At 68.5% G+C, this 51,847-nt stretch carries 55 protein-coding genes, 3 tRNA genes and 3 pseudogenes; 36 read left to right on the plus strand and 25 right to left on the minus strand.

From position 1 onward, the window contains the following. Together tilS and A6Q79_RS00865 are read right to left on the minus strand one after the other, a co-directional pair. Positions 1 to 605 (minus strand): tRNA lysidine(34) synthetase TilS (gene tilS, locus A6Q79_RS00860; protein ID WP_317695447.1); only part of this gene is annotated, 605 nt, incomplete at its 3' end. A 12-nt stretch (positions 606 to 617) separates the two neighbouring features. Next, positions 618 to 1,685 carry a zinc-dependent metalloprotease gene (locus A6Q79_RS00865; RefSeq protein WP_286689979.1) on the minus strand — a complete coding sequence of 356 codons (1,068 nt, stop codon included), beginning with the start codon at positions 1,683 to 1,685 and terminating at the stop codon, positions 618 to 620. A gap of 136 nt (positions 1,686 to 1,821) precedes the next feature. On the opposite strand from A6Q79_RS00865, the gene A6Q79_RS00870 reads away from it, so the two are divergent. From A6Q79_RS00870 to A6Q79_RS00905, 8 genes are all read left to right on the plus strand, one after another. Then, positions 1,822 to 3,126 carry a proton-conducting transporter membrane subunit gene (locus A6Q79_RS00870; RefSeq protein ID WP_317695454.1) on the plus strand — a complete coding sequence of 435 codons (1,305 nt, stop codon included), beginning with the start codon at positions 1,822 to 1,824 and terminating at the stop codon, positions 3,124 to 3,126. A gap of 365 nt (positions 3,127 to 3,491) precedes the next feature. Further along, a complete protein-coding gene (gene mbhE / locus A6Q79_RS00875; protein ID WP_317695545.1) occupies positions 3,492 to 4,562 on the plus strand; it encodes a hydrogen gas-evolving membrane-bound hydrogenase subunit E in 1,071 nt (356 codons plus the stop codon). Further along, positions 4,559 to 4,978, plus strand: a complete 420-nt coding sequence (locus A6Q79_RS00880) for a Na(+)/H(+) antiporter subunit C (protein WP_067854384.1) — start codon at positions 4,559 to 4,561, stop codon at positions 4,976 to 4,978. The genes mbhE and A6Q79_RS00880 overlap by 4 nt, the downstream gene beginning before the upstream one ends. Next, positions 4,975 to 6,582: a Na+/H+ antiporter subunit D gene (locus tag A6Q79_RS00885; RefSeq protein ID WP_286689977.1), complete on the plus strand. Its 1,608-nt coding sequence runs from the start codon at positions 4,975 to 4,977 to the stop codon at positions 6,580 to 6,582. Before A6Q79_RS00880 ends, A6Q79_RS00885 begins: the two co-directional genes overlap by 4 nt. Further along, the gene (locus A6Q79_RS00890) at positions 6,579 to 7,112 is read left to right on the plus strand and encodes a Na+/H+ antiporter subunit E (protein WP_286689976.1); all 534 of its coding nucleotides are present in this window, start codon (positions 6,579 to 6,581) and stop codon (positions 7,110 to 7,112) included. The genes A6Q79_RS00885 and A6Q79_RS00890 overlap by 4 nt, the downstream gene beginning before the upstream one ends. Next, positions 7,109 to 7,387 (plus strand): monovalent cation/H+ antiporter complex subunit F, encoded by a 279-nt coding sequence (locus A6Q79_RS00895; protein ID WP_286689975.1) that lies wholly within the window; start codon positions 7,109 to 7,111, stop codon positions 7,385 to 7,387. The genes A6Q79_RS00890 and A6Q79_RS00895 overlap by 4 nt, the downstream gene beginning before the upstream one ends. After that, the gene (gene mnhG, locus A6Q79_RS00900) at positions 7,384 to 7,719 is read left to right on the plus strand and encodes a monovalent cation/H(+) antiporter subunit G (protein WP_286689974.1); all 336 of its coding nucleotides are present in this window, start codon (positions 7,384 to 7,386) and stop codon (positions 7,717 to 7,719) included. Before A6Q79_RS00895 ends, mnhG begins: the two co-directional genes overlap by 4 nt. Positions 7,720 to 7,805: 86 nt before the next feature. Further along, positions 7,806 to 8,594, plus strand: a complete 789-nt coding sequence (locus A6Q79_RS00905) for an exodeoxyribonuclease III (protein WP_286689973.1) — start codon at positions 7,806 to 7,808, stop codon at positions 8,592 to 8,594. Positions 8,595 to 8,597: 3 nt separating this feature from the next. On the opposite strand, the gene A6Q79_RS00910 is transcribed toward A6Q79_RS00905, so the two are convergent. From A6Q79_RS00910 to A6Q79_RS00925, 4 genes are all read right to left on the minus strand, one after another. Then, positions 8,598 to 9,893: a class I SAM-dependent methyltransferase gene (locus A6Q79_RS00910; protein WP_286689972.1), complete on the minus strand. Its 1,296-nt coding sequence runs from the start codon at positions 9,891 to 9,893 to the stop codon at positions 8,598 to 8,600. After that, positions 9,890 to 11,251 carry an FAD-binding oxidoreductase gene (locus tag A6Q79_RS00915; protein WP_286689971.1) on the minus strand — a complete coding sequence of 454 codons (1,362 nt, stop codon included), beginning with the start codon at positions 11,249 to 11,251 and terminating at the stop codon, positions 9,890 to 9,892. Before A6Q79_RS00915 ends, A6Q79_RS00910 begins: the two co-directional genes overlap by 4 nt. Positions 11,252 to 11,367: 116 nt before the next feature. Continuing rightward, positions 11,368 to 12,018 (minus strand): pirin family protein, encoded by a 651-nt coding sequence (locus tag A6Q79_RS00920; protein ID WP_286689970.1) that lies wholly within the window; start codon positions 12,016 to 12,018, stop codon positions 11,368 to 11,370. 4 nt (positions 12,019 to 12,022) lie between these two features. After that, complete coding sequence (locus A6Q79_RS00925) at positions 12,023 to 12,373, minus strand: metallopeptidase family protein (RefSeq protein ID WP_253023295.1); 351 nt, start codon at positions 12,371 to 12,373, stop codon at positions 12,023 to 12,025. An 81-nt stretch (positions 12,374 to 12,454) separates the two neighbouring features. On the opposite strand from A6Q79_RS00925, the gene A6Q79_RS00930 reads away from it, so the two are divergent. From A6Q79_RS00930 to A6Q79_RS00940, 3 genes are all read left to right on the plus strand, one after another. Beyond that, positions 12,455 to 12,530, plus strand: a tRNA-Glu gene (locus A6Q79_RS00930). A gap of 134 nt (positions 12,531 to 12,664) precedes the next feature. Then, a complete protein-coding gene (locus tag A6Q79_RS00935; RefSeq protein WP_286689969.1) occupies positions 12,665 to 12,913 on the plus strand; it encodes a helix-turn-helix domain-containing protein in 249 nt (82 codons plus the stop codon). 68 nt (positions 12,914 to 12,981) lie between these two features. After that, the gene (locus A6Q79_RS00940; protein ID WP_286689968.1) at positions 12,982 to 14,442 is read left to right on the plus strand and encodes a hypothetical protein; all 1,461 of its coding nucleotides are present in this window, start codon (positions 12,982 to 12,984) and stop codon (positions 14,440 to 14,442) included. Between the two features lie 19 nt (positions 14,443 to 14,461). On the opposite strand, the gene A6Q79_RS00945 is transcribed toward A6Q79_RS00940, so the two are convergent. Continuing rightward, positions 14,462 to 15,388: a DNA adenine methylase gene (locus tag A6Q79_RS00945; RefSeq protein WP_286689967.1), complete on the minus strand. Its 927-nt coding sequence runs from the start codon at positions 15,386 to 15,388 to the stop codon at positions 14,462 to 14,464. Further along, positions 15,388 to 16,902 (minus strand): hypothetical protein, encoded by a 1,515-nt coding sequence (locus tag A6Q79_RS00950; protein WP_286689966.1) that lies wholly within the window; start codon positions 16,900 to 16,902, stop codon positions 15,388 to 15,390. The genes A6Q79_RS00945 and A6Q79_RS00950 overlap by 1 nt, the downstream gene beginning before the upstream one ends. Positions 16,903 to 17,140: 238 nt before the next feature. Here A6Q79_RS00950 and A6Q79_RS18515 point away from each other — a divergent pair. Continuing rightward, positions 17,141 to 17,275: pseudogene (locus A6Q79_RS18515) on the plus strand (helix-turn-helix domain-containing protein); the annotation flags it as partial. A gap of 114 nt (positions 17,276 to 17,389) precedes the next feature. On the opposite strand, the gene A6Q79_RS00955 reads toward A6Q79_RS18515, so the two are convergent. After that, complete coding sequence (locus A6Q79_RS00955; protein WP_286689965.1) at positions 17,390 to 17,635, minus strand: hypothetical protein; 246 nt, start codon at positions 17,633 to 17,635, stop codon at positions 17,390 to 17,392. A 344-nt stretch (positions 17,636 to 17,979) separates the two neighbouring features. Further along, on the minus strand, positions 17,980 to 18,642 hold the full coding sequence (locus tag A6Q79_RS00960) for a thioredoxin domain-containing protein (RefSeq protein ID WP_286689964.1): 663 nt from the start codon (positions 18,640 to 18,642) through the stop codon (positions 17,980 to 17,982). Between the two features lie 170 nt (positions 18,643 to 18,812). On the opposite strand from A6Q79_RS00960, the gene A6Q79_RS00965 reads away from it, so the two are divergent. The 7 genes from A6Q79_RS00965 to A6Q79_RS00995 all read left to right on the plus strand — a co-directional run bounded on the left by A6Q79_RS00965 (position 18,813) and on the right by A6Q79_RS00995 (position 24,267). Continuing rightward, positions 18,813 to 19,199, plus strand: coding sequence for a hypothetical protein (locus A6Q79_RS00965; RefSeq protein WP_286689963.1), 387 nt, complete (start codon positions 18,813 to 18,815; stop codon positions 19,197 to 19,199). 66 nt (positions 19,200 to 19,265) lie between these two features. Continuing rightward, entirely contained in the window at positions 19,266 to 19,745 is a 480-nt protein-coding gene (locus A6Q79_RS00970) for a hypothetical protein (protein ID WP_286689962.1), read from the plus strand. Continuing rightward, on the plus strand, positions 19,742 to 20,317 hold the full coding sequence (locus A6Q79_RS00975; protein WP_286689961.1) for a TlpA disulfide reductase family protein: 576 nt from the start codon (positions 19,742 to 19,744) through the stop codon (positions 20,315 to 20,317). Before A6Q79_RS00970 ends, A6Q79_RS00975 begins: the two co-directional genes overlap by 4 nt. Beyond that, the gene (locus A6Q79_RS00980) at positions 20,314 to 21,057 is read left to right on the plus strand and encodes a cytochrome c biogenesis CcdA family protein (RefSeq protein WP_286689960.1); all 744 of its coding nucleotides are present in this window, start codon (positions 20,314 to 20,316) and stop codon (positions 21,055 to 21,057) included. The genes A6Q79_RS00975 and A6Q79_RS00980 overlap by 4 nt, the downstream gene beginning before the upstream one ends. 40 nt (positions 21,058 to 21,097) lie before the next feature. After that, positions 21,098 to 21,463 (plus strand): helix-turn-helix transcriptional regulator, encoded by a 366-nt coding sequence (locus A6Q79_RS00985; protein WP_286689959.1) that lies wholly within the window; start codon positions 21,098 to 21,100, stop codon positions 21,461 to 21,463. A gap of 101 nt (positions 21,464 to 21,564) precedes the next feature. Next, the gene (locus A6Q79_RS00990) at positions 21,565 to 23,478 is read left to right on the plus strand and encodes a cation-translocating P-type ATPase (RefSeq protein ID WP_286689958.1); all 1,914 of its coding nucleotides are present in this window, start codon (positions 21,565 to 21,567) and stop codon (positions 23,476 to 23,478) included. Between the two features lie 582 nt (positions 23,479 to 24,060). Beyond that, complete coding sequence (locus A6Q79_RS00995; protein ID WP_286689957.1) at positions 24,061 to 24,267, plus strand: hypothetical protein; 207 nt, start codon at positions 24,061 to 24,063, stop codon at positions 24,265 to 24,267. Between the two features lie 707 nt (positions 24,268 to 24,974). Here the strand turns inward: A6Q79_RS00995 and A6Q79_RS01000 are convergent. Continuing rightward, positions 24,975 to 25,361, minus strand: a complete 387-nt coding sequence (locus A6Q79_RS01000; RefSeq protein ID WP_317695494.1) for a hypothetical protein — start codon at positions 25,359 to 25,361, stop codon at positions 24,975 to 24,977. A gap of 150 nt (positions 25,362 to 25,511) precedes the next feature. Here A6Q79_RS01000 and A6Q79_RS01005 point away from each other — a divergent pair, with 150 nt between their 5' ends. The 7 genes and pseudogenes from A6Q79_RS01005 (at position 25,512) to A6Q79_RS01035 (ending at position 32,534) form a co-directional block, all read left to right on the plus strand. After that, a complete protein-coding gene (locus tag A6Q79_RS01005; protein ID WP_317695497.1) occupies positions 25,512 to 26,057 on the plus strand; it encodes a hypothetical protein in 546 nt (181 codons plus the stop codon). After that, positions 26,054 to 28,018, plus strand: a complete 1,965-nt coding sequence (locus A6Q79_RS01010; RefSeq protein WP_286689955.1) for a hypothetical protein — start codon at positions 26,054 to 26,056, stop codon at positions 28,016 to 28,018. The genes A6Q79_RS01005 and A6Q79_RS01010 overlap by 4 nt, the downstream gene beginning before the upstream one ends. 553 nt (positions 28,019 to 28,571) lie before the next feature. Beyond that, on the plus strand, positions 28,572 to 29,951 hold the full coding sequence (locus A6Q79_RS01015) for a DUF1932 domain-containing protein (RefSeq protein ID WP_286689954.1): 1,380 nt from the start codon (positions 28,572 to 28,574) through the stop codon (positions 29,949 to 29,951). Next, positions 29,948 to 31,285: a TRAP transporter large permease subunit gene (locus A6Q79_RS01020; RefSeq protein WP_286689953.1), complete on the plus strand. Its 1,338-nt coding sequence runs from the start codon at positions 29,948 to 29,950 to the stop codon at positions 31,283 to 31,285. The genes A6Q79_RS01015 and A6Q79_RS01020 overlap by 4 nt, the downstream gene beginning before the upstream one ends. Then, the gene (locus tag A6Q79_RS01025) at positions 31,282 to 31,587 is read left to right on the plus strand and encodes a hypothetical protein (protein ID WP_286689952.1); all 306 of its coding nucleotides are present in this window, start codon (positions 31,282 to 31,284) and stop codon (positions 31,585 to 31,587) included. Before A6Q79_RS01020 ends, A6Q79_RS01025 begins: the two co-directional genes overlap by 4 nt. 548 nt (positions 31,588 to 32,135) lie before the next feature. Next, positions 32,136 to 32,240, plus strand: a pseudogene (locus A6Q79_RS18520) (hypothetical protein); the annotation flags it as partial. Between the two features lie 72 nt (positions 32,241 to 32,312). After that, positions 32,313 to 32,534 carry a hypothetical protein gene (locus A6Q79_RS01035; protein ID WP_317695511.1) on the plus strand — a complete coding sequence of 74 codons (222 nt, stop codon included), beginning with the start codon at positions 32,313 to 32,315 and terminating at the stop codon, positions 32,532 to 32,534. Between the two features lie 28 nt (positions 32,535 to 32,562). Here A6Q79_RS01035 and A6Q79_RS01040 read toward each other — a convergent pair whose 3' ends face one another. Next, positions 32,563 to 33,312, minus strand: a complete 750-nt coding sequence (locus tag A6Q79_RS01040) for an IclR family transcriptional regulator (protein ID WP_286689950.1) — start codon at positions 33,310 to 33,312, stop codon at positions 32,563 to 32,565. Positions 33,313 to 33,560: 248 nt separating this feature from the next. Between A6Q79_RS01040 and A6Q79_RS01045 the strand changes: the two genes are divergently transcribed. Both A6Q79_RS01045 and gluQRS read left to right on the plus strand, forming a co-directional pair. Continuing rightward, a complete protein-coding gene (locus A6Q79_RS01045; RefSeq protein ID WP_067854345.1) occupies positions 33,561 to 33,746 on the plus strand; it encodes a hypothetical protein in 186 nt (61 codons plus the stop codon). Continuing rightward, positions 33,694 to 34,554 (plus strand): tRNA glutamyl-Q(34) synthetase GluQRS, encoded by an 861-nt coding sequence (gene gluQRS / locus A6Q79_RS01050; RefSeq protein WP_286689949.1) that lies wholly within the window; start codon positions 33,694 to 33,696, stop codon positions 34,552 to 34,554. Before A6Q79_RS01045 ends, gluQRS begins: the two co-directional genes overlap by 53 nt. A 29-nt stretch (positions 34,555 to 34,583) precedes the next feature. Here gluQRS and A6Q79_RS01055 read toward each other — a convergent pair whose 3' ends face one another. The 7 genes from A6Q79_RS01055 to A6Q79_RS01085 all read right to left on the minus strand — a co-directional run bounded on the left by A6Q79_RS01055 (position 34,584) and on the right by A6Q79_RS01085 (position 39,680). After that, entirely contained in the window at positions 34,584 to 35,396 is an 813-nt protein-coding gene (locus tag A6Q79_RS01055) for an alpha/beta fold hydrolase (protein ID WP_286689948.1), read from the minus strand. 110 nt (positions 35,397 to 35,506) lie between these two features. Then, on the minus strand, positions 35,507 to 36,418 hold the full coding sequence (locus A6Q79_RS01060) for an ABC transporter substrate-binding protein (protein ID WP_067854336.1): 912 nt from the start codon (positions 36,416 to 36,418) through the stop codon (positions 35,507 to 35,509). A 7-nt stretch (positions 36,419 to 36,425) separates the two neighbouring features. Then, on the minus strand, positions 36,426 to 37,154 hold the full coding sequence (locus tag A6Q79_RS01065; protein ID WP_253023277.1) for an ABC transporter permease: 729 nt from the start codon (positions 37,152 to 37,154) through the stop codon (positions 36,426 to 36,428). Continuing rightward, the gene (locus tag A6Q79_RS01070) at positions 37,151 to 37,867 is read right to left on the minus strand and encodes an ABC transporter permease (protein ID WP_286689947.1); all 717 of its coding nucleotides are present in this window, start codon (positions 37,865 to 37,867) and stop codon (positions 37,151 to 37,153) included. The genes A6Q79_RS01065 and A6Q79_RS01070 overlap by 4 nt, the downstream gene beginning before the upstream one ends. 3 nt (positions 37,868 to 37,870) lie before the next feature. Continuing rightward, positions 37,871 to 38,683, minus strand: coding sequence for an ABC transporter ATP-binding protein (locus tag A6Q79_RS01075; protein WP_253023273.1), 813 nt, complete (start codon positions 38,681 to 38,683; stop codon positions 37,871 to 37,873). Further along, on the minus strand, positions 38,680 to 39,138 hold the full coding sequence (locus tag A6Q79_RS01080) for a rhodanese-like domain-containing protein (protein ID WP_286689946.1): 459 nt from the start codon (positions 39,136 to 39,138) through the stop codon (positions 38,680 to 38,682). The genes A6Q79_RS01075 and A6Q79_RS01080 overlap by 4 nt, the downstream gene beginning before the upstream one ends. Beyond that, positions 39,135 to 39,680, minus strand: a complete 546-nt coding sequence (locus A6Q79_RS01085; protein WP_286689945.1) for a cysteine dioxygenase family protein — start codon at positions 39,678 to 39,680, stop codon at positions 39,135 to 39,137. Before A6Q79_RS01085 ends, A6Q79_RS01080 begins: the two co-directional genes overlap by 4 nt. A 189-nt stretch (positions 39,681 to 39,869) precedes the next feature. Here A6Q79_RS01085 and A6Q79_RS01090 point away from each other — a divergent pair. The 4 genes from A6Q79_RS01090 to A6Q79_RS01105 all read left to right on the plus strand — a co-directional run bounded on the left by A6Q79_RS01090 (position 39,870) and on the right by A6Q79_RS01105 (position 41,363). After that, positions 39,870 to 39,943, plus strand: a tRNA-Asp gene (locus A6Q79_RS01090). Between the two features lie 243 nt (positions 39,944 to 40,186). After that, positions 40,187 to 40,798: a malonic semialdehyde reductase gene (locus A6Q79_RS01095; protein ID WP_286689944.1), complete on the plus strand. Its 612-nt coding sequence runs from the start codon at positions 40,187 to 40,189 to the stop codon at positions 40,796 to 40,798. 90 nt (positions 40,799 to 40,888) lie between these two features. Next, positions 40,889 to 40,961 (plus strand) — tRNA-Phe (locus A6Q79_RS01100). A 135-nt stretch (positions 40,962 to 41,096) separates the two neighbouring features. Beyond that, complete coding sequence (locus tag A6Q79_RS01105; RefSeq protein ID WP_286689943.1) at positions 41,097 to 41,363, plus strand: helix-turn-helix domain-containing protein; 267 nt, start codon at positions 41,097 to 41,099, stop codon at positions 41,361 to 41,363. A 106-nt stretch (positions 41,364 to 41,469) separates the two neighbouring features. On the opposite strand, the gene A6Q79_RS01110 is transcribed toward A6Q79_RS01105, so the two are convergent. Both A6Q79_RS01110 and A6Q79_RS01115 read right to left on the minus strand, forming a co-directional pair. Next, positions 41,470 to 43,398 carry a hypothetical protein gene (locus A6Q79_RS01110; protein ID WP_286689942.1) on the minus strand — a complete coding sequence of 643 codons (1,929 nt, stop codon included), beginning with the start codon at positions 43,396 to 43,398 and terminating at the stop codon, positions 41,470 to 41,472. Further along, the gene (locus A6Q79_RS01115; protein ID WP_286689941.1) at positions 43,398 to 43,763 is read right to left on the minus strand and encodes a hypothetical protein; all 366 of its coding nucleotides are present in this window, start codon (positions 43,761 to 43,763) and stop codon (positions 43,398 to 43,400) included. Before A6Q79_RS01115 ends, A6Q79_RS01110 begins: the two co-directional genes overlap by 1 nt. Positions 43,764 to 44,224: 461 nt before the next feature. On the opposite strand from A6Q79_RS01115, the gene A6Q79_RS01120 reads away from it, so the two are divergent. Continuing rightward, positions 44,225 to 46,033: an RNA-binding domain-containing protein gene (locus A6Q79_RS01120; protein ID WP_289016831.1), complete on the plus strand. Its 1,809-nt coding sequence runs from the start codon at positions 44,225 to 44,227 to the stop codon at positions 46,031 to 46,033. 50 nt (positions 46,034 to 46,083) lie between these two features. Here A6Q79_RS01120 and A6Q79_RS01125 read toward each other — a convergent pair whose 3' ends face one another. Then, positions 46,084 to 46,929, minus strand: a complete 846-nt coding sequence (locus tag A6Q79_RS01125) for a hypothetical protein (protein ID WP_286689939.1) — start codon at positions 46,927 to 46,929, stop codon at positions 46,084 to 46,086. Positions 46,930 to 47,200: 271 nt separating this feature from the next. Between A6Q79_RS01125 and A6Q79_RS01130 the strand changes: the two genes are divergently transcribed. Continuing rightward, positions 47,201 to 47,560 carry a helix-turn-helix transcriptional regulator gene (locus A6Q79_RS01130; RefSeq protein ID WP_286689938.1) on the plus strand — a complete coding sequence of 120 codons (360 nt, stop codon included), beginning with the start codon at positions 47,201 to 47,203 and terminating at the stop codon, positions 47,558 to 47,560. Continuing rightward, positions 47,557 to 48,153: a cadmium resistance transporter gene (locus tag A6Q79_RS01135; RefSeq protein ID WP_286689937.1), complete on the plus strand. Its 597-nt coding sequence runs from the start codon at positions 47,557 to 47,559 to the stop codon at positions 48,151 to 48,153. Before A6Q79_RS01130 ends, A6Q79_RS01135 begins: the two co-directional genes overlap by 4 nt. Here the strand turns inward: A6Q79_RS01135 and A6Q79_RS01140 are convergent. Both A6Q79_RS01140 and A6Q79_RS01145 read right to left on the minus strand, forming a co-directional pair. Further along, positions 48,150 to 49,214 (minus strand): IS630 family transposase, encoded by a 1,065-nt coding sequence (locus A6Q79_RS01140; protein ID WP_286689936.1) that lies wholly within the window; start codon positions 49,212 to 49,214, stop codon positions 48,150 to 48,152. The genes A6Q79_RS01135 and A6Q79_RS01140 overlap by 4 nt on opposite strands. A gap of 43 nt (positions 49,215 to 49,257) precedes the next feature. Then, entirely contained in the window at positions 49,258 to 50,256 is a 999-nt protein-coding gene (locus A6Q79_RS01145) for a site-specific DNA-methyltransferase (RefSeq protein WP_286689935.1), read from the minus strand. 185 nt (positions 50,257 to 50,441) lie between these two features. On the opposite strand from A6Q79_RS01145, the gene A6Q79_RS18525 reads away from it, so the two are divergent. After that, the gene (locus A6Q79_RS18525; RefSeq protein WP_353681411.1) at positions 50,442 to 51,122 is read left to right on the plus strand and encodes a helix-turn-helix domain-containing protein; all 681 of its coding nucleotides are present in this window, start codon (positions 50,442 to 50,444) and stop codon (positions 51,120 to 51,122) included. A gap of 328 nt (positions 51,123 to 51,450) precedes the next feature. Here A6Q79_RS18525 and A6Q79_RS01150 read toward each other — a convergent pair. Further along, positions 51,451 to 51,847: pseudogene (locus tag A6Q79_RS01150) on the minus strand (hypothetical protein); the annotation flags it as partial.

Here is a 51,847-nt window from a genome sequence, read left to right on the forward strand (position 1 = left end):
GGCAGCACCTCGTGACGCACCCGGACCCTCCGGAGCGAGGGGTCGCGGTTGTGCGGGTCGTCCCACCAGCGCAGGTCGTGCGCGGTGCAGACGGCCTCGGTGTCGGCGCGGCGCAGGCCGAGGAAGGGGCGACGCCACGGCCCGTCGACGGCTGCCATGCCCGCCAGCGAGCGAGGGCCCGACCCCCGGCCGAGCCCGAGCAGGACCGTCTCGGCCTGGTCGTCGAGCGTGTGGGCGAGGAGCACGACCCCCTCAGGACCCGCAGCGTCCAGGAGGGCTGCGCGTCGCGCCGAGCGCGCGGCACCCTCCGGTCCCCCGTCGGACCCGACGACCACCCGGACCACCTCGGCCGGCAGCCCGAGCCCGCGGACCTGGTCGGCGGCCCGGTCGGCGACCTCGGCCGACGCGTCCTGCAGGCCATGGTCGACCACGACGCCACGGACGGGGCGACGGTCGCGGTCGGCCACGAAGGCCGCGCACGCGGCGAGCGCCAACGAGTCGGCACCACCGGAGACCCCGAGCACGACCGGCACGGCGGCGTCGAGGTCGGCGAGGCCGGCCCGGACCCCCGCGCGACCACGGGCCTCGGCGTCGAGCAGCCTCACCCGACGAGCCCGTCAGCCGTGGACGCGCCGGACCCAGGCGCCCGGGTCGGTGATCTCGGCGCGGTCGGGCAGGTTCTCGGGCCTCTCCCACACCGCGTTGAACCCGGCGAGGCCCACCTGGTCGGTCACCCGGCGCACGAACACCGCACCGTCGCGGTACTGACGCATCTTGCCCTCCAGGCCGAGGAGCCGGCGCAGGAGCCGGTCGACGCCGTTGCCGCCCTTGCGCCGCGAGTCGAACCGGCGACGGATGGTGGCGACCGTCGGGATGACGTCGGGGCCGACCCCGTCCATGACGACGTCGGCGTGGCCCTCGAGCAGCGACATGACACCCGTGATCCGGTCGACCACGGCCTTCTGCCGCTCGTTCTGGAACACCTCGGCCAGCGAGGCCTCCGAGGTGCCGCGCACGACCTTGACCAGCTCCGGGAGCCCGTCGGTGAGAAAGCGCTGCAGCGCCTCGGAGTCGAGGTCGGTGGCCTCCGTCAGCTCGTCGATCAGCGTGCGGAGGTGGTCGCGCATCCACGGCACGGCGGTGAACTGCACCCGGTGCGTCTCCTCGTGCAGGCAGACCCACAGCCGGAAGTCGTGCGGGTCGACGTCGAGGCTGCGCTCGACCTGGACGATGTTGGGCGCCACGAGCAGGAGACGTCCGCCCTCGCCGCGCGGTCCGGTCCAGAACGGGTCGAACTGGCCCAGCACCTTGCCCGAGAGGAGCGCGACGAGGCCGCCCACCTCCGCCCCGCTGACCCGGCTCCCGACGGCGCGCGTCAGCCCGCCGACCGGGCCCGCACCGCCCGAGCGACCCTGCTCGAGCCGGGCCACGACCGGGTCCATCAGCACCTCGAACGTGGCCAGGTTGGCCTCGATCCAGCGGGGACGGTCGACGACGAGGACCGGCGCCTGCGCCTGCACCGTGTCGGGGGCGTGCAGGTCGGAGAAGTCACGCACCGGACCCTCCGACCGCGCCGCCGCCTCGCGTAGCTCGGCGACCACGTCGTCGGCCTCCGCGGCCGAGAGGTCGGGGCCGGGCCGGGTGAGGGTCGTCGCCGTGCTCCGCGCGACGCGCCAGTCGATCATGCTCCGCGCCTGGTCGAGAACAGCACAGGGTACGAGACGCGCAGCATGACGGTCTCGTTGTTCACTCGCTGACGCTCGCTCATGCGCCCACGGTACGACGTGCCGTCGCACGGAGCCGCCCGATAGGATGGCGGCAATGATCGGGCTTCTCGCGCTGCACCTCGTCGCCGCAGCGGGGGCCCCCGCCCTCACCCGGCTGCTCGACCGCCGCGCGTTCGTCGTGCTGGCCCTCGTCCCGGCCGCCTCGTTCCTCTGGCTGCTCCCCCGCACGCTCGACGTCACCGACGGTGGTGCGCCGGTCGTCGAGCGGTGGTCGTGGATCCCCAGCCTGGGTGTCGACGTCGATCTCGTGCTCGACCCGCTCACCGCGATCATGTCGCTGGTCGTCACCGGCGTCGGCGCGCTGGTCCTCCTGTACTGCGGCTGGTACTTTCGCCAGGGCGACCCCGAGATCTGGCGCTTCTCCGGTGTCCTGACGGCGTTCGCGGGGGCGATGCTCGGGCTCGTCCTGTCGGACAACATGTACGTCCTGTTCGTGTTCTGGGAGCTGACGACCGTCCTGTCGTACCTGCTCATCGGCCACAACCCCGAACGCCGTGCGAACCGTCGCGCCGCGATGAACGCCCTTCTCGTCACGACGTTCGGCGGGCTCTCGATGCTCGTCGGCCTGTTCGTGCTGCACGCGCAGACCGGCACCCCTCGCCTGAGCGAGGTCGTCGCCGACCCGCCGTCCGGCCCGGCCGTCACCGCCGCGGTCGCGCTGCTCCTCGTCGGCGCGCTCAGCAAGTCGGCCCTGGCCCCGTTCCACTTCTGGCTCCCGGGTGCCATGGCGGCACCCACCCCCGTCAGCGCCTACCTGCACGCCGCGGCCATGGTGAAGGCCGGCGTGTTCCTCGTGCTGCTCATGGCGCCCGCGTTCGCCGACACCCCGGGCTGGCGCCCCGTGCTGCTGACGCTCGGCATCGTCACGATGATCATCGGCGGCCTGCGCGCCCTCCGCCAGCACGACATCAAGCTGCTGCTCGCCTACGGCACGGTGAGCCAGCTCGGCTTCCTGGTGGCCGTCGCCGGGGCCGGGACCCGCGCGGCGGCGTTCGCCGGCCTGTCGCTCGTCCTCGGCCACGCGCTGTTCAAGTCGACCCTCTTCCTCGTGGTGGGCGTGGTCGACCGCAGTGTCGGCACGCGCGACCTGCGCGAGCTCACGGGCCTCGCCCGCTCCCTGCCCGTCCTCTTCGTGGCCACCGTGCTGGCGGCCGCGTCGATGGCGGGCCTGCCCCCGCTCCTCGGGTTCACCACCAAGGACCCGGGGCGATGTTCCAGGCCTCGCCGGTCGTCCTGTCCGTCCTCGGCCTGGTGGCAGGCTTCGCGGGCGGTGTGCTCACCCCGCGCCTCGAGTCCTACAGCGACGTGTTCGCCGAGGGCGCGCACGCGCCCGTCCTGACCCTCTGGCACGGGTTCACCCCCGCCCTCTGGCTGTCGGTCGTGGTGGTGGTCGGCGGTCTCGCCCTCTGGCTGCTGCGCCGACCCGTCGCGCGTCTGCAGACGACCCTCGTCGAGCGGCTGCACCTGCCCGACGCCGAGCGCAGCTACCACTGGATCGTGCGGGGGGTCGACCGCGCGAGCATCGAGGTCACCGGCTTCACGCAGCGCGGCTCGCTCCCCTTCTACCTGGGCATCGTGCTCGTGGTGCTCGTGGTCGTCCCCGGCACGGCCGCCGTGCGAGCGTGGGGCACGCCCGACGTCTCCGTCGGCGACGGCAGCACCTTCGGCCCCGACGACGCCCTGCGGGTCGCGACCGTGGCGCTCGTGTGCGCCGCCGCCCTCCTGACCGTGCGCTCGCGCCGCCGGCTGCGAGCCGTGCTCCTGCTCGGCGTGACCGGCTACGGCACCGCCCTGCTGTTCGTGCTGCACGGCGCCCCTGACCTCGCGCTCACCCAGGTGCTCGTCGAGACCTTCGCGCTCGTGACGTTCGTGCTCGTGCTGCGTCGCTTCACCCCGTTCTTCTCCGACCGTCCCTTCACCGTCACCCGACGCGTGCGCATCGCGATCGGCGCGACCGCGGGGATCGCCGTCGGCGCCTACGCGGTCGTCGCCGCCAACGCCCGGACGGCGTCGCCCATCGGTCGTGCCTTCGAGGGGCCGGCCTACGAGTTCGGGGGCGGCGAGAACATCGTCAACATCACCCTCGTCGACATCCGCGTGTGGGACACCTTCGGCGAGCTGGCCGTGCTCGTCGTGGCCGCCACCGGCATCGCGAGCCTCATCTTCCTCATCACCGACCGCGCGCAGTCCCACCGCGAGACGCGTCGCGCCCGGCCCGGACCGAGCGACGAGCGCCAGGGCTGGCTGCCCGGCGCCGTGGCCCTGGAGGACGTGCGCCGCTCCGTCGTGTTCGAGGTGGTGGCCCGCGCCGTGTTCCCGGTGCTGATGATCTTCTCGGTCTACCTGATGTTCACGGGCCACTACACGCCCGGCGGCGGCTTCGCCGGCGGGCTGGTCGCGGGCCTCGCGCTCGCGGTGCGCTACCTCGCCGGCGGTCGGCGCGAGCTCGACGCCGCGGCGCCCGTCGACGCCGGCGTGGTGCTGGGGTCGGGCCTGGCCGTCGCGGCGCTGTCGGGGATCGTGCCGGTGCTCGTCGGCGCCAACACCTTCCAGAGCGGCGTGTTCGACATCCCGGTGCCGCTGCTCGGCGACGTGCACGTGGTCACGTCGGTCGCGTTCGACGTCGGCGTCTACCTCGTGGTCGTCGGCCTGGCGCTCGACGTCCTGCGCAGCCTGGGCGGCGGGATCGACCGCCACGGCGAGCAGGGGCACACCGACTCCGGCCTGTCCGAGGAGTGCACCAGCACTCCCTCCCGGGGAGGGGCGCCCGCATGACCGTCGACCTCGCCCTGGTGCTCGCCATCGTCGTCCTCGTCGGCTGCGGCACCACGCTCATGCTCGAGCGCAGCCTCAGCCGGATCCTGGTCGGCTTCGTCATGGTCGGCAACGGCGTCAACCTGCTGTTCCTCGTGGCGTCGGGCCCCAGCGGCGCACCGCCCATCGTCGGCCGCGGCGGCATCACCGACCCGCTCCCCCAGGCCATGGCCCTCACGGCGATCGTCATCACCCTCGGCGTGAGCGCGTTCGGGCTGGCCCTGGCCTACCGGTCGTGGCAGCTCTCGGGCAACGACGACGTGAAGGACGACGTCGAGGACGACCTCATCCGCCGGCGCGCCGAGGCCGACGAGACGTCGAGCTCCTTCGACGAGCCCGAGACCGACGTCCCCGACGAGGAAGGTGCCGACGCATGACCCAGCTCGTCGTCCTGCCCGTGCTCCTCCCGCTGCTCGGCGCGGGGCTGTGCCTCGTGCTCGGCCGGTCCGCGCGCGCCCAGCGCATCGTCAGCGTCGCCGTCCTGACGGCCGTGGTCGCCACCGCGTCGGTGCTGCTGTACCGGGCCGACACGCAGGGCCCGCAGGCCCTGACCGTCGCCGGCTGGGGACCCGAGATCGGCATCACCCTCGTCGCCGACCGACTGTCAGCGCTGATGCTGCTCGTCTCGTCCGTGGTGACCCTCGCCGTGCTGCTCTACTCCTTCGGGCAGGGCATCGTCGAGTACGGCCGCGACACGCCGCTGTCGGTGTTCCACCCGACGTACCTCGTGCTGAGCGCCGGGGTGTCCAACGCGTTCCTGTCGGCCGACCTGTTCAACCTGTTCGTCGGGTTCGAGGTGCTGCTCGCGGCCAGCTACGTGCTCATCACGCTCGGCGGCACGGAGGCGCGGATCCGCGCCGGCACGGTCTACATCGTGGTCAGCCTGCTGTCGTCGATCATCTTCCTCATCGCGATCGCCTGCATCTACGCCGCCGTCGGCACCGTGAACTTCGCGCAGCTGTCGCAGAGGCTCGGCGACCTCGACCCCGCGGTCGCGCACCTGCTGCAGCTCCTGCTGCTCACCGTGTTCTGCATCAAGGCGGCCGTGTTCCCGTTGTCGGCCTGGCTGCCCGACTCCTACCCGACCGCGCCGGCACCGGTCACCGCCGTCTTCGCCGGCCTGCTCACCAAGGTCGGCGTGTACGCGATCGTCCGTACCCAGACGTTGCTGTTCCCCGACGACTCCCTCCGCCCGCTGCTGCTCACCATGGCGATCCTCACGATGGTCGTCGGCATCCTCGGCGCGGTCGCACAGACCGACATCAAGCGCATCCTGTCCTTCACCCTGGTGAGCCACATCGGCTACATGCTGCTCGGGGTGGCCCTGGGGTCGGAGCTCGCGCTGTCGGGCGCGGTCTACTACATCGCGCACCACATCACCGTGCAGACGGCGCTGTTCCTGCTGGCCGGGCTCGTGGAGTACCGCACGGGCACGACGAACCTCGACCGGCTCGGTGGTCTGGCCCGGTCGGCGCCGATCCTCGCCGTCGCCTTCTTCGTGCCGGCGATGAACCTGGCCGGCATCCCGCCGTTCTCCGGCTTCCTCGGCAAGGTCGCGCTCGGCCGGGCGGGCATCGAGGCTGGCGACTGGCTGGCCGTCACGGCCGTCGTGGCCAGCGTCGCGGTGAGCCTCCTGACGCTGTACGCCGTCGCGAAGGTCTGGAACCGCGCCTTCTGGCAGCCGGTCGACGACGACCTCGCGCAGTCGGTGGTCGACGACGGCTCCGACGTCTGGTCGCACGGCGCCCTGCACGGCGGTGGCGACGTGTCCACCCGCACGCAGCAGACGTCGTCGTGGGCCCGCGTCGCCGAGGAGCAGCGGCTGCCGCTCGGCATGGGTCTGCCGACCCTCGGCCTCGTGGTCGCCTCGGTCGCGCTCACCGTCTTCGCCGGTCCGCTGTTCCGCGTCACCGACGCCGCGGCCGACGAGCTGCTGCAGCGCACGCCGTACGTGCAGGCCGTCCTGGGCGGCGACCGATGATGCCGCGCTGGCGGATCGTCGTCGGTCTGACCGCGATCTGGCTGCTGCTGTGGGGCGCGATCACGCCGACGTTGGTCGTGGGCGGCGTGCTCACGTCGGTGCTCGTGCTGATGCTGTTCCCGTTCCCGCAGGCCCCGTGGCGCTGGACGCTGCGCCCCTGGCCGACCCTGACGATGCTGCTGCGCTTCGTCGTCGACCTCGTGCGCGCGTCGGTGCAGGTGTCGTGGCTGGCCGTGCGCCCGGCCGCGCCGCCGCCGAGCGCCGTCGTGCGGGTGCCGCTGGAGACGCGCAACGAGCTGCTGGTCACGGTGACGGCCGAGCTGGTGTCGCTGGTGCCCGGGTCGCTGCTGGTCGAGCTCGACCCCGAGCAGCCCGCGCTGTACCTGCACGTGCTCGACGCCCGCTCCCCCGAGCACCTGGACCGGGCGGTCGCGAGCGTCCACGAGCAGGAGCGACGCGTCGTCGAGGCGATGGCGCCGAAGGACGAGCGCGACGCGTACCGTCGCCACGCGCAGGAGGTGTCCCGATGATCCCCGTCGCCGTCGCGTGCGCGTCGATGCTCGCCGTCACGGGCGTCCTCTGCCTGGTCCGGATCGTCCGCGGGCCGACGATGCTCGACCGCACGGTCGCGGCCGACGTCTTCGTCGCGGCCTGCCTGTCCGCGGTCGGCGTCGAGGCGGCGATCGCCGGCCACGTCGACACGGCGCCCGTGCTGCTCGCGCTGGCCCTGGTCGGGTTCCTGGGCTCGGTGAGCATCGCCCGCTTCGCCGCCCGCGACATCGACGCCCCCCAAGAGGACGCATGACGACCGACCTGCTCGTCGACGTCGCGTCGGGGGCGCTGCTGCTGCTGGGCAGCGCGCTGGCGCTGGTGGCCGCGATCGGCCTGGTGCGGTTCCCGGACGTGCTGACCCGCATGCACGCGGCCACGAAGCCGCAGACGCTCGGTCTCCTTCTGGTGCTCGCGGGCCTGGCGCTGCGCGTCCGCGACCCCGGTGCCCTGACGATCATCGCCCTCGTCGCGCTGTTCCAGCTCGTCACGGCGCCGGTGTCGGCCCACATGGTCGCGCGCGCCGCCTTCCGCACCGGCATCGCCGACACCTCCCGCCTCGAGCGCAACGACCTCGACGACGCGTAGTCCCCCCGTTTCGGACACTTCCGGGTGTCCCCGAGCCGGTGGAGTGCCCCGGAAGTGTCCAAGACGCGGGGAGGTAGGTTCGGGGGGTGCGTATCGCGACCTGGAACGTGAACTCGATCCGTAGCCGCGTCGACCGGGTGACGGCCTTCCTGGAACGGCACGACGTCGACGTGCTCGCCATCCAGGAGACGAAGTGCCGCGAGGACCAGTTCCCGGCGCTCGAGCTGTCGTCGATGGGCTACGAGTACGTCCACGTCGGCCTCAACCAGTGGAACGGGGTGGCCCTGCTGTCGCGGGTCGGGCTCGACGACGTCACGACGTCGTTCGCCGACCAGCCGACGTTCGGCGACCCGCCGGTGCTCGAACCCCGCGCGGTCGGCGCGACGTGCGGCGGCGTGCGCGTGTGGAGCCTGTACGTGCCGAACGGCCGCGACCTCGAGCACGAGCACTACGCCTACAAGCTCGAGTGGCTGGCCCGACTCCGTGCCGACGCCGAGGGGTGGCTCGCGGCCGACCCCGACGCGCAGATCGCGCTCACCGGCGACTGGAACATCGCCCCGCAGGACGACGACGTGTGGGACATGGCGGTCTTCGAGGGCAAGACCCACGTGTCCGAGCCCGAGCGTGCCGCGTTCCGTGCCGTGGTCGACACCGGCTTCAGCGACGTCGTCCGCCCCTACGCCCCCGGGCCCGGCACGTACACGTACTGGGACTACCAGCAGCTGGCGTTCCCGAAGAAGCGCGGTCTGCGCATCGACTTCGTGCTCGCCTCCCCCGCCCTCGCGGCCCGCGTCGACGGGGCGTTCATCGACCGCGAGGAGCGCAAGGGCAAGGGCGCGAGCGACCACGCCCCCGTCGTGGTCGACCTCGCCTGAGCCTCAGCTGCCCCAGGTCGGACGCAGCGGCATCTGCGCGTCTCCGTCGTCGCCGACCTTGACGCCGAGCACCTGGTGCAGGCCGATCTCGTTGCGCTCGAACGCGAGCCGCGAGCCGGCCATGTACAGGCCCCAGACCTTGGCGACGCCGAGGCTGACCTCACCCAGCGCGTCGTCCCAGCCCTGCTCGAGGTTGCGGCACCAGTCGCGCAGCGTGAGCGCGTAGTGCTCGCGCAGGTCCTCCACGTGGCGGACCTCGAGCCCGTGGTCGTGCATGGCGGTCACGATGGTGCCGACGGGCGCCAGCTCGCCGTCGGGGAAGACGTAGCGGTCGATGAAGGCCCCCGCCTTGGTCGACAGCGACCCGTCGCGACGCGTGATGCAGTGGTTGAGCATCCGACCGCCGACGCGCAGCTTGCCTTGCAGGAACGTGAAGTAGTCGGGGTAGTTGCGGACGCCGATGTGCTCGAGCAGGCCGATCGAGGAGACGGCGTCGAAGCCCTCCTCCTCGACGTCGCGGTAGTCGCCGAAGCGGACCTCGGCGAGGTGGTCGAGGCCCTCGTCCTTGATCGCCTGCTGCGCCCACTCCGCCTGCTGACGGCTCAGCGTCACACCGAGCGCCTGCACGCCGTAGTGCTGGGCGGCGTGGCGGACCATGCCGCCCCAGCCGCAGCCGACGTCGAGCAGCCGGTCGCCGGGCTTGAGCCCGAGCTTGCGGCACACGAGGTCGAACTTCTCGAACTGCGCCTGCTCGAGGGTGGCGTCCTCGTCGGGGAAGACGGCGCAGGTGTAGGCCATCGACGGGCCGAGGACGACCTCGTAGAAGCGGTTGGAGACGTCGTAGTGGTGGTGGATCGCCTCGGCGTCACGGGCCTTGCTGTGACGCAGTCCCTCGACCATGCGACGCCAGCGGGGCTGGTGCTCCTCCGGCGGCGGGGGCGGCGGCTTCAGGTTCGAGAGGCCGAGGCTGCGCACGATCTGCAGCAGCTCGGCCGGGCCGGGCACGCGCAGGCGCAGGCGGCTCTGCACGAGCGCCATCATCTCGTAGGGGTCGGCGAGCGAGACGCCGTCGAGCTCGAGGTCGCCGGAGACGAACGCCCGGGCGAAGCCGAGGTCGCCGGGGGCGGTCATCAGGTAGGCCAGGCCGCGCTCGTTGACCAGTCGCGCCGTGAAGGGCGCGTCCACCGGCCCGGCGCTGCTGCCGTCGTACGCCTCGAGCCGGAACGGCATGCCGTCGCGCATCAGGCGCGACACGGCCTCGGCGATCGTCAACGTCTCGCTCTCGCGGATGCTGCTCATGAGTTCCTCACCGCTTTCTCGTACAGGGAGCTGAGGCGCCCCTCGGGGTCGTGGACGGCGCGCACCGCGTCGAGCGCGGCGGTGCCGTAGAGCCGGGCGAAGGTGTCCTCGTCGTAGAAGGCCTCGGAGTAGAGGGACTTGTGGCCGCCGAGGGTGTGCACGTGCTCCTCGATGCGTCGGTTCACGGCACCCTCGGGCGTCCCGGCCGGCACGACGACCGTGCCCCAGAAGCCGAGGTTCACGTAGGTCTCGCCGGGCGCGAGCGGGTAGCCGGCCCAGGCCCGGGTGGTGCGCAGCGGGCACAGCCACACCGGCCGCATGCCCACCTCGGCGTCGAACCACTCGAGGAAGGCCGGGACGGCGTCGACGGGGACCTCGACGTCCTGGATGACGCGCTCGCGACCGGGGACCTTCTTGACCCGGTCGAGCAGCCTGCTCAGCCCGACGCGGGTGTCGAGGGAGACCAGGCGGTGGTAGACGTCGGAGCGACGCCAGCGTCGCGGCCAGAGCCGACGCACGAGGGGCTGCTGGGCACCGAACGCGGCCGAGCACCAGAACCAGTCGGTGTCCCAGCGCCACAGGTAGTCGTACATGGTCAGCCGGTCGGTCTCGCGACGCTGCAGCGAGCGGTAGTAGATGTCCTGGCCCGCGTAGTCCGACGTCGGGCCCGGCTCGTCGGTGAACCGCGCGAGCGTCACGTACACCTCGGTGGGCGTGAACGCGGTGGCGTCGAGACCGTGCACCGGCTCGCCGTGCCACTGCTGGGTCTCGGTCACGTCGGCGAGGGCCTGGGCCGCCTGCTTGGCATCGTCGAAGCGGACGTGGCGCAGCGCGACGTAGGGCGGGACGGCCTCGAGGCGGATGCGCAGGCGGGTGGCGTAGCCGAGGCTGCCGTAGGAGTTCGGGAAGGCGTCGAAGAGGTCGTCGCCGGGGCGGCAGGTGACCACCTCGCCGGACCCGGTGAGCACGTCCATCTCCAGCACCGACTCGTGCGGCAGCCCGTTGCGGAACGACGTCGACTCGATGCCGAGACCGGTGACGGCGCCGCCGAGCGTGATCGTGCGCAGCTGCGGCACGACGTACGGGATGAGCCCGTGCGGCAGGGTCGCGTCGACGAGGTCCTCGTAGGTGCACATCCCCTGCACGTCCGCCGTGCGCGCGTCGACGTCGAGGGCGACGACGCCGTCGAGCCCGCTGACGTCGAGCCCCGGCGCGTCGGTCGCGGCACGCGGCCGGAACAGGTTGCTCGTCCGCTTCGCCAGTCGTACCGGCGATCCGGCCGGGATCGCCGCGTAGGAGGCGAGCAGCCGGTCGACGGCGCGCTGGTGCTCGGTCCACCCCTTCATGACGTCAGCCATGACCTCAGCCTAAGTGCGACCTTTTTCCAGACGCCACCCGGAGGTTGCAAACGTCAACTACTGTGGCCCACCTCTCACGGCCCAGCTCTCACGGCCCAGCTCTCACGCCACAGGCGTCAGGTCGCAGCGCCGAGCCGCCACACGAGCGCCTCGCCATCACCCGCCAGCACGACGTCGCCCTCGACCTCGTCGGCCCGGAGCGCGTCGCCGGGACCGAGCAGCTCGCCCGACACCTCGACCGCGCCACGCGTCACGTGCACGAGGAGCGCGGGCGAGGCGGGGACGGTCACGGGCGCGTCGACGCTCGGGCGGGCGACGAGCAGCTCCGCGTCGGCGTGCAGCGTGACTCCGGGGTGCAGGCCAGGCCCCGTCGGCACGTCGCGCGACGCGTACTCCGGCGCCGACGCGTGCCGCGAGCGCAGCATCGTCTGCACGAACCGCAGCGGCTCGACGCCGGAGGCGTTCAGCTCCTCGTGCCGCGCGCCGTCGCCCGCGCTCAGGCGCTGGGCCGTGCCGGGTCTCACGGTGCCGTGGGTCCCGGTCGTGTCGCGGTGGGCGAGCTCGCCGTCGAGCACCCAGGTGACGATCTCGACGTCGCTGTGGCGGTGCTCGGCGTACCCGCGACCCGGGGCGACGACCTCCTCGTTGACCGCCACGACGGCGCCGAAGCCCGTGTTGGCGGGGTCGTAGTGGACGCCGTAGGAGAACGAGTGCAGGGTCCGGACGCCGTCGCCCTCGGTCACGTACCGCTCGCCTGCACGGCGCACCTCGCTACGCATAGCCGAGCTCGTGCAGGCGCTCGTCGTCGATGCCGAAGTGGTGGGCGATCTCGTGCACCACGGTGATGCCGACCTCCTCGACGACCTCGGCCTCCGTCTCGCAGATCGCCAGGGTCGGTCGGCGGAAGATCATGATGCGGTCGGGCAGGACGCCGCCGTAGGCGGTGTCGCGCTCGGTGAGGGCCACCCCGTCGTAGAGACCGAGCAGGTCGGGGTCGTCGGCCGGCGCGTCGTCCTCGACGAACAGCACGACGTTGTCGAGCAGCGCGGTCAGCTCCTGCGGCACCTGCGCGAACGCGGCCTCGACCAGCTCGGCGAACCGGTCCTCGCTCATCTCCACCACGCCCCCATCCTGCCCGAGGGCCGGTGGGGACCCGGGCGTGCAGGCCGACGGGGCCCGCCACCCGTATGCTGGGTCCGCCGCGCCCCCTTCGTCTAGCGGCCCAGGACGCCGCCCTTTCAAGGCGGTAGCGCGGGTTCGAATCCCGTAGGGGGTACCAGAGGGGTCCACCTATTTCGACCCACTCCCTGCGGTAATTGATTGCACTGCAACGCCAGACTCAGATCGAAGTAGGCCCGCACAAGTTGCGGGAGGGTTTGAACTCCCAAACCTGCCCGATCAAGGAGTGAGACGATGCCCGGTACCCAACCCTCGGGCAGGTCCGAAGGCGGCCAGGCGACGCTCGCGGAACTGGGCCACCGCGTTGCCGCGCGTCGCACTGAACTTGGCCTGAGCCTGGCGTCAGTCGCCGAGGCCGTTGGAGTGCACCACTCCACGCTGTCGAGGCTTGAACGTGGCCAACAGGACCTCGGCGCGAGTCATCTCCCGATGCTCGCCCAGGCCCTCGATATCAGCGTCGCGGATCTCTTCCCCTCCACCTGAGCCGAGGTAGGCTCGAAGTCGTTGTCAGAGGGTTCTTCGCTCGGCTCTCGCTACCCCAGGCGGTTGCTATGGAGGACGCAGACTTCGTCTCGATCGTGAGGCGATACACACCATCTACCTTGGTTCCGCTGCTCGCTCGGGTCGGGTCGGCGCGGCTCGATCCAGAACAGTGGAGTCAGCCCGGCCGGACCGGGTTCGGAACTCCCTGGTCGCTGGCCGAGATTTCGCGGGTCAGCCTCGCTGCGGGGAACGAATTCCGCAACGTGGCCGATGAACGTTCCGTCATCGAGTGCACGAACGCGTTCAACGCGCTCGACGACCCACAATTCGTGGGTGACGCCGACGACATACCAGGACTATTCCTGCGTCTGGCCGCCGAGCAGTTCCCGTTCCAACTGCCGCTCCACCAGGAGATGAGCCGGTCGGTCGCCCTTCTGTCTCACACCACCGCTGCCCGCGACACAGAGGTCATCCAACCTGGTTGGGACGCGGACCTCTTCGGATGCGACCTCCAGACATTTGTGGCGGCAGGCCAACTTCTACATATCTCCGTCGCACCCAACGGGGGCGTGTTCGACCCAACCTGGCTCGACTCTCCGGCTTTCGATCGACTGTGGGAGTTCGCCGATCGCGACAGCGTGCGCCAAGCGATGATCGACAACTACGTGATCTCTGCCGACGAGTTCAAGAAGTCCAACGGTCCGGTCGTCTCGTCGCCGTGGCGTCGGTACGAGCACAACCCGCTCGTGAGCCGTCCTGTCATCTCAGGCCTCACCGACCAGTGGATCATTCCGAGCGCCCACCTGCTCGTATGGCGCCTGAGCCCGCTGGGGATCTACCACGCAGGCGTGGAAAGGCACGGGACAGCCTTCTCCCGAGACCTGGGCTACCTGTTCGAGCCGTATATCGGCGATCAGTTGAGCCTCATCCCCGATGCGCAGGTGTTCCGCTGGGGGCAGGGCACAGACGGCACAGAGCCGATCGACTTCGTTGTGGTCCTGCCCGAAGTAGTGGTGCTCGTCGAAGTGAAGTCGACCCGCCCGACAGAGGTGGTGCGCGCGGGGAAGCCTGAGTGGGCGGAAACCGTGCGCAGCCGCATCGGTAAGGCGATCCGTCAACTTGAGCGTGACGACGCGCTGATCGAAGCGGGCGATCCCCTCTTCGATGAGATTCCCACAGACCGTCCTCGGGTCGGCTTGGTCGTCACCATGGAGGACTTCCATCTTCTGAACAGCGGCTTCCACGCACCAGTGCTCGATCGGACTCGTCCGGATCTACCCATCAGCATCGCGTCCGCAGGCGAGGTCGAGACCTGGGTGGCGCTTGCAGCGACAAGCCCAGGAAGTGCGGTCCTAGAGACAATCGAGGCAGAACCAGATGATCGCCGGTCCACGTTCTCCCTCAGCGCGGCCTTCCGCGATCGACCGGTCAACCCGAACCCGATTTTGCTTAGAGCCTGGGAGTCCGGCCCCTGGGATGCTGCTGCCCGCGCCTACGGCGATGAGACGGATGATCGGGCGGGCGAGTAGCGGACGCCGATGCCTGGACCTACGCTCGGCGGCCAGCACCAATCGCAGACCGCGGGGGCGCTGAATTGTCTTCCCGCGACGCCACCCATGCCGCGTCCGTCGTTCGAGTGATGGCCATGTCAGGGATCGTGAGGTCCGGAGAGAAAATCACGGCCTCCTTGCCGATGTGCTGCTTGTGCGCCGTGTGCGCGATGTCGAACGTGGCGCATCGACCGTCCCCGTAGAGACGCTCCGTGATGCGAGGGTCGTCGTCGTAGGTGAGAAGCCACGGGAAGTTCGCTTCAGTAAGCAGGTTTGCGAGGGCGACGTGGTCGTCGGCGTCGAAGGCGTGCAGGTACAGACCTTCGCCCTGAACAAGGTATGGCGGGTCGGCATACACGAATACGTCCTGGGCGGACTCGGAGAACCTGCGCAGGAACTCGATGCCTTCGAGTTCGGTGACGTAGATGCGGTGGCGCATGTCCGCGACCGCGTTGATGCGCTGGACCAAGCCCGCGCGGTTGAACCGGGCATCGATTTTCCAGGTTCCGCTCTGGTCGAAGCCGCCGATGGGACGAGCGTCGAGGATGCCAGAGCGGTTGGTGCGGTTGAGGAAGAAGGTGGCGAAGCCAAGTGCGAGGTCGTCGCGCCCGGCCGGGTTCTCGTAGATCGCACGCTGCTCGCGCCACTGACTGACGCTGACGTCGATGGTCTCGATCATCCGGCAGAAGGCTTCTGGCTGGTCCAACGAAGCACGCCAGAACGCGGCGATGCCAGGGTTCAGGTCGTTGAGATGGATGATGTCGACTACATCATCCTTCAGGAGCCGCAGGGCTGCGCCCCCTCCGCCAGCGAAGGGTTCGGCGTACTGCCGCGGGCGAGGCTCCTGCACCTCTACGAGTCGCCGGAGGTAGGGCGCGAGACGCGCTTTCCCTCCGGGGTATCGGAGCGCCGAGAGGTACCTCATCAAGCATCATCCTCCCTCAACCAGTCGTTCATGGCCACCAGCAGAGGTTGGTATCGGCGGGCGATGGCGATGCTTTCACTTGCGGTCCGGCTGGCACTCTGATCGTGCAGCGCGTACTGCAGGAGTCGGATCTCGTTGTTGGTCGTTGCGTGGTAAGCCTTGCTCAGTTCCGACGTGACCTCTGCTTCCCGCAGTTCGCTGGCAGCCTGTGGTTCCAACGTCTTGATCGCCTGGCGAAGCAACTTGTCGAGATACCTCGGAGGTTCCACGACTCCGGTCTTCTTCAGGAAATGGTGGGTCGTCAGTTCGAGGACCACGCGGAGAGTGATAGCGACGACCTCATAGCGACTCGACACGTCCAACAGCGACACTTGACGCGTGATCTCTTGAACACGCGGCGGGAACTGGTCAAGGTTTAGTCCGCGGAAGATCCGATCGTCCGCAGGGGTCGGACGCGGGCGCCGCCCTTCGTCGTCCTCGCTCTGAGACTCTGCCGGGCCGCCAACGCCAGGTCGACCGGGTCGACCTGGTCCTGACGATGAGGTGGCTTCGCCGTCGGCGGGGCCATCGACTCCGTCGGGGGCGGGGTCTGGCGCAGGCTGACCACCGTCCTGTTCGGGCTCTCCTTGGCTCGTCGGCGGGACCGGGAGAAGATGCCGGTAGGTGTAGAGATAGGCCTCGAAGTCACTCACGGTGTCGAGTTCGCGCGCCCAAGTCTTGCCGGAAGGCGCCTTGTCCTGCGCGAAGTCGCTGATCACCCGCCGCAGGATTGGGGCCGTGGCTTCGGCGCCATGCAGAAACGTCATCCTTCCGTCGGCGAACTCAAGACCCAACAGTTCCCGCACGATCGAACGGTCAACGAAGCGCTTGATCATCGTGTAGCGCTTATCTCGAACCACTTCGAGATCTGCCTGGAGGTCCGGCACGTGCCCGAGTTGATCTGAGACCAACCCGACGAAGGCAGCGGCGCGTGTGGTCTTCGATGGATCCGACCGAGCGAGCCTGCGATCCTTCATGGCGGCTCCCCATGGCACGGTGCCGACGCCTCCGTTGCCGCTTGAATGCTTCAGGTCGATCCATGGTTCGGCTTCCTCCTCCGAGGGCGCCACGACTACCTGGACATGAGTAGGCGGACTGAAGTTGCTCTCTTGAGCGAGCCGTTCGACTCGACTTCGGAACCGCCTGGCCAGCGTCGAGTCGCGTACGGAACCGGGGTCGGTCCACAACTTCAGCACCGTCGTGCGTCGGTTCCCTTCGAGCACGACGAATCCGCTGTCGTCTTGCAACACGATGAGCGGGTCGGCACTGTTCAGTCGTCCCGCCCGAGAGATGTCGCGGAGCAGTTCCATGCACTGCTCGCCCGCGATCGTGAGCATGAGTTCCAGGGCATCGGCCTGGTCGTGGGCGTCACGACTGAAGCGCGAGTTCCGTAGATCCAGTTGCAAGTCAGTCAGCGCGACAGTGAGGGCTGGGAAGGCAGGGAGAAGTGGCCGCTTACTCGGCTGGTCAGTCATGGGTTCCTCACCGCAGGTTTCATGGACGGGCTCCGCGTGTCGCGCTCGCGGTCTGACCCGGCCAATCGAGCGGGCTGCCCCAATCCTGCACATCCTTGCGGGTCATGGTTTGGGAACGCGCCGAATGGGGGCGACTCCCCGGTCTTTCGGCCCACGCCCACTCGCATACGGGCGCTCGGATCCCGTATCAGCACTGCCACTGGAGGGCTCTCACGGTCACTGAACGTATTATGAGTGTATGCACACGACCGCGGACGCCGCTCAGCGCCTAGCGGTCACGCCCGCTCGCGTGCGCGCGCTCATCCGGTCGGGACATCTCGAAGCGATGCGCCTTGGACGGGACTGGCTCATTGACGAGCAGAGTCTGGCCCTGCTTGTCGAGCGACCTCGACCCGCTACGCACCGGCCGTTCTCGGCACGGGTGGCCTGGGCGGCCGCCCAAGAGGCAGCAGGCTCCACCAGCCCGTGGATGTCGAGTTCTGAACGGTCACGCGTTCGGGTTCGACTCCGCGATGAATCGTCGACAGACGTGTGGCGGGCGCGTCTTGCTCGCCGAGCGGACTCTCTCAAGCGCTACAGGATTCACCCTGCGAACCTTGCGGTTCTCTTGAGCGATGACCGCGTTCACGAGGCAGTGCTCGATGAGTTTGTCGCTGCCGACCTTGAAGTAGTCGGTGGGTCGCGCCTCTTGTGGTGCGCTAGCGGCGACCTGGATGACCTCGTTCGAGGGCATGGCCTGCTTAGGTCGTCGCGTCCGAACGTCGCGTTACGGTGTCTGCCCGCCGGCGTGGACCTGAGAGCAGGCGCGGGCGTCCCCCCGCTGATCGCAGCCGCAGATCTGTGCGACGAGGGCGACGCTCGTTCGGTACGTGCTGGGGAACGGATGCTCGCGCGGGCGATCGGGTCCCGCGGGGCCTCCGAGAAGTAGTGCCACTCGATGGTCAAGCGGGAGGGTTGCCGCAACTTCAGCGGGCGCGCGCACTAGTGAGCCGACCGCGACTCTGGCTCGGCCACTAGAGAGCCTGGTACTCCCTCGATCACCTCACCCGTCCTGGCAATCCCGCGTGGACACGTGAGTCATTGAGCCAATGCATCGTCGATGCTGCCGTAGAAGTCTTCTACTGACTGGGGTTCGAGCCGCTCGTTGTCCAGGAAGAAGGACGGGGTTCCTGTCACTCCGAGGGAGAGACCGTCCTGGTAGTCGCGCTCGACGCGCTGCTTGACAGAGTCGCTGGCGACGTCGCGGTCGTAGCGGTTCATGTTGAGTCCGATGTCCTGAGCGAACCCGCGGAAGGTGTCGGCGTGGTCGACATCCTGGTCGCCCCACTGGCTCTGGGTGCGGAACATCATCGAGTACATCTGCTCGATCTTGCCTTGACGGGCCGCGGACTCGACGGCGTAGGCGGCGTTGCGGGAGTTGCGGTGTCCGTCGAGAGGGAAGTAGCGCACGGCGAACGTGACCTCGCCGTCGTAGCGCTCGCGCATCTGCTCCACGAGGGGGTAGAAGGCGCCGCAGGCTTCGCATTCGAAGTCCAGGAACTCCACGAGGGTGGGGCTGCCATCGGGGCCTTGGTCCAGAACGTGGGTGTCGTTTTGGATGGCGACCGACTGCGATCGGCCATCGGGCTTGTCGTCGCCGCGTGTGGCGTCGTAGATGACGAATGACGCGAAGAGGGCCACGACGAGGGCCGAGATGAAGAGTGCGGGTTTGATCGTGGGCCTAGTGCGGGTCTCGCTCATGGTCTCTTCCGCTGGGTTGATTGAGGTCGATGCCCTGACTGACGCGCCGACTCCGTGAATAGTTCCCGCCCGAGGTGTGGCCTGTTCGGTTCGTCGCGCCGTAGACGGCTGGTTCACGACCGGTCATACTACGTCGTGTAGTAGTTCGTCGATCGCGAGGAGTCACGCGCATGAAGGATGCGAAGGCCGCGTTCCGCGTCCGCGCGAGCGCCGTCGCCACCTTCATCCTGATCGTGTTAGCAGTGGTCTCCTCGCCGACGGACCACAGCGATTTCGTCGGGCTCTTCGAGGGTTCGGCGACGAGCCAAACCGCAGAGGCACCGTCTGAGCCGTCAGACCAAGCGATGACGGCGGCCAGTGACAGTCTTGGTGATGCTGTCGGCGTATGCGGGCCTCTCCTGATCTGCGCAGGCATGTTGTTCTCGCTGATTCGGCGCCCCCGGCCCGGGGGTCGGGAAGTGGTGCAAAGACGTTGGCGACTTCGACCGCTGTTCACCACTGACGCCAACCGATTCGCCACGGAACCGCTGCACCGGCTAGTCGTACGTCGTTGCTGAGACTCCGCGACGCCCACTCCGGGCGCCCGCACCATCTCTCACGCTTCCGATCGAAACGACCATCCGATGCACCTTCGCTCCACAGTCCTGTCCACATTCGCTCTGCTCAGCGTCGGCGCTTGTTCTGGCGCCGGTTCCTACTCAGAACTTTTCAGTCAAGCCGATATGGCCTACATCCGCGAGACGACGCTCCACCTCAGCGCCGCGCTGTCCGCCACCGACAGCGTCGAGCCGCGCCGAGCGGAGGAAGTCCCGCGCATCGCCGCCTTCCGCCGCACCGCGCGAGCCGAACTCAATGCCACTGCCGGTCTGGGGAAGTCGAACGGGTTCGTGAGACCCACTGTCTCGGAAGTACGGCGACACGTCGCGGAGCATCCCGACGCGGGTCCGGGGGCACTGATGCCGACCGGCGGCTTTCTGGAGACCGTGGACGCAGCGGCGGTCGACCGGGCCCGCAGTTACCTACGAAAGGGCCGTCATCCAGCCTTGATCAGCACGGCACGCAAGGGGCTCGATGCGCGAACGAGCACAGGGGTCCCCCGGTGAGGACCACGAGGGTCATCGCGGCGCTTGCATTCGCGTGCCTCGTCACGGGGTGCGGGCTGGCGTCTCCGCCACAGGGCCCCGGATCGGAAGGAGAGGGTGCGCCGGTCGGCATCAGTCGCCTCGAAGTTTCCGAGCGCGGAAAGGCCCTGGCCCTGCGCGGCGAGGACCTCCAGGGTGATCCCGTGGACGTCGAGCAGTGGCGCGGGAAGGTCGTCGTGATCAACGTCTGGGGTTCCTGGTGTCCGCCGTGCCGGGAGGAGACGCCGACTCTGAGTCAGATTGCGCGTGAACTCGATGGCGAGGTGGAGTTCCTCGGTATCGCGGTTCGTGAGTCGGCCACGGCGTCGCTGGCGTTCACTCGCCGTTTGAAAGTTCCCTATCCCAGCATCAGTGACTCCTCCGGCGCCTTGCTCACCACGTTCGCCGATTCCCTCCCCGCGGTTGCAGTTCCCACGACCTACATTCTCGACACAGAGGGACGAGTAGCGGTCCGAGTGCTCGACAAGGTGACCTACTCGACCCTCACCGCACTCATCGAGGACGTGCGAGCCGAGTCCGAGGGTCGACAGTGACGCAGTCGAGTCTTTCCATCGTGGCCGAAGGGCCGCTGGTCCTGGCCGCCGCGATCGCGGTCGCCGCCGGTCTCGTGTCCTTCTTCTCCCCTTGCCTCGTGCCCCTACTGCCGGGCTACCTGTCCTACGTCAGCGGGCTGACCGGAGCCGATCTCCGCGATCACCGAGCGCGGGTCGCCACGGGCGCTTCGCTTTTCGTCTTCGGGTTCAGTGCCGTCTTCGTTTCCTATGGGGCGCTCTTCGGGGCCATCGGCATGCACCTGTTGGCCTACCAGCGCGCCATCAACATCTTCCTCGGACTCCTGACGATCATGCTGGGCCTTGGGTTCATCGGCCTGGCGCGGTTCGGCCAACGAGAGTGGCGCATGCGATACCTGCCTCGAGTGGGGGTCGGCAGTGCGCCCTTGCTGGGTGCGATGTTCGGGGTGGGCTGGACACCGTGCCTCGGGCCGACCTTGGCGACCGTCCTGGTGATGTCGACCTCCGAGGCCGACGCCGGGCGCGGAGCGTTCCTCACCGCGATGTACTGCGTTGGACTGGGCCTCCCGTTCATTGCGGCCGCGATCGCCTACCAACGCATGCTCCGCGCAGTGGGCTGGGTGCGGCGTCACCATCGGCTCATACAGATCCTGGGTGGAACGATGATGATCATCGTCGGTGTACTGCTCCTGACCGGGCTGTGGCAGTCGCTGGTGAACTCCCTTCAAGGTTGGGCACTGTCCTACACGGCGCCCATCTGACACGGTTCCGTTATGTCAGTCGTCACTGTATGGTCAGCATGTGCTGACTTATCAGACGCGCCTGGCGGCCATGAGCCGCCTGGGACGCGCGATGACCGACGACAACCGAGCCCGCATCCTCATCGCGTTGCTCGATGCCCCCGGCTTCCCAGCCACCCTGGCCGAGGACCTCGGGTTGACGCGAACGAACGTATCGAACCATCTCGCCTGCCTTCGAGGATGCGGACTCGTCGTCGCTACCCCGGAGGGCCGCAGAACACGCTACGAGATCGCAGATGCGCACCTGACTCGCGCCATCCAGGAACTGCTGCGGGTCGTGCTCGCCGTCGATGACGGCCAACCCTGCACCGATGAGCACTGCGACGTACCTCTGTGCTGCGGACCCGCTACGGAGGTGGAGTCGTGAGCAAGGAGTGCTGCGGACCCGACACAGCCGCGACGACCGACGCCCCGACCCAGGTCGTCCCCCTCCCGCCCTGGTGGACCGATCGAGGTCTAGCGCTTCCCGTGACCTCCGGGCTCTTCCTCGTCCTGGGCTACCTGACGTCATGGATCCTCGGAGCCGACAGCCTGTCGGCGGCGCTCCACGTCGCAGCCCTCACCTCGGGCGCCCTGACCTTCGTGCCCGACACCCTGCGCCACCTGACCCGCGGCCATCTTGGCGTCGGCCTGCTCATGACGATCGCCGCGACCGGCGCTGTCATCCTCGGGCACATCGCCGAGGCTGCCGCCCTGGCGTTCCTGTTCTCCATCGCGGAAGCACTGGAGGACCGGGCGATGGATCGGGCCAAACACGGACTCTCAGCGCTCCTGTCCCTCGTACCCGAGACGACCAGAGTGCTGCGCGATGGGCACGTCCATGACGTCGCCGTTGCCGACGTGCACATCGGCGACGTCCTCGTGGTGGGCGCCGGAGATCGTCTCGCCACCGACGGGCTCGTAGAGTCCGGTCGTTCCAGCCTGGACACCTCCGCCATCACAGGCGAGTCGATCCCCGTCGACCGCGGCCCCGGCGACGACGTACTGGCAGGCTCTGTTCTGGGGTCTGGCTCGCTGCGAGTGCGCGCGACGGCGGACGGCACCGACAACTCACTGACCACCATCGTTCGGCTCGTTCACGAAGCGCACCTACGAAAGGGCCGACGCGCGCGGCTCGCCGACACCATCGCGCGCCCGCTGGTCCCAACCGTGCTCGTCGTCTCTGCCGTCGTCGCCATCATCGGATCGCTCTTCGGAGATCCGGACGTGTGGATCGAGCGGGCGCTCATCGTGCTCGTCGCAGCATCGCCCTGCGCCCTGGCGATTGCCGTACCCGTCACGGTGATCTCAGCAATCGGCTCGGCAAGTCGTCTCGGCGTCATCATCAAGTCCGGTGAAGCGTTCGAGCGCTTCGGCACCATCCGACAAGTCGCCTTGGACAAGACCGGCACCCTCACCGCGAACGAGCCGCGCGTCAGCCGCGTCGAGACCGCCGATGGCTTCAGCCGAGACCAAGTGCTGGCGTGGGCGGCATCCCTGGAGCAGTCCAGCACCCACCCCCTGGCCCAAGCCGTCGTCAGCGCCGTCGACCAGGCGCCGACAGCCGCAGACGTCGAGGAGCACGCCGGGCAAGGCGTGATCGGCATCGTCGAGGGCAACCACGTGCGCCTGGGCAACACCCGTTGGATCAACCCCGGACCGCTCGCCGAGGTTGCGTCCGCGATGGCCGCCGACGGGATGAGCGTCGTTGTTGTTGAGCGCGACGAACATGTCGTCGGCGTCATCGGCGTGCGTGATGACCTCAGAGCGAGCGCAGCACCAGCCGTCAGCGACCTTCGCCGCGACGGTATCTCAGCCGTGATGCTCACCGGCGACAACCGAGCGACAGCAAACGCCCTCGCCCGGCAGGCTGACATCGACCAGGTGTTCGCCGAGCAGATGCCTGCCGACAAGGCTGACGTGGTCCGGCGCATGAGCGAAGAAGCCCCGACGGCGATGATCGGCGACGGCATCAACGACGCCCCTGCGCTCGCCTCAGCAACGGTCGGCATCGCCATGGGCGCCACCGGCTCGGCTGCCGCGGTCGAGTCCGCTGACATCGCGTTCACTGGACACGACCTGCGGCAGATACCCGCGGCTATCGCTCACGCCCGCCGCGGACGGGCCATCATGACCGGAAACATCGCACTCGCCCTGGCGATCATCATCGTGCTCTTCCCCCTCGCGCTCTTCGGCGTCCTCGGCCTGGCGGGCGTCGTCCTGGTTCATGAGGTCGCCGAGGTTCTCGTCATCGCCAATGGCGCACGCGCCGCCCGGCTCCGTCCGCAGCGCGCCCTTGAGCCGAGCCCTCGATCAGCACCCGCGACGTGCGCCGACGGCTGCTGCCAGCCAGCGGCCGTCGGCGGAAGAACCGTCTTCGAGATCGTCAAACGTCGTTCCTGACCTCGTGACCCGAGACACGGCGCTGCATCCTCAGCGCCCGTATCGTGTGTCTTGACTGGCAGCCCGAGTCGGGCGTCAGACTCCTCGACAGGAGCACCGCCATGACAGATCAAGCCGAGGCTCCGTACGACGAGCAGTCGCCGCAGCAGCAGGCCGAGACCCGACGCCGATGGGACGCCGACATCAGGGCGACCCGGGAGGCACTGAACTACGAAGAGCGCTTCGCCGCGGAGGGCCGCGCTTACGTCGAGGCTGCACCCGACGGATCTGTGGTTCACTGCGGAGCGCCGCGCTAGCCGCTGCCGAGACCATCGGTCGCTCGCCCGGCGGCACTCACTCACGGCTCGCTGACTTTCGGCCCGACCGCGGTTTCGGTCACCGTCCTACTCCACCTCGCCCTGGGCTGATGACTCTCACCGGCCCAGACTCGCGGTCTCTCGCCAGACGCTGGGCGTCCTCACGCAGATCCCTTCTCAACTCGTCCATTGCGACGTGCAACGTCTTGGACTTCAGCAAGAGATTGTGCTGCCACGTGCCGCGCTCTGAACGTCGGAAGGTGGCTGACGCCCTGCTGATGGCGGCTTGGACCCCGTCGTGCGCTCGGAACATCTCGGTGAGGAGTTCGGCAGGAATCTCGACGATCTGTCGGCCGTCCGCCATGACGCGGATCCGAGCCTCAGGGACGTCTTGCGCGACATCTGCGTCGGCTGCCACTTCCGGGTGACGGCGCATCCTCTGGATGTGCGTCTTGCGCAGACGAACGCAGTCGTCGCAGATGTGCCGACGTGATCGTTCCCCCGCGGCAGCGAGGCACCGGAGGCAGAACGCGCAGTAGCGAGTGCCGTCCGGTGCAAGAACAGCGGAGACCTCGTGGGTTGCGAGACTCTCTACGGTTCGCGCTCGTCCTGGCGGCTTGCAGCGCCCGTGATGCAGCGCTGGATCCCAAAACTCACCAGGCTCGACAAGCCTCGGCGACTGGCCTGCGTTCCGTCCAGTTGTGTCAGAGGGCATCCAATCCACCTGTCGCTTGTCGTACGTACTTCACGTGTCGTACGTACGACAGTAGGCCCGGAAGTGCCCCTTGGCTCCGGAATTGCAGGCATCTCGGTCAGGGTCGATGCGTCGGGCGGCGCGCCCGCTGACATATCGCGCGCCGACGACGGCTCGCTGTCATGCCCTGACTGGACGGTTGCCATCGAGTCGCCGAGATCCACTGCAAGCCAGCAGGAAGGGATTGACGCGCTGGCATGACGGACTCCACGATCACTGTGCGCATACGCACAGCATTGAAGAAGTGAATGGGCGGCGAGGTGGCACCCTCACCGCCCACTGAGGCCAAGGCCTCACGTTGCACCCGATCGAACGGGTCCGGTCTCACCCACCCCTAACAAAGGAAGCAAGACCATGAACAACTTCACTGCCCCCAGTGTGCCCACCCGCACTGACGGCTCCCACCGTCCATGGACGGCACACATGACATGTGCACCCGCGCGGCGTCAGCGCACGCACCACGTCGGCGTTGACGCGACGAACGGACGGTGCCTCTGATGGGCCGCCGCTACCTCGACAGCCCCCGCCTGAGCGACGCCGCCGCGAGACAGCGCGCAGAAGACGACGTGGTGCCCGCCGCCGCGAGAGTCGCTCGGACCGTCGAGTCCGATGAAGAACAGGCACGACGTCGGGAGATGCTCCTGAAGTGGACGTTCCGCCTGAGCCCGGAGGCCGTCGAGGCGGTCAGAGAGACGGTCATCGCGTTGACGATCCGACACCGCTTCCGCTCCGAGGAGTCCGACCGCAGCCTCTACAAGCAGACGATGCCTTACGCGGTCTGGTGTCATCAGCACCTCGGCCGCTTCGACCCCGACATCGACCTGGTCGATCACGTCCTGGTCGACAGGATCCCGAAGGTCTGGCCACAGCACGCCGAGTCCTCTCGCGCGACCCGGATGGCCGGCCTCCGGCGGCTGCGTCGCGGACCTCAACCCGCAGCAGGAAGGCGGCGGCGCCCACAGAAGGCCTTCGACCAGCGAGGGTTGCAGGACCTGTACCGAGGGGCAGAGAACGCAGGCAAGTACAAGAACGCAGCCCATGTGCTCCTGGGCCTCTCAGCGGGTGCTGGGTTGAACTCGGCGGAGATCGTTCGCGCCCGTGGTGACTGGTTCTCCGAGGAGCACGGGCTCCCCTGCCTGTACGTGCCGAACGAGGACGGAGAGTTCCGCGTCGTCCCGCTCGAAGCCCGAACGGCGGCCCGTCTGCGTCCGCTGGCGAAGGAACGACCGGACGAGCGCCTGTTTCGCCCGACCGCGCGGGCCTACAGCAGCCTCATCTCCGACACCAACCTCCTGATCCTCAGGCAGACAGAACTGTGGCGACCGTTCACCGTCCCGCGAGCACGTCACACCTGGATCAGCAGGCTGCTCTCGATGTCGATCCCGTTCACCACCGTCTGCGCGATGGCAGGCATCAAGCCCGGCAACTCACTGCCGTCGGACCTTGTCGGCGACCTCGACACCCCGTCCACCGAGGACGTGTTCAAGGCCTTCAAGGCTGCGCACCGTCACACGGGAGCACTGCGATGAGCGCCGACTCTCCCGCGATCACCCGGGTCGACAACACCGACTTGGTCCTGGCTATCGCGGCCAGCATCATCGACCACTCCGGAGCACTGACGACGCTCCTGACGCACAAGCCCCCGCAGGCGTACGCCGGGCGCAGGCGTGGACCCAAGCGACGGCTTCCGATCCATCCGCCGAGGCTCATGCTGGTCTGCGTGATGGAGTTGGTGTACCGGGCCATCAGCGTCATCACCGCTGACGACATGCTTGACGCCATCTGGTCCCGCTACACCGAGGCACAGTTCGCCGCGCTGGGCTACCCGGGATGGCGAGACGCCGCGCGCCAGCGAGACATGGGCAAGGCGCCCGGTCAGCAGCACGACAACCTCAGCCCCGCCGAACGGAAACTGCACCGGGACACCTGGCACGCGGAGAAGAAGCGCCTGGCCGAGCAGTTCGCGGCCCTGCTCGAAGCCATCGAGACCACCTACGGTCACGCTGGTCGACGCCACTCCAAGGAAACGATCGAGGAGTGGCAGTCCGACCCGATCTACATCGAACGCGAACGCCTCTCCCACGCTCTCGTGAACCAGATCGCGATCCGCGGGAGCCTCTACGCCCTCCAGAAGAGGTTCCACCCCACAGCAGACCCGGACGACCTGTCCACCGGCGTCCTCAAGGGCTTCGCTGGCGACCTTGGAGCCGACGAGCACATCTGCGTCACCACGAGCGGTCTCGGCGGCAAGCGCACCATCCCCGTTCGGCAGACAACCCGGCTCACTGCCTTCACCCGCCAGTACAAGGCGGCCGAGGCGTTCGGACTGACGGTCGTCGTGGGAATGTCGCGAGTCGGGACGCCGATACTCCCTTCGCTCGCCCTCGGCGTCAACATCGGTGCTCCGTCGAAGGGTTCCGGTCCCGCCGTCCTGAGGTCGCTCCAGAGCATGATCGACTTCGGCATCCGCCCCGAACGCAGAGGGCGGAGCCGCCACTACATCGCCTTCGACATGGGGTACCCCGGCGCCGACGGCCTCAACGCCAGCCTCATCGACATGGGCTTCTCCACCCTCGTCACCTATCCGGAGCACTGGACACAGGGCATCGACCTGTCGCACAGCGTGCACCTGTCCGAGAAGCGGAAAACTGCCCTCGGACTGGACGACGCGCCCGGAGGCGCTGGGCCCTACCTCTTCAACGGGTGCATCACCTGCCCTGCCGCCAAACGCACCATCGATCATCTACTCGAACGGGTGCCGACCGACGGCAAGAGGCGCAAGCCTCATGTCAGGCCCCGCTGGGAGCCCCCGATCCCGGTACTCTCCAGCGACGGGTCGCTCGTCAGCATCCACAACCACACCAACGCGGTGCTCTCCGCCGCTGCGATGCCACTCAACGGACGCCCCACGCCCGTGGTGAACGCCAAGCCGGGACGCCCCTCGAAGTCCGCAAAGTCTGCTGAGTCCGTTGAGGGGTCCTACCGGGTGCAGGTCTCCTGCCCTGCCGCATCAGGTCGGGCGAGGTGTTCCCGCGTCCCGGCGTCGATGGATCTGCCGGGCGACCTGCCCACCTTCGAGAGACACCCCTCGGGACCCATGCCGACCGTCTGCTTGGTGGACCAAGTGAGCATCATCATGGACGCCGACACCCTCAAGCGCTGGCAACCACTGATGAGCGGAACATGGGCTCACGAAGACCTCCACTCCGCCTACAGATCCGACACCGAACGGTTCTTCTCCACACTGGTCAGCCCATCCGGTGGCGACCACAGCATGTACAAGTTCAGTGCCTACAAGAACTCGCTCAACATGCTCTTCGCCGCCTGCACCATCGCGGTCACCAACTACAAGAACTACGAACGCTTCGTAGAGAACCACGCCTTCGACCGAACACCCGGCGAACCACTCACGTTCCCGGACCGGTCAAAGACGAAACAGACCAGAGACCGCGAGACCCTGCTCGCGAGGCTGCAACAGCCCGCCGCATAACACCGCGCCACTCCCAGCCCCAGCCGACGGCGTCGCCGTCGGCTGGGGCTTTCTCTAGGAAAGATCGACCCAGTTCGCGCCGTCGAACCGTCTTGTGAAGGTCAGCCCGGAGAAGCCGCAAATCTCGGCGTCCGAACGCGGCGATCAGCCCGTATCCAGCAGCCCGGGAGAGGCCAACCTCGCGCGACTCCGCCGCCATTCCAGGCGAATCGTGAGCGTTCGGAAACTCTAGGAAACGGGCAGCCCTGTCGTAGGGAAGTCGACCAACTGACTTCACGGGGCCAAGCAGGAGAGGCCGAAACGAATAACGTGGACCCCTCACCACCGGCGGGTCGCTCGGCGGCCCGCCCTCTCGCACGCGTCACCGCCGCGTCCTCCGGCGTCGCGCCGTGACGCCGTCGTGCTGCGTCACGCCCGCCCATGCGCCCTGAAGGCACTACACCAAGGCATCTCCAGGGCCCGGCACGTGGTCCCCGTCACGTGAAGCGCTTGACGAATGGTGTGCCGCCCCTCACACTCATTTCGATACAACCTCTCACGGAATGAGAATTTGATGCACGTAGCGGTACTTGGACTGGGTGAAGCCGGCGCGCTGTACGCCTCCGCCTGCACGAGGCAGGGCTGGGACGTCACGGGCTACGACCCCGGCGACGTCCCCACGCCCGACCACGTCGTCCGCGCGATCTCGATCGCCGACGCGGTCCTCGAGGCCGACGTCGTGCTCGGCCTCACCGGCGCGCGTGCCGCCGTGGCCGTCGCCACCGAGGCCGCCACCGCGATGCGTCCCGGCTCCTGCTTCGCCGACTTGAACTCGGGCTCGTCGGCCCTCAAGGACGACGTCCGCGCCGCGCTCGAGGGGCACGACGTCCTCCTCGCCGACGTCGCCGTGATCGGTTCGGTCCCGACCTTCGGCGCTCGCACCCCGCTGATCGTCAGCGGCTCCGGCAGCCCCGTCGCCGCCTCGTTGTTCGCCGCGCTCGGTGCCGACGTCGACGACATCGGCGGGGCGCCCGGCGACGCCGCCACCCGCAAGCTGGTCCGCTCGAGCTGGATGAAGGGAGTCGCGGCGCTCATCGTCGAGACACTCGAGGCCGGCCGAGCCGCCGGGCTCGAGGACTGGACCCGCGAACAGGTCGCCGAGCAGCTCGCCGACGGCGCCGTCGCGATGGACCGGCTCTACGACAGCACCTACAAGCACGCCGCACGCCGCGCGCACGAGATGCGCGACGCCACCCGGCAGATCGCCGACGCGGGCCTCGTGCCCGTCATGGCCCGCGCGACCGCGGCCCTGCACCAGCAGCTCGCCGAGAACCACACGATCGTCGACGCCGACGTGCTCCGTGCGTGGGAGGACCTGCCGGTGGCCAACATCGGCGACGCCCGCGGTCGTCTCGGCATCACCCGCGACCTGCATGCCCCGTGGCGCGGTGCGACCATGGTCGGCCGCGCCCGCACCGTGACCGTCGCCGGCGGCGACAACGTCGGGATCCAGCGCATCATCGAGCAGGCCCGCCCGCACGACGTGATCGTCGTCGACGGACAGGCCGACACCAGCCGCGCCCTGGTCGGTGAGCTCATCGCCGGTCGCCTCATCGCCAAGGGGGTCGCCGGCATGGTCATCGACGGCGCCATCCGCGACGCGGAGGACCTGCAGGACATGGGCTTCCCCATCTGGCACCGCGCCCGCAACGCCGCCGGCCCCTACAAGAACGGGCCCTTTCATCATGGTGAGCCCGTGTCGGTGGGCGGGGTCGTGTGCCTCGAGGGCGACCTCGTGGTGGCCGACGGCGACGGCGTCACCTTCGTCCGGCCGCACGAGGCTCCCGCCCTCCTCCCCGCCGCCCGCGCCGTGCAGGAGGACGAGGCCCGGCGTCGTGAGGGCATCTCGGCAGCCGTCGACGCGTACCGTCGAGCCCAGGAGGAGGTGTCGTGAGCGCGATCATCGCCCTGCTCGTCTACATGGCGGCCATCATCGTCTGGAACTTCGTCCTCGGCCGCAACATCGGCGAGGCCATGCTGGTCGGCCTGCTCGTCGTCACGGCCTTCGCCGGCGCCGACGCCTGGACCGTCCTCACCCACGCGTTCTGGGAGGCCACGCAGGAGCAGGTCATGTTCGCGGGCCTTGCCTTCGTCTTCATGAGCTACGTCCTGGGCCAGACGCCGGTGCTGGACCGGATGATCGACATCCTGAACTCGGTGCTCGGCCGCGTCCGCGGCGGACCCGTCTACACGAGCACCGTCGCGGCCGGGGCGTTCGGCTCCGTCGCCCACGTGGGCGCGTCGGTCACGGCGGCGGTCGGCTCGATCACCATCCCCTGGATGAAGCGCGCCCAGGTCCGCCCGGAGATCGCGGGCAGCGTCGTCGCCGGGTGCGCCGGCATGGGCGTCACCTTCCCGTTCAGCTCGACGATGTTCATCCTCACGGGCGCCCTGGCGACCACCGGGACGCTCACGGTGGACGAGCTGGTCATCCCGCTGGCGGTCGGTGGTCTCTGGTGCCTCGGCGTGCGCCTCGTGGTGAACGCCTACATGGTCCGCAAGTACGACCTGCGCGCGATGGACCCCGCTGACCGACTGCCGTTCGGGCGCAGCTTCTCCCGCGGGTGGACCTCGTTGACCCTGTTCATCGGCATGGTCGTGCCGGTCCTGCTCACGATGGGCTGGACGTCGGCGCGGCTCAGCGACTACGTCGGCGTCGACACGGGTGAGGCGCTCAGCCTCATCGTCTGGATCCCCGTCCTCATGATCGCGATCGTCGGGCTCCTCGGCCGGCGACACCTGCCCCGCGGGGGACGCGACTGGTTCGAGCTCCTCGCGGGAGCCGCGCCGCGGTTCGGAGTCATCGGCGTGACGATCGTGGCCGCGTTCGCGGCGGCGAACGTGCTCGGCGAGCTCGGTCTGCCCGCGCAGCTGACCACCGCGCTGGAGGCTGTCGACGCCCCCCGCCCGGTGATGGCGCTCATCGTCGGAGCCGTCGTGGTCGCGATCGCCATCCCGCTGACCGCGTCGGCCACGATGGCGGCGATCGGACCGGTGGCGGTGGCCGCGCTCATCGGGGTCGGCGTCGAGCCGGCCGTGGCGGCGACGGCCGTCCTGATCTTCGCCTCGACCGAGGGCGCCTCGCCCCCGTCCGGTGCGCCGATCTACGTCGCCGCAGGACTCGCCCAGGTCGACCCCGCCAAGATGTTCCGCCCCCTCGTCACCTACTTCTGCCTGCCCATCCTGGGCATCGGCGTCCTCATCGCGTCTGGAGTGCTGCCCGTATGAACCCCCTCGACCACCCGACGACCATCGATCCGTCCGCCGCACCGTCCGAGAGACCGGCGACGGCTCGACTGCGGTCCTTCCTGCGCCTCGGCTTCGTCGTCACTCTCCTGGTGTTCCTGGCCGGCGGGTTCGTGCTCGTCGGGGCGCAGGCCGTGCAGCTCGTCGCCGGCGACGGTCCCGCGGTGGCCGCGATCGGCGAACGGCTCGGGCCGCCGACCTTCACGGTCGCCACCGTGTGCGGGCTGTTCGCGTTCGCGCTCGAGTACCTGCGACCCGCCAGCGCGAGGGACGAGGATGCCTGACGGGCGCCTCGACGTCACCGCGTCCTACGACGACCTGCTGCGACGCGGTGACGCCCCTCCCGGCTCCACCTGGGGACTGTTCGACCCGACCAGCGAGCGCGGCATGGCCGACCTCGCCGGACCGGAGCAGGTGCTTGCGGCGTCGTCGCTGGTGCGGACGGGCGAGGTCGTGAACCTCGACCACAGCCTCGCGGCCTTCGACCCGCCCATGGCGCGCGCCCGCCAGGCGCCTCGGCACACGATCGTCGCCGGGCACCCGCAGTCGCGCGACGACAGCCTCGACTTCTTCCTGCAGGCGAGCTCGCAGGTCGACGGTCTGCGGCACCGTCGCGCCCAGGACTGGGGGTTCTACGACGGGCACGCCGACGCACAGATCGCCGTCGGCAGTCCTACCCTCGGGGTGCAGCGCTGGGCCGAACGGCCCGTGGTGGGTCGCGGGGTGCTGCTCGACGTCGCGGCCGCCCGGGCCGGTCTCGGTGCGCCGCTCGACCACGCGCGGGGCGAGGTCCTCGAGGTACGTCGCCGTCGAGCCGGGCGACCTCGTGCTCGTGCACACCGGCTGGGCGTCGTGGTACCTCGGCCTGGACCGCGAGGCGCGCACCGAGGTCCGCGACCGTCGCTGCGCCACGGGCTTCGCGCAGCGCCGCGCACTCCCCAGGTGGCTCTGGGACCACCGGGTCGCCCTGTTCGCCACTGACACGTTCGCGGTCGAGCGGCTCCCTGTGGTGCCCGACAGCGAGTTCGCCGCGTCGGCCGTCGACGACGCGGGCATGATGCACCAGGAGCTGATCGCCTCCCTCGGGATGCCGCTCGGCGAGCTGTGGCGTCTCGACGCCCTCGCGGCGGCGTGCGCGCAGGACCAGCGCTGGCAGTGCCTCGTCGTCGTCAAGCCGCTGCACCTCGAGGGCGGGGTCGGCTCGCCGGCCAACGCGACGGCGCTGCGCTGAGCGAGCGGTCCGCTCCGGCGAGCAGGGCTCAGAGTCGGCGACCGAGTGCCGAGGCGGCGTTGCGCACGGCTGCCGACCACGCCTCGATCCGCGACTCCGGGAACGTCTCGGTCGTGCCCGCCACCTGGAGGGCGGCCACGACGTCGTCGCCCAGGCGCACGGCGGCCGCGACGGAGCGGGCACCGATGACGCGCTCTCCCTCGGAGACCACGTAGCCGCGCGCTCGGATCGTCACCAGAGCCTCGCGCCACGCCTCGACGTCGATCTCGACGCCGCTGGCGGTGACGAACGGCACCGCCTCGTCGACCACCCGCTGCTGCAACGACTCCGGCAGGTAGGCGGCGAGCACCTTGCCCGCTCCCAGGTGCAGCGGCAGCCGCTCCCCGACGGGCAGCTCGTAGCGCAGCGGGTTGGAGCCCTCGACACGGGCGATGACGGCGCGACTGGTGCCGGTGCGCACGAAGACCGACGAGGCGAGCCCGGTCTCGGCGGCGAGGTCCTGCAGCACGGGACGGGCGTTCAGCACTAGCGGACTGCCGGTCAGGAAGGCGTGCGCCCCGAAGAGCAGGCCGACCCCGGCGCGGTACCGGTTGTCCTCGCGCTCGACCCGACCACGGGCCTCGAGCGCTCCCAGGATCCGCTGGGCGGTGGCCACGTGCAGACCCGAGCGGCGGGCGATCTCGCTCAGCCGCAGCCCGTGCGGCGCGGCCTCCAGGACCTCGAGCACGTCGATGGCACGGTCGAGCGAGCGCATCGTCGACGCGTTCGACTCCGCCACCACCACGCCTCCTCAGGGTCTCGGGCGCACTGCCCGACGAGAGCCGATCCTACGGGAGCGGGCACCCGCGCCCCCGGACCCGCCACCATCGGTCGTGCGTCCCGTCCGGCCGCACGTCCACCCGCCCGAGCACGCCACGGGAACCCTCGGAGTGATCTTCGTCACATCATGGGCGAATCTCCAGAGATCCCGTCTGACCTGCGCAGATCCAAGTTGGAACGGTGTAGTTCGCGACCTACAGTGGCGTCATGGTCGTCGTCTTCCTCACCTTCCTCAGCCTCGTCCTGACGCTCTTCGTCGGCGCCATCTTCCTGCTCGGGGCCCACCGCCTCGTCACGATGGTCGTCCGCTACGTCGAGACCCATCCGACATACTCCGAAGATGCCCGCCGGACGCTTCGCTCCCTCGCCGTCCGGCGACCTGCACGTCGGTAACCTCCGCACGGCGCTGCTCGCCTGGCTGTTCGCGCGCTCGACCGGGCGGGACTTCGTCCTGCGCGTGGAGGACCTCGACCGCGTCCGTCCGGGCGCGGAACAGCGACAGCTCGACGACCTCGCCGCACTCGGGCTCGACTGGGACGGACCGGTGGTCCGCCAGACCGAGCGCCTCGCGGCGTACGACGCGGCCGTCCAGGCGCTCGCGGACGCCGACCTCGTCTACCCCTGCTTCTGCACCCGTCGCGAGGTCCAGGAGGCGCCCTCCGCGCCGCACCTGCCGCCGGGCGCCTACCCGGGAACCTGCCGCGACCTGACCGACGCGCAGCGGGAGGCCCGGGCGACGGCGCGGCCTGCCGCCCTGCGGCTGCGCGCCGCCGTGACCTCCTGGACGGTGCACGACGTCCTGCACGGTGACGTCGAGGGCGTCGTGGACGACGTCGTGCTGCGCCGCAACGACGGCACCCCCGCCTACAACCTCGCCGTGGTCGTCGACGACGCCGCGCAGGACGTCGACCAGGTGGTCCGGGCCGACGACCTCCTCACCTCGGCAGCCCGCCAGGCCTACCTCGCGTCGCTGCTCGACCTGCCCCAGCCCACGTACGCGCACGTGCCGCTGGCGGTCAACGTCGACGGCCGCCGCCTCGCGAAGCGCGACGGCGCGGTGACCCTGCCCGACCTCGGTCGCGACCGCGCGTGGTCGATGCTCGTCGAGTCGCTGGGCCTCGTGGGCGACAGCCCCGCCGAGCTCCTGGAGTCCTTCGACCCTGCGACGGTGCCACGTCGGCCGTGGACCGTCCTCGGCTGAGCGGGCGACGAGCAGCGTGGTCCGGGCCGTCAGTGCTCGGCGAGGAACGACTCCATGAGTCGCGTGACCGCCTCCGGCTGCTCGACGGTGCTGGAGTGCCCGGCATCCGGCACGACCTCGAGCCGTGCGCCGGGGATGGCGGCCGCGATCGCCTCCGCCTTGGCCACGGGCGTCGCGACGTCGTCGGCCCCGACCACGACGAGCGTGGGAGCGGTGATCAGGGGCAGCTCGTCGACCACCGGCTGCCGGTCGGTGACCCCGAGGATGGCGGCGCGCATGCCGCGCCGGTCGACCGTGCGCAGCTTCGCCACCCACGGGTCGACGACCTCCGCGCGCCGTGGTGACGCGAGCAGGTGCGGCCCGAACATCAGCGGCTCGACCTTGCCGCGCACCGGTCCGATGCCGAGCCAGCGGTAGACCCGGGCCAGCAGCCGGTACTGCGCCACCTTGTCCGGGTCCTCGGGACCGGCACTGGTGTCCAGCAGCACGAGCGAGCGCACCCGCTCCGGGTGCCGGGCGGCGAGGCGCATGCCGACGAAGCCGCCCATCGACAGACCGGCGTAGTGCACGGCTCCGAGACCCAGGTGGTCCAGCAGGGCCACCAGGTCGTCGGTCAGGGAGTCCATGTCGGCGGTCCCGTCCTCGGCCGCCGGCGTGTCGCCCTGCCCGCGCCAGTCGACGGTGATGCACCGGTACCGGTCGCGCAGCGCAGCCACCTGCGGGTGGAACATCCACCCGCTGAACAGGAGACCATGACCCATCACGAGGGTCGGCGCACCCGGCCAGGGCTCGCCAGTGTCGGTGTGGTGGAAGGAGATCCCCCGCAGGTCTGCGTGTGGCACGAGTCACAGGGTGCCACAGGTCGAGGCGGCGTGCTCGCACGCGACGACGCCCCCTCCCCGCGCCTCGGGAGAGGCCGTGAGGAGGGGGCGTCGGGTGGGTGCGGACGACCTCAGATGAGGTTCTTCTCCTGCAGCCACTCCTTGGCGACCGTGGCCGGATCAGCCTTCTCGTCACCGTCGACGCGACCGTTCAGCTCGATGAGGTCCTCGGTGGTGAGCTGCTCCGACACCGCGTCGAGCGTGTCCTCGACCGTGTCGCTGGCCTTCGCCTCGTTGATCAGCGGGACGATGTTCTGCGCCGCGATGAGGTTCTCCGGGTCCTCGAGCGTCACCAGGTCGTTGGCGGCGATGGAGGGGGTCGTGGAGTAGATGTTCGCGACGTCGACGTCGCCGTCCTTCAGCGCCTTGACCGTCGCCGGTCCACCGGAGTCGCTGATCGCCGTGAAGTCGACGTCCTCGACGCCGTAGACCTTCTTCAGGCCAGGCACGCCGTAGGAGCGGGTCTCGAACTCGGGGTTGCCGCCGACCTTGACGGTGCCGAGCTTCTTGAGGTCGCCGATGGAGGTGATGCCCTCCTTCTCCGACAGCTCCGACGTGACGTTGTAGGAGTCCTTGTCCTCGGCGGCGGCCGGCTCGAAGGTCTCGAGCTTCTCGGGCAGCGCGTCCTCGAGCGCGTCGTCGACGGCGCCGGACTCGGTGGCCGTGGCGTTCTTGTCGAAGTAGAGCAGGAGGTTGCCGGTGTACTCGGGGATCAGGTCGATCTCGCCGTTCTCCAGCGCCGGGATGTAGGCCTCGCGCGCGCCGATGCGCAGCTTCTTCTCGACCTTGACGTCCTTGGCCTCGAGCGCCTGGGCGTAGATCTCGGCGATGATCTCGGACTCGCCGAAGTCGGCGGAACCGATGACGATCGTGTCGGAGTCGGAGCTGGAGGCGCCCGACTCGGTGGGGTCGCCGCCGCAGGCGGTCAACGTCAGGGCAGCAGCCGCGAGCGCGGCGCCGAGCCCGATCTTGTGCACGGACATGTCTCTCCTAGGGGGTGGTCGTGCTCTGGCTGGTGGGGGTCGGATCGGTGCTGGAGGAAGCGCTGGTGGCCGGTCGGGAGGGGCGGGCGCGCCGCTCGGCCGCCGCCTGCGCGACGGCGAACAGACCGTCGAGCAGCAGCGCGAGGACGACCACGACGACCGACCCGCCGACCATCTGCGGGTAGTCGCGCACGGCCTGGCCGTCGAAGATGTAGCGCCCGAGGCCGCCGAGGGACACGTAGGCCGCGACGGTCGCGGTCGCGACGACCTGCAGCGTCGCGGCGCGGAAGCCGCCGACGACGAGGGGCAGGCCCAGCGGCACCTCGACGCGGGTGAGCACCTGCCACTCGGTCATGCCCTGCGCGCGGGCGGCGTCGACGGTCTGGGGGTCGACGGACTCCACGCCCGCGTACACACCGGCGAGCAACGGCGGCACCGCCAGCACCGTGAGTGCGAGGATCGGCGCCTCGAGACCGAGGCCGAGCAGCAGCGTGAGGAGCGTCAGCACCCCGAGCGTGGGCAGCGCGCGCAGCGCGCCGGTGACCCCGATCGCCAGGCCGCGGAAGCGTCCGGTGTGGCCGATGTAGAGCCCGAGCGGCACGGCGATCGCCGAGGCCACGACGAGGGTGAGTCCGGTGTAGCCGAGGTGCTCGAGCACGCGGTTCGGGATGCCGGCGTCGCCGGTCCAGTGCGCGCCGTCGGTGAGCCAGTCGACGGCGTCGGAGACGACGCTCATGCCTGACCCCCCAGCGACATGCCGCTCTCGACGGTCCGACCGCCCGCGAGCCGACGCCAGAACGGACCCTTGGCGCGCCGGCTGGGGCGATCCCACGGCATGAGCAGCCGACCGGCGAGCACCAGGAGGGCGTCGAGGACGAGTGCCAGGACGACGATACCCACGAGGCCGACGACGATCTCGGTGAGGAAGTCGCGTCGGTAGCCGTTCGTGAACAGCGACCCGAGGCTGGAGACGCCGATCAGGGCACCGACGCTGACCAGGCTGACGGTCGAGACGCTGACCACGCGGATGCCGGCCAGCAGGACCGGTCCGGCCAGCGGCAGCTCGACGCCGAACCCGCGCTGGCGGGAGGAGTACCCGGTGGCGGTCGCGGAGTCGAGGACGGCCGGCGAGACCGACGTGAACGCGTCGGCAGCCGTGCGCACCATGATCGCGACGGCGTAGATGCTGAGGGCCACGACCACGTTGAGGGGGTCGAGGAAGCCCGTCCCGATGATGCCGGGCAGCGTGACGAACAGCGCCAGCGACGGGATCGTGTACAGCACGCTGCCCGCGCCGAGCAGCGTGCCGCGCAGCCGCGGGTGCCGGCTCGCGTACCAGCCGACCGGCACGGCGACGGCGAACCCGATCACGAGGGGCACGACGCTCAGCCAGGTGTGCTGCCAGAACAGCTCGAGCACCTGGTCACGGTTGCGCCACGCCCACTCCACGGGTCAGCCCTCCAGCACGCCGGCGGGACGCCCCGACGCGTCGACGACGACCTTGCGGCCCTCGCGATCCTCCACGTGCAGCGAGCGGCCGCCCTTGTCGAGACCGACGAAGCTGGCGACGAAGTCGTCGGCCGGCCGGGCGAGGATGTCGGCCGGGGCACCGACCTGGGCCACCTCGCCGCCCTTCTTGAGGATGACGACCTGGTCGCCGAGCGCGAACGCCTCGTCGATGTCGTGGGTGACGAACACGATCGTCTTGTCGAGCTGGGTCTGGAGCCGACGCAGCTCGGCCTGCAGCTCGAGCCGGACGATCGGGTCGACGGCACCGAACGGCTCGTCCATGAGCAGGATGTTGGGGTCGGCGGCGAGACCGCGGGCCACACCGACGCGCTGCTGCTGCCCGCCGGACAGCTGGCCCGGGTACTTGCGCGCCTGGGTCTCGTCGAGCCCGACCGTGTGCAGCACCTCCAGCGACCGCTCCCGGGCCGACTTCTTGTCGGAGCCGTTGAGCCGGAGCACCGTGGCGACGTTGTCGACGACCTTGCGGTGCGGCAGCAGGCCGGCGTGCTGCATGACGTACCCGATGCTGCGTCGCAGGGCGACAGGGTTCTGCGTGGCGACGTCGACGTCGTCGATGAGCACCTGGCCGGCGGTCGGGTCGACCATGCGGTTGACCATCCGCAGCAGCGTCGTCTTGCCACAGCCGGAGGAACCGACGAACACGGTGGTGGTGCGCGAGGGGATGGTGAGGTCGAAGGAGGCGACGGCCTGGGTCCCGTCCGGGAACGTCTTCCCGACGGACCGGTACTCGATCATGGGACGACAGTCTCCCCGGCCCCACTGACATCGGCAATCGGAACGGTCGAGACCGGGAGTCCGGCCGCACGCCAGGCGTGGATCCCCCCGACGACGTCGGTGGCGTCGAGGCCGAGCGAGCGCAACGCAGCGGCGGCGAGCGACGACGTGTAGCCCTCGGTGCACAGGACGATCCACTCGGCGTCCCACGCCGCCTGCGGCAGGCTCGCCCCCGACTCGGGGTGCAGACGCCACTCGAGGTGGTTGCGGTCGACGTGCAGCGCACCCGGCACCACCCCGTCGGCCTCGCGCTGCCACTGCGGTCGGATGTCGACGAGGACGGCGCCGGCTCGGACACGGTGCGCGGCCTGGTGGGGCGTGACGCGCACGAGGTGGCGTCGGGCGTCGGCGAGCAGCGCGTCGACGGAGGCGAAGCGGGCGCGTCGTCGGGTCGGCTCGACGGGCAGCGCGCTCACGACGCGACCCGTCCTGCCGCGGGTCCGCGGACGCTCTCGGGGGCGGCGATCTCGGGGTCGTCGCTCCAGACGTGCGCGAGGCGCACCAACCGGTCGGAGCCGTCCGGGCCACGCTCGACGTCGAAGAAGTCCATCCGCTCGAGCGGGGGCGAGTACACGTGGACGCTCACGGCGGTGGCCTCCCGCGTGTTGCGCACGTCGTGCACGTAGCCGGGACCGAACGCCACCACGTCGCCGCGCGTGCGGGTGCTCTCCTCGAGCTCGCGCGCGCCCGGGTCCCACACGAGCTCGTCGAGCTCGCCGGCGACGACGGTGAACGCGCCGCTGGACCCGCCGTGGCCGTGGAGCTGCGTGCCCTGCTCCTCCGTCCAGGAGATGAGCCAGACGTCGACGTCGGCGTCGTGGTGCAGGCGCACGTGCCACCGCTCGTCGGGGTCGGCGTGCACGGAGTGGAGCTCGGCCCGCACCTGCTCGGCCACACAGGTCGCCTGCTCCACGAGCTGCGCGAGGGGCAGGGCGTGGCGGCGACGTCGTGGGCTCATGGGGGTGATCGAACCGTCCCGGACGTCCGCTCGGGCGACGTCCCACGATGCGGGAGCGGTGCTGGCGAGGGATCGGTCGTGATAGGTCCGCGCCGCCGCGCCCCCCGCCGAGTCGTCCGGGAGGGGGCCCTGGTGTGGGTGGTCGCGGGCATGGGATACAGTTGCGTCCGCGGTTGAGCCGCACTGCAAGGCCCCGTGGCGCAGTTGGTTAGCGCGCCGCCCTGTCACGGCGGAGGTCGCGGGTTCGAGTCCCGTCGGGGTCGCAGAGAAGCACGAGGAAGGGCCCATGCCAGCAGGCATGGGCCCTTCGTCGTCCCCCCGCCGACTCGGGAGCCGGCAGCCGTCGCCCCTCCCGCAGTCCCGACTTCCCACGGCAAAGGTCGTCGTCCCGCGGGATCCTTGCCTCGGGACGACGACGTTTACCACGGGACCGTGGTAAACCGCCGACCCCAGATGGCCTGCGTCACACCGGGAATCGGCCCTCACCGCCCTTCGTTGAACATTCCATGACTTCCACGAGCACGACGCCGTACGTCCTCGACGACGCGGCCCTCGACACGCTGTTCCGTGAGGCGCGTACCGCGAACACGTTCACCGACGAGCCGGTGACGGTCGAGGACATCCGCGCGATCCACGACCTGTTCCGTTTCGGCCCGACGGCGATGAACAACCAGCCGCTGCGCCTCGTCGTGGTGCAGAGCCCCGAGGCCCGCGAGCGCCTCGTCCAGCACATGGGCGGCAGCAACAAGGCGAAGACCGCGTCGGCGCCGGCCGTCGTCATCGTCGCGGCCGACGAGGCGTTCCAGGAGCGACTCGCCGAGCACTTCCCCCACGCGCCCGGTGTGCGCACGATGTTCGACGACGACGCCGAGCTGCGCGTCGACAACGCACGTCTCAACACCGCGCTCCAGACGGGCTACCTCATCCTCGCCATCCGCGCGGCAGGTCTGGCCGCAGGACCGATGGCCGGCTTCGACCGCGCCGGCGTCGACGCCGAGTTCCTCGCGGGCACGTCGTGGCGCTCCGAGTACGTCATCAACATCGGTCACCCCGGCCCCGACGCGTGGGGCGACCGGCTGCCGCGCATCTCCTTCGACGACGCCGTCACCGTCGTCTGAGCCCGCTCGTCGCGGGCGACGGTCACCGCCTGCGCGTCCCTCCGAGGACGTGCGATAAGGTGATCGTCGCCCGGCACGACGACGGGCGACGGTCAGGTAGCTCAGTTGGTAGAGCGTCCGCCTGAAAAGCGGAAGGTCAGCGGTTCGACCCCGCTCCTGACCACCTCGGGTAGTTGAGACAATTCCAACAGTTCGTTTGAGGCAATTCAAAGGGCCTCTGACCTGCGGAAACGTCAAAGGTTCCGTCAGATCGCCCGTCTAGACTCCAGATCCGGACGGGACGCGTGGAGGCGGTCACTTGAGCAGCGAAAAGGTCGACGGCGGCGACCGTCCCGCACAGCCCCTACAGGACGATCGCATGGCCTGCCGCCTGCGCGAACTAGGCCACCGCGTAGCAGAACTGCGACGGTCCGCCGGCTTCACTCAGGTCGAACTTGCCGAACGCTCCGCCGTGCACTTCATCACGATCAGTCGGCTTGAGCGAGGCACACAGAACGTCTCGGTGGCGGTCGTCTGGAAGCTCGCGCACGCACTGGACGTTGACGCCTCAGACCTCTTGAAGTAGCGCTCGAGATCCAGATTCGAAGTCACGGCGGTGATCCGCATCCTCGCCATGAAGCCGCAATAGAAAGTCGAGATCATAGGTCCGAGGCGGCCGCATCAGCGCCGGCCTACCCGACCTGCCCGCCACCGGGCCGGGGCAAAACATAGACCCGAGGCAGGGCGTCTCCGCGGCCCGCGTTGACTGCAACGGGCGCAATCCTGATCCGTTTGATCTCGAGCCGGCCGGGACCGTGACGCTGTCGACGCCAGTGCCCCCTGCGGACATGTGGCGCCATAATTCGACCAGTCGGCTCAGCGTGCCCAGACGAGCCGACGGTGGATCTCACGTTCAGAACGCGGACGGAACCTCCACCAGTGCGATTGATATCGCGCACCATCGAATCGGTGCCGAGCAGTTCGATGGCATCGCGCACGCTCGTGCCGCTCGGCACGGCTGCGGCGACATCGGGTTCGTGCCAATCCGCCCATGCCGTGACTGCGATGAGATTCCGAAGCAAGGCCGCATGTCGTGTCTTCGACACTCGTGCCGGAATTACGTGCCTGCCCAAGGTCTTCGTAGCCCCGGAGGGGAGGCGCACGCACCAAGCGAAGTTGTCGGTCAACCGCCCAAGCGAGTCCGCCAGGAGTAATACGCCCTCGACGCGGCCACCGCGGACCTGCAGGACCTGTTCTAGATCGAGTGCTCCCAGCGCATCCACAGCTTCGCTGAAGAGTGCTCCGAGGTCTGTGGACGACTTCAAGAACATCCGCCGAGCCGCGAGATCGAGGACCTCAAGCGCGCGGACCTCGTCTTCGCTCGGTGCTCGTACTGCTTGTATCGAAAGAGGCTCGGCAAAGGCCAGGAAAACTTGCGGGAAGGGCAATCGCAGAGAGTCGGCATCCTCTTCGGTTAGTGGCTCAGAGTCCGCGAACGAGAACGTCTGGCCGGCCGGAAGCCAGAAGGCCGTTGCAGTAGTCATAGCGACCGCGAGGTTGCCCGCCCACGCCCCGTCACTTCCGGTCTCAAGAGCGCGCGACCAGGTCCCGATGGAGGACTTGGCGTACAGGTGACGCAAAGTCGCCGCGCGTCCAGGCCGGGGGTGCTGTGGGCCAACCGAGAAGTCGGAATGCGCATCGCCCAGGCTGCTGACCAACGCCTCACCGAGGATCAGTCGGTCTCGCCACTCCTCAACAAGTTCGTCGACGTCGCGGTGGGAGAGGCGTTCCCGGATGGTGGCGGCGAGCGCGGCAGATGGCGCCGGCCAGTCATCACCTAGGACCGGCGCACTAATCTCCCCCGTGCCTGCGGCGAAACCCAGGTCCTTGAAGACGACGTCCTGTTCGGCGGCTTGGACACCTTGCACCCAGGGAAGCGGATGCCATGCGTAGAGTGCGTCGGCTTGGAGCGTGGTCGGGTGCGTCTTCAAGAGTGGGCCGGTCACCGAGATGAGTTCCTCAAGCGCAGCGACTTGTTCGGCTGTCATGTCTGGAGTTGGGCACGTGTCCTTTGAGGCAAGCCTGAGGCGCCGTTGCCGAGCAAACATGCCGGCATGCGCAGCGAGTCCCCAGCGTTTCTCTCCGTCGGCTTCGGTCGGTCCGCGTTTGCGGGCCCCCCGTAGATACTGGAGCCTGATGATGGCCTCGTGGTCGAGCCGACGCTCGGCGGGGTTGTCGCTGATGTATCCGCCTTGCCCGACGATGCTCATGAACCGCTCGATGCCATCTCGGCCACCACCGAGCGCGTCGATCACAGCGTCGGACGCCTTCTCCCAGGCTTGCTGGACTTGCAGTGATGTGGCGCGCGCCTGCTTGACGGCCTGATTCAAAGCGTCCGCTTCGTTCTCAAGGCGTTCAACCTGCGCGCCGACAGATCTGTCCCGCTCGATTGACTCGGTCCGAGCCTGTTCACGTAGTCCGTCTACCGCTCGGGTCGCGAACTCGGCCTCCGCAAGCGCGGCTTGCTCGCCCTCGAGTTCACCTCGGAGTGCTTCGAGTCGCGCCTGTGCGAGTGATGCGCGTCGCCGCGAGGATGCGTGGCCGTGCTTTCCTCTGGCCATTAGGAGCGACCAACTGCTTCGGCATCCAGAAACGCGTCGCGCTCGGCGGCGGAGCGTTCTAGTAGGCGAGCAAGGTCTCCGATATCTGGGCTGTAGCCGGACTTTCGCACCTTCTCCAGCATCAGGCGGATACGTTCATCGTCGTCCCACAGACTGGCGAGCTCGTCGTGGAGCGTCTGCACTCGATCGATGAGTTCATCAACCTTGGGGGACGTGCTCACAGACCGGTCGCGCTGCACGGGTGTGAGTGCGAGTCGCACACTGCTCTCCTGCGCCGCAGATCTCTGGATAGTCAGCCGACGCGCGCGTACTTCCTTGATCTGTCGTTCAAGATCCACGATCGCCGCGTCCAGATTCTCAGCCATGCCGCCTCTTCGCTGTAGGTCACGAAATTACCAGCAGGCGGAGACATCGCTGTTGCTCTTCGATCAACCGTCGCGTGGTGGGGTTACCGAACTGGCCATGGCTGGTCGGCATCTCCAGGAACCTGGGCTGAGCTACGTCCTCACACGAATGCAAGTCGCCGCCCGCGGCGGGAGGCGCAGACTGGCGGACTCGAATCTCGAACCTTCGACCGGTTGCAGAAACAGGGTGATCGCCTAGCCACAAGACGGTCGCTCTATGCCTCAGGAGCCGCCGCGCATACGGTCTCGACACAGGTCGGAAGTTTGGGCGGCGTCTACGGTGACGGAGCAGCGGCGCACCGGCGGCGGATTACGGCTAGTGGTGCGCGCACCGCGAACAGGACGGGTGACGTGGCCATCGTTTGGACAACGTATGATACACGTACACTTGTTGCGTCAGATCATACGCGATACCATAAGGTATGGATGTCGCAGGAACGGCAGAGCGCGCGATCGCGCAGATCGGCGACGGCTGGATCGCGGGCGATGTAGAGGACGAGGCGCTCGACTTCAAGCGGTTCCCTCCCTCCGGTGATCGCCGAGCTCCCGAGAAGTTCCTCAAGGACCTCGCCGAGTCCGTCGTGTGTTTCGCCAACGGCAACGGTGGGGTGTTGATCGTCGGCGTTGCCGACAAGGCGCCGACTCGAGCCCAGGCATTAGTCGGTGTCGACCCGGTTCGATGGCCCCTGTCTGAACTGGTTGCCAACCTCTTCACACGCACCAGTCCGTCCATCACCGTGCGCGCGCACGCGCTCACGATCGAGGGCAAGACGTTCTACGCTCTCGGCGTGCCTCCGGGAATGGACGTCTACAGCACCACCGAGGGCGTCTACAAGATCCGGATCGAAGACAAGTGCATGCCACTAGAAGGGGAACAACTTCGCGGCCTTCGAGCTGTCCGGCAGGGGCGAGACTGGTCGGCCGAGTCGTCGGGAGCCTCGTGGAAGGACCTGTCGACAGCAGCACTCGAACACGGGGCCCGATTACTCCGACGCCAAGGTAGCGACGAGCTTGCAGCCATGGCGCTCGAGAATCCCGCGGCTTTCGGCCGGGCTTCTGGTATTGCCACCAAGGATGGCGACCCGACACGGGCGGCGATTCTGCTCTACGGAACATCTCACGCGCTCCAACAGGTCCCGGAGTGGGGCGTCAACGTCCAGACGCGGAATTCCCCGGGCGGCGATGGACGCGTGCTGCTGAGGCGCGGAGACACCTCACTCCCTCTGGTTCTATTGATCGATCAACTCATCACGATCGTCGGCGCGATCGCACAAACCCAGATCATCCGAGTGGGCGCCGAGCAGATCGAACTGGTGGACTATCCGGACGATGTGCTGCGCGAGATCTTCGCCAATGCCTTCGCGCACCGAGACTGGGAAGCATCTGGGCTTGTCGAGATCATCCACAGCCCGGCCGAACTAGCCGTTTCGAGCCCCGGCGGATTGCTTCCCAACCTTCGCCTGGATCGACTCCTTCACGACACCGCCAGTCCGCGAAACCGCGTGCTCGCCGCGCACATGGCGCGACTGCGGCTGGCCGAGATGAGCGGACTCGGATTTGACCGAATCTTCCGCGAGATCGGCAAGCTCGGCAAGGAGCCGCCTGTACTCGAAGACGGTCCCCGATTCCGCGTCGTACTGCCTGGAGGTGCCGGCGATGAAGCCTTCGCACGGTTTCTCCGAAGCGAGGCGATCAGTGACACTTTGGCAGAGGACGTCGACGTGCTCATGGCTCTCACTGCCTTGAGGAACTCACGATCGGTGAACGCGACAACCCTCTCGCCTCGCCTGCAACGCAACGTCGGCGATGCGCAACGAGTTCTCGAACGGATGCAAAGCGCTTCTCTCGTCCATCCCACGAGAGGGACCGCACGACGAGCCCACCCCAACTACACATTGACACCAACGACGGTCGCAGCGATGCGGTCGGCCATCACTTACCGCACTTCGACCGTCGATCACGATGATCAAAAACTATTGCGCCATCTCAAGCGGCATGGACGTATCACCAACGAGGATGTTCGAAACTATCTCGACTGCGACGTTGAGACAGCCCGGAACAGACTGACTCGTCTGCGCCGGCGCGGCGTCATCGACTTCGCACCCGACGCTCCGCGACGTGGAGCGTTCGTGGAGTACGTACTCGTCAGGGAAAGCGAACGGTCCTTGCCAGAAAGGCCCGCTCCGAAGCCCAGCGTCGACCAGCCGGCGCTGTTCGACGGGGACGTCTGAGGGGCCTCGTTCTCTTGGCGCGAAGCGCCGTCTGACACGGTTGGGCCGAATCAGTACACGGCGACGACGTCCACGAGGATCGCCGGCCCCTCCAGCCACGCCTTCACGTCGTCGGCGGGTAGTTCGAGTTCGAAGGCATTGACCAAGTTCTGAATCTCCTGCGAGATGCGAGTCATCAGCATCCGCTTCATCAGGTGCTCCCAATCGTGCAACAGCCATTCCTCGCTGCTGAGGAACCCCTCGCCGCCTCCGTCGATCAACTGACGCACTGTACCGAGGACACGCACTCGTCCTTCGATTCGAGCGACTGAGGCACCACCGACAAAGTTATCGGGGTCGAAGTGGAGGTACACGCGTTGGGCAAGGCTGGAGTCCTTCATCTCCAGGAGCAATGGGATGGGAAGCAACTCGTTGCTCAGGTACACCTGCTTGAGCTGCGAGGCGAACTCAGGATCGGAGTCAATATCGACGTCCCCGAGGTCGGTCAGATCCAGGTCGGATGCCTCCATGACTCTCCGAAGAAGGTAGAAGACCTTCCCCGCCATGCTGGCCGTCGTCAGGGTCGTCAATCCCTCGAGTTCCACGAGATCGTTGATGCTTAGTGGCTGCTCTTCCTTGGGCTCGACCATCAGGATGCCCTCGTGTGTCAACGCGTCGATGATGCGACTGGCCGTCGAACGAGCGGTCGGCTCCAACCGATAACTCGACTGGTACTCCACCGTCGTTCCCCGATCTCCGGAGAGGCCTAAGCCCGAAAGGCCGACGGAACCGCCCGCGGTGCGGCGCGTCGAAGCCGTTTCTACGATGTCGGACTGTCGCGGCACTGCGAGATCGTGGTACTCCGCGTACGCAAGAAGGGCATCTGTGTCGAGGTACGTCGGGTTTCGAAGCGCCATGGCCCCATCATCTCTTCTCGTTACGACATCAAAGCGTCCTACTCTTGCGCGCTTGGGTACGCAGGTCGCTCAGGGTCGAGTCCCAGATGGCGGGTTGGCTGCGTTCTAGTGTCGCGCGTCTGAAGTTGTTTGACGGGTCGAGCGGGGGTCGGCGGTCTTGCTCCCGGCCGCTTGGGTGACAGCCATCCAGCCTTCTGACCGGGAGCTTGCGTGCAGCGGGCAACGTGGGCAGGATGAAGTTTAGTTCAGCATGCACTGTATTGTTCAGTGCATGCTGACTCTTGCCTCCCGCTTGGATGCCATGCAGCGCCTGGGCCGGGCGATGGCCGACCCCACTCGCTCTCGGATACTCCTGTCGCTGCTGGCGTGCCCAGCGCACCCGGCAGAACTCGCCAACGCTCTGGACCTGACGCGCTCGAACGTGTCCAACCACCTGGGGTGCCTGCGGGACTGCGGGATCGTGGTCGCCACCCACGAAGGCCGTCAGGCCCTCTACGAGATCGCTGACCCCCACCTTTCGCGTGCTCTCACCGAGCTGGTCGAGGTCAAGTTGGCCGTCGACGAGGACGCTCCCTGCCTCGACGTCACCTGCGAGGTGCCCGGCTGCCATGAAGAGAGCTCTAGGGCATGACGGTCACGGCACTGCTCCAAGCGATCGGGCTCTTCGTCGCGACCAACACCGACGACATCATCGTGCTCTCGCTCTTCTTCGCCCGCGGAGCTGGACGTCCGGGGACGACGGCGAAGATCCTGGCCGGGCAGTACCTCGGTTTCGTCGGGATCCTCGCCGCCGCACTGCTGGTGACCGTGGGGGCGGGGTGGGCGCTGCCAGAGGAGGCCATCCCCTACTTCGGGCTCGTCCCCCTCGCGCTGGGCCTCTGGGCCGCGTGGCAGGCCTACCGCGGCGAGGACGACGACGATGATGCCGCCGTGTCCGGCAAGAGCGTTGCAGTGGCGACCGTCGCCGGCGTCACCTTCGCCAACGGTGGGGACAACATCGGCGTCTACGTCCCGGTGTTCCTCAACATCAGCACTCCCGCTGTCATCACCTTCTGCATCGTGTTCCTCGTGCTCGTGGCGGTGCTGGTGGCCATGGCCCAGTTCATCGCCACGCGTCGACCCATCGCCGAGGTCCTCGAACGGTGGGAGCACATCCTCTTCCCCATCGTCCTGATCGGATTGGGCGTCGCGATCCTCGTCGGTGGCGGCGCGTTCGGCCTCTAGTGTCGCGCGCCTGAACTGGTTCGCCGTGTGGCGTGGGGCAGGATCTCCTCGGCGGTCTTGGTCCAGATGAATGGGTGGCAGCGCTCGTTCCAACCGTCGATGAAGGTGCTGATCGCTGCGACGAGTTGCTTGACGCTGTCGAAGGAGCCGCGGCGGATGGCCTGTCGGGTGATGATCCCGAAGAAGACCTCGACGAGGTTGAGCCAGGACCCGCTGGTCGGGGTGAAGTGCAGCGTGATCCGCGGGTGCTTGGCCAGCCACTGCTTGATGTCCTCGTGCTTGTGCGTGTGGTAATTGTCCAGGACCACGTGCAGTTCCCGGCGCGGGTAGGCCCTGGCGACCTTCTTGAGGAAGTCGAGGAACTCGGCCTTGCCGTGCCGGTCATAGCACTGATCGGTTACCGCACCGGTGGCCACCTCAAGAGCGGCGAACAGCGTGGTGGTGCCATTGCGCTTGTAGTCGTGGGTCCCCTTCTCCGGCAAGCCCGGTCGCAGCGGCAAGAGCGGGGCGGTCCGGTTCAAGGCCTGGATCTGGGACTTCTCATCCACGCACAGCACGACCGCCTTCTCCGGCGGGTTCAGGTACAGCCCGACCACGTCGCGGACCTTGGCCTCCAGCTCCGGGTCGGCGGAGAACTTGAACGTCTCCCGCCGCCACGGCTTGACCCCGTACTTGCGCCAGGCGCGGGCCACAGTGGCATCCCCGATCCCCAGGTGCTGGCCCAGTAGCCGCGAGGACCAATGCGTCACCCCGAGCCTGGCCGGTGGCGGCTCAAGCGTGGTGGCGATGATCCCGACATCATCGACGCGCTTCGGTCGGCCCGAACGCTCCTCGTCCTCCAGGCCAGCGAGCCCGTCGACGGCGAACCGGTCACGCCACTTGATCACCGTCGGACGCGAAACCCCGACCTGCCGAGCCACCGTAGAGGTGCCCGCCCCCGCCGCGACGGCCAGCACGATCCGCGCCCGCTGCGCACGTCCCGCCGGCAACGTGCGCGACCGTGTCCACGAGGTCAGGGTCGCACGATCCTCAGCGCTGATCTCCAGTACAGATGACGGCATACGCCATCATCCCATACTGTCAACGAATTAATGACGCGCGACACTAGACGCCGAAGGGCAGCACGTCCTGAGTTTCGGATACCTCAAGAGGGCGATCTCTCCGCGCGAGGCGCGCTTCGATCAGAGGAAGGTACGACGTTTCACGCTCGATGCTGATGCTTCGCCGCTTTTCGAGGAGCGCCGCCTCAGCGGTAGTACCCGATCCCGCGAACGGGTCCAGCACGATGCCATTCTCTGGAGTTACGAGGCGGATGAGGAAGCGCATCAGGTCGAGCGGCTTCACGGTTGGGTGGGCCACTCCGTCGACCTTCACTCGTTCGCTCTGGTTCGGCTTGGCCACGCGCAAGGCGGGATAGAGGGACCGCGACGATCGCGCGTCAAGCTCATGCAAGAGCAGATCCTCGACGATGGCGTTCGACGGCCACCGCCCCGCCCTGGTCCCGTCCGGCACGCGCGTTCCGTCGATGTCGAGCGCGCCTGTGCCGTGCTCAAGGACGTTAGCCAGCACTGTGCCGATGATCGGTTTCCGCACGAGGATGGCGGGTTCGTACACGGGCGTTAGCGTGGTGCTCTTTCCTCGGACCTGGTCCACGACTGACGGGCCCAGATCCTTCGCGACTCGGCCGAGGTCGCCCGTCTTGGGCCGTCCAGATCCGTGGATCCAAGCGATCGTATCGCGCACTTCGAAGCCCACGTCCTCCGCTGCAACGGTCAGCCGATGCCAGGTCCTCGTGCCTCCGAACGCAATCAAGTGCCCTCCCGGGCGGAGGGCACGGAAAGCCTCAGCCAGCCACACTGCGCACCATGCCTGGAAGGCGACGGGGTCGTTGTCTGCGTAACCGCGCGAGTGGGTCGCCTTCTCGTTCCAGTTCTGCGACTGCATGCCGAGCATCGACTGATCTGCACTTCCTCGGTCGATGGCGTACGGGGGATCCGTGACAACCGCGTCGATCGTTTCGGTACCGAAGGTCTTCATGATCTCGATGCACGACCCCGTCAAGACTTGGTGCCGCGGGGTGAGCCTGTTCTTCTTGGGTTCCATGCAGCGCCTTATCGGCGCATCAACGCTCGACCAGATCGCCATCTAGACGACGCGGTTCGGGTGGGGGTACCCGACCGCCAGGCTCACCTTGTCTAACGGATTGAACCCGACCCGACGTCTCCGCCGACGCGGCCTGCCCTCAACCGCGCTTACACACTCATGGGCTTCATACGTAACATGAGTGTATGCATACGACCGTCGACGCAGCCCGCCGCCTGACGGTCAGTCCCGCTCGCGTCCGGGCACTCATCCACTCGGGGCACCTCGAAGCAGTGCGCCTCGGGCGGGACTGGCTCATTGAGGAGCGAAGCCTTGCGGAGTTGGCCGCTCGGCCGCGACCGGCCACCCACCGGCCGTTCTCAGGACGGATCGCTTGGGCGACCGCGCAAGAGGCGGCGGGCGCGATCAGCCCGTGGGTCTCGAGTTCTGAACGGTCGCGCGTTCGGAGTCGACTCCGCGGCGAGTCGCCCACCGACGTGTGGCGGGCGCGCCTCGGTCACCGTGCGGCCTCCATACAGCGATTCAAGATCCATCCCACGAATCTGGCAGGTCTGCTGGAAGACAGCCGTGTCCACGAGACTGCGCTCGGTGGGAGGATCCCTTCACACCTCAACGTCGTCGGCGGGACTTCGCTTCTGTGGTGCGCCAGCGACGTGCTTGACGACCTCGTCCTGACCTACGGCCCACTTCGATCCTCAAGTCCGAATCTCGCTGTGCGATGTCTGCCTGCTGGCGTGCACCTCCAAGCGGGAGCACCTGTCCCGCCGCTGATCGCGGCTGCGGACTTGTGCGACGAGGGTGATGCTCGTTCAGTGAGGGCTGGGGAGCGACTTCTCACCCATGCGATCGAGTCCTTCAAGACATAGCGAGGAGGGCCCCCTTCCGCCAGCGCATGCGAGGCAGGTGGCGACCTGAGTCTGAGCAAACCCCGCTTGAGTTCGTGAGGTGCACCGGACGCGGCGCCTCTGGCCGGGTACTGTCGGATCAAGTTCTTTGTTGCGATCGCGCCCTACGAGTCAGGAGCGGACGGTGGAGACGAGCAGCGTCCCTTACGACGACCAGACCCCGGAGCAACAGGCCGTGACGCGTGCGCAATGGAACACTGAGATCGCCAGAACCCGCGCTTCGCTCAACTACGAAGAACTGTTTGCTGCTCGCGGCGAGGTGTACTCGGAGGCCACGCCGGACGGTCGACTACTGCGCCACCCGGCGGCCGAAGCCGCCCTGGGGCCGATGGGCGCTCGGCATCGCGCTCTGCGTGTTGGGAGCGGCGAAGACGGTGCGGCGGAAATTCTTCTCGAGCCGGTCGGAAACGTATTTCCACAGCGCAGTCACTTCGGCAGCGCTGCGGCTGACGGGATCGACCTCCATCACCGTGCGCCCGTCGATCATCGAAGCGGCGAAATCGGTGCGGTGGTGGAGCGTGATCGGAGCGACCGTCCCGTGCTGAGACAGGGCGACAGCGGCTTCGGAAGTGATCCGCGCCTTGGGCGTCGCGCCATTGACCACGAAGACCAGCGGCTTGCCCGCCCGCTCGCACAGATCGACCGTAGCGCCCACAGCGCGCAGATCGTGCGGGGAAGGGCGAGTG

Source organism: Aeromicrobium sp. REDSEA-S32_B7, assembly GCF_001626145.1.
GTDB lineage: Bacteria > Actinomycetota > Actinomycetes > Propionibacteriales > Nocardioidaceae > Aeromicrobium > Aeromicrobium erythreum.

What these genes read in the sequence shown, in the direction of transcription:
- A6Q79_RS00865 (WP_286689979.1), bottom strand. Translation starts at nt 1,685, where the DNA reads ATGATCGACTGGCGCGTCGCGCGGAGCACGGCGACGACCCTCACCCGG.
- A6Q79_RS00870 (WP_317695454.1), top strand. Translation starts at nt 1,822, where the DNA reads ATGATCGGGCTTCTCGCGCTGCACCTCGTCGCCGCAGCGGGGGCCCCC.
- A6Q79_RS00880 (WP_067854384.1), top strand. Translation starts at nt 4,559, where the DNA reads ATGACCGTCGACCTCGCCCTGGTGCTCGCCATCGTCGTCCTCGTCGGC.
- A6Q79_RS00885 (WP_286689977.1), top strand. Translation starts at nt 4,975, where the DNA reads ATGACCCAGCTCGTCGTCCTGCCCGTGCTCCTCCCGCTGCTCGGCGCG.
- A6Q79_RS00890 (WP_286689976.1), top strand. Translation starts at nt 6,579, where the DNA reads ATGATGCCGCGCTGGCGGATCGTCGTCGGTCTGACCGCGATCTGGCTG.
- A6Q79_RS00895 (WP_286689975.1), top strand. Translation starts at nt 7,109, where the DNA reads ATGATCCCCGTCGCCGTCGCGTGCGCGTCGATGCTCGCCGTCACGGGC.
- mnhG (WP_286689974.1), top strand. Translation starts at nt 7,384, where the DNA reads ATGACGACCGACCTGCTCGTCGACGTCGCGTCGGGGGCGCTGCTGCTG.
- A6Q79_RS00910 (WP_286689972.1), bottom strand. Translation starts at nt 9,893, where the DNA reads ATGAGCAGCATCCGCGAGAGCGAGACGTTGACGATCGCCGAGGCCGTG.
- A6Q79_RS00915 (WP_286689971.1), bottom strand. Translation starts at nt 11,251, where the DNA reads ATGGCTGACGTCATGAAGGGGTGGACCGAGCACCAGCGCGCCGTCGAC.
- A6Q79_RS00935 (WP_286689969.1), top strand. Translation starts at nt 12,665, where the DNA reads ATGCCCGGTACCCAACCCTCGGGCAGGTCCGAAGGCGGCCAGGCGACG.
- A6Q79_RS00940 (WP_286689968.1), top strand. Translation starts at nt 12,982, where the DNA reads ATGGAGGACGCAGACTTCGTCTCGATCGTGAGGCGATACACACCATCT.
- A6Q79_RS00945 (WP_286689967.1), bottom strand. Translation starts at nt 15,388, where the DNA reads ATGAGGTACCTCTCGGCGCTCCGATACCCCGGAGGGAAAGCGCGTCTC.
- A6Q79_RS00950 (WP_286689966.1), bottom strand. Translation starts at nt 16,902, where the DNA reads ATGACTGACCAGCCGAGTAAGCGGCCACTTCTCCCTGCCTTCCCAGCC.
- A6Q79_RS00955 (WP_286689965.1), bottom strand. Translation starts at nt 17,635, where the DNA reads ATGCCCTCGAACGAGGTCATCCAGGTCGCCGCTAGCGCACCACAAGAG.
- A6Q79_RS00960 (WP_286689964.1), bottom strand. Translation starts at nt 18,642, where the DNA reads ATGAGCGAGACCCGCACTAGGCCCACGATCAAACCCGCACTCTTCATC.
- A6Q79_RS00965 (WP_286689963.1), top strand. Translation starts at nt 18,813, where the DNA reads ATGAAGGATGCGAAGGCCGCGTTCCGCGTCCGCGCGAGCGCCGTCGCC.
- A6Q79_RS00970 (WP_286689962.1), top strand. Translation starts at nt 19,266, where the DNA reads ATGCACCTTCGCTCCACAGTCCTGTCCACATTCGCTCTGCTCAGCGTC.
- A6Q79_RS01010 (WP_286689955.1), top strand. Translation starts at nt 26,054, where the DNA reads ATGAGCGCCGACTCTCCCGCGATCACCCGGGTCGACAACACCGACTTG.
- A6Q79_RS01015 (WP_286689954.1), top strand. Translation starts at nt 28,572, where the DNA reads ATGCACGTAGCGGTACTTGGACTGGGTGAAGCCGGCGCGCTGTACGCC.
- A6Q79_RS01025 (WP_286689952.1), top strand. Translation starts at nt 31,282, where the DNA reads ATGAACCCCCTCGACCACCCGACGACCATCGATCCGTCCGCCGCACCG.
- A6Q79_RS01045 (WP_067854345.1), top strand. Translation starts at nt 33,561, where the DNA reads ATGGTCGTCGTCTTCCTCACCTTCCTCAGCCTCGTCCTGACGCTCTTC.
- gluQRS (WP_286689949.1), top strand. Translation starts at nt 33,694, where the DNA reads ATGCCCGCCGGACGCTTCGCTCCCTCGCCGTCCGGCGACCTGCACGTC.
- A6Q79_RS01060 (WP_067854336.1), bottom strand. Translation starts at nt 36,418, where the DNA reads ATGTCCGTGCACAAGATCGGGCTCGGCGCCGCGCTCGCGGCTGCTGCC.
- A6Q79_RS01065 (WP_253023277.1), bottom strand. Translation starts at nt 37,154, where the DNA reads ATGAGCGTCGTCTCCGACGCCGTCGACTGGCTCACCGACGGCGCGCAC.
- A6Q79_RS01075 (WP_253023273.1), bottom strand. Translation starts at nt 38,683, where the DNA reads ATGATCGAGTACCGGTCCGTCGGGAAGACGTTCCCGGACGGGACCCAG.
- A6Q79_RS01085 (WP_286689945.1), bottom strand. Translation starts at nt 39,680, where the DNA reads ATGAGCCCACGACGTCGCCGCCACGCCCTGCCCCTCGCGCAGCTCGTG.
- A6Q79_RS01095 (WP_286689944.1), top strand. Translation starts at nt 40,187, where the DNA reads ATGACTTCCACGAGCACGACGCCGTACGTCCTCGACGACGCGGCCCTC.
- A6Q79_RS01110 (WP_286689942.1), bottom strand. Translation starts at nt 43,398, where the DNA reads ATGGCCAGAGGAAAGCACGGCCACGCATCCTCGCGGCGACGCGCATCA.
- A6Q79_RS01115 (WP_286689941.1), bottom strand. Translation starts at nt 43,763, where the DNA reads ATGGCTGAGAATCTGGACGCGGCGATCGTGGATCTTGAACGACAGATC.
- A6Q79_RS01120 (WP_289016831.1), top strand. Translation starts at nt 44,225, where the DNA reads ATGGATGTCGCAGGAACGGCAGAGCGCGCGATCGCGCAGATCGGCGAC.
- A6Q79_RS01125 (WP_286689939.1), bottom strand. Translation starts at nt 46,929, where the DNA reads ATGGCGCTTCGAAACCCGACGTACCTCGACACAGATGCCCTTCTTGCG.
- A6Q79_RS01130 (WP_286689938.1), top strand. Translation starts at nt 47,201, where the DNA reads ATGCTGACTCTTGCCTCCCGCTTGGATGCCATGCAGCGCCTGGGCCGG.
- A6Q79_RS01135 (WP_286689937.1), top strand. Translation starts at nt 47,557, where the DNA reads ATGACGGTCACGGCACTGCTCCAAGCGATCGGGCTCTTCGTCGCGACC.
- A6Q79_RS01140 (WP_286689936.1), bottom strand. Translation starts at nt 49,214, where the DNA reads ATGCCGTCATCTGTACTGGAGATCAGCGCTGAGGATCGTGCGACCCTG.
- A6Q79_RS01145 (WP_286689935.1), bottom strand. Translation starts at nt 50,256, where the DNA reads ATGGAACCCAAGAAGAACAGGCTCACCCCGCGGCACCAAGTCTTGACG.
- A6Q79_RS18525 (WP_353681411.1), top strand. Translation starts at nt 50,442, where the DNA reads ATGCATACGACCGTCGACGCAGCCCGCCGCCTGACGGTCAGTCCCGCT.